At 62.5% G+C, this 43,894-nt stretch carries 41 protein-coding genes (1 of these 41 only partly in view); 29 read left to right on the top strand and 12 right to left on the bottom strand.

Annotation, left to right across the window (positions count from 1 at the left end):
* Positions 1–384: 384 nt before the first annotated feature.
* The 3 genes from BCY88_RS39495 to BCY88_RS39485 all read right to left on the bottom strand — a co-directional run bounded on the left by BCY88_RS39495 (position 385) and on the right by BCY88_RS39485 (position 3,589).
* Positions 385–1,401, bottom strand: coding sequence for an IS110 family RNA-guided transposase (locus BCY88_RS39495; protein WP_120345825.1), 1,017 nt, complete (start codon positions 1,399–1,401; stop codon positions 385–387).
* Positions 1,402–1,715: 314 nt separating this feature from the next.
* Positions 1,716–2,738, bottom strand: a complete 1,023-nt coding sequence (locus tag BCY88_RS39490; protein ID WP_120345826.1) for an IS110 family RNA-guided transposase — start codon at positions 2,736–2,738, stop codon at positions 1,716–1,718.
* 575 nt (positions 2,739–3,313) lie between these two features.
* A complete protein-coding gene (locus BCY88_RS39485; RefSeq protein ID WP_120349476.1) occupies positions 3,314–3,589 on the bottom strand; it encodes a hypothetical protein in 276 nt (91 codons plus the stop codon).
* On the opposite strand from BCY88_RS39485, the gene BCY88_RS39480 reads away from it, so the two are divergent.
* The 11 genes from BCY88_RS39480 to pyrF all read left to right on the top strand — a co-directional run bounded on the left by BCY88_RS39480 (position 3,588) and on the right by pyrF (position 15,279).
* Complete coding sequence (locus BCY88_RS39480) at positions 3,588–4,562, top strand: IclR family transcriptional regulator (RefSeq protein WP_120349475.1); 975 nt, start codon at positions 3,588–3,590, stop codon at positions 4,560–4,562. The genes BCY88_RS39485 and BCY88_RS39480 overlap by 2 nt on opposite strands.
* Positions 4,559–5,623: a 2-dehydro-3-deoxygalactonokinase gene (locus BCY88_RS39475; RefSeq protein WP_120349474.1), complete on the top strand. Its 1,065-nt coding sequence runs from the start codon at positions 4,559–4,561 to the stop codon at positions 5,621–5,623. Before BCY88_RS39480 ends, BCY88_RS39475 begins: the two co-directional genes overlap by 4 nt.
* Positions 5,624–5,659: 36 nt before the next feature.
* Positions 5,660–6,340, top strand: a complete 681-nt coding sequence (locus BCY88_RS39470) for a 2-dehydro-3-deoxy-6-phosphogalactonate aldolase (RefSeq protein ID WP_120349473.1) — start codon at positions 5,660–5,662, stop codon at positions 6,338–6,340.
* Positions 6,337–7,149 (top strand): SDR family oxidoreductase, encoded by an 813-nt coding sequence (locus tag BCY88_RS39465; RefSeq protein WP_120349472.1) that lies wholly within the window; start codon positions 6,337–6,339, stop codon positions 7,147–7,149. Before BCY88_RS39470 ends, BCY88_RS39465 begins: the two co-directional genes overlap by 4 nt.
* Positions 7,150–7,381: 232 nt before the next feature.
* Positions 7,382–8,380, top strand: coding sequence for an arabinose ABC transporter substrate-binding protein (locus tag BCY88_RS39460; RefSeq protein ID WP_120349471.1), 999 nt, complete (start codon positions 7,382–7,384; stop codon positions 8,378–8,380).
* A 283-nt stretch (positions 8,381–8,663) separates the two neighbouring features.
* Positions 8,664–10,199, top strand: a complete 1,536-nt coding sequence (araG, locus tag BCY88_RS39455; RefSeq protein ID WP_120349470.1) for an L-arabinose ABC transporter ATP-binding protein AraG — start codon at positions 8,664–8,666, stop codon at positions 10,197–10,199.
* Positions 10,200–10,253: 54 nt separating this feature from the next.
* Positions 10,254–11,270, top strand: a complete 1,017-nt coding sequence (araH, locus tag BCY88_RS39450; protein WP_120349469.1) for an L-arabinose ABC transporter permease AraH — start codon at positions 10,254–10,256, stop codon at positions 11,268–11,270.
* A gap of 84 nt (positions 11,271–11,354) precedes the next feature.
* On the top strand, positions 11,355–12,155 hold the full coding sequence (locus BCY88_RS39445) for an SDR family NAD(P)-dependent oxidoreductase (protein ID WP_120349468.1): 801 nt from the start codon (positions 11,355–11,357) through the stop codon (positions 12,153–12,155).
* On the top strand, positions 12,152–13,081 hold the full coding sequence (locus BCY88_RS39440; protein WP_120349467.1) for an SMP-30/gluconolactonase/LRE family protein: 930 nt from the start codon (positions 12,152–12,154) through the stop codon (positions 13,079–13,081). Before BCY88_RS39445 ends, BCY88_RS39440 begins: the two co-directional genes overlap by 4 nt.
* Positions 13,082–13,290: 209 nt before the next feature.
* Positions 13,291–14,340: an aldose 1-epimerase gene (locus BCY88_RS39435; protein ID WP_120349466.1), complete on the top strand. Its 1,050-nt coding sequence runs from the start codon at positions 13,291–13,293 to the stop codon at positions 14,338–14,340.
* Positions 14,341–14,463: 123 nt separating this feature from the next.
* A complete protein-coding gene (pyrF, locus tag BCY88_RS39430; RefSeq protein WP_120349465.1) occupies positions 14,464–15,279 on the top strand; it encodes an orotidine-5'-phosphate decarboxylase in 816 nt (271 codons plus the stop codon).
* 30 nt (positions 15,280–15,309) lie between these two features.
* Here pyrF and BCY88_RS39425 read toward each other — a convergent pair whose 3' ends face one another.
* The 4 genes from BCY88_RS39425 to thiL all read right to left on the bottom strand — a co-directional run bounded on the left by BCY88_RS39425 (position 15,310) and on the right by thiL (position 18,029).
* Entirely contained in the window at positions 15,310–15,840 is a 531-nt protein-coding gene (locus BCY88_RS39425; protein WP_120349464.1) for a cupin domain-containing protein, read from the bottom strand.
* A gap of 45 nt (positions 15,841–15,885) precedes the next feature.
* Complete coding sequence (locus tag BCY88_RS39420; RefSeq protein ID WP_028196431.1) at positions 15,886–16,386, bottom strand: CinA family protein; 501 nt, start codon at positions 16,384–16,386, stop codon at positions 15,886–15,888.
* An 82-nt stretch (positions 16,387–16,468) separates the two neighbouring features.
* Positions 16,469–17,041, bottom strand: a complete 573-nt coding sequence (locus BCY88_RS39415; RefSeq protein ID WP_183081556.1) for a phosphatidylglycerophosphatase A family protein — start codon at positions 17,039–17,041, stop codon at positions 16,469–16,471.
* Positions 17,031–18,029 carry a thiamine-phosphate kinase gene (gene thiL / locus BCY88_RS39410; RefSeq protein WP_120349463.1) on the bottom strand — a complete coding sequence of 333 codons (999 nt, stop codon included), beginning with the start codon at positions 18,027–18,029 and terminating at the stop codon, positions 17,031–17,033. The genes BCY88_RS39415 and thiL overlap by 11 nt, the downstream gene beginning before the upstream one ends.
* Before the next feature lie 248 nt (positions 18,030–18,277).
* On the opposite strand from thiL, the gene BCY88_RS39405 reads away from it, so the two are divergent.
* The 3 genes from BCY88_RS39405 to BCY88_RS39395 all read left to right on the top strand — a co-directional run bounded on the left by BCY88_RS39405 (position 18,278) and on the right by BCY88_RS39395 (position 22,027).
* Positions 18,278–20,617 (top strand): NADP-dependent malic enzyme, encoded by a 2,340-nt coding sequence (locus BCY88_RS39405; protein ID WP_120349462.1) that lies wholly within the window; start codon positions 18,278–18,280, stop codon positions 20,615–20,617.
* A gap of 422 nt (positions 20,618–21,039) precedes the next feature.
* Positions 21,040–21,450: a guanyl-specific ribonuclease gene (locus tag BCY88_RS39400; RefSeq protein WP_120349461.1), complete on the top strand. Its 411-nt coding sequence runs from the start codon at positions 21,040–21,042 to the stop codon at positions 21,448–21,450.
* A 16-nt stretch (positions 21,451–21,466) separates the two neighbouring features.
* Complete coding sequence (locus tag BCY88_RS39395) at positions 21,467–22,027, top strand: barstar family protein (protein ID WP_120349495.1); 561 nt, start codon at positions 21,467–21,469, stop codon at positions 22,025–22,027.
* Positions 22,028–22,125: 98 nt separating this feature from the next.
* On the opposite strand, the gene BCY88_RS39390 is transcribed toward BCY88_RS39395, so the two are convergent.
* From BCY88_RS39390 to speE, 3 genes are all read right to left on the bottom strand, one after another.
* The gene (locus tag BCY88_RS39390; RefSeq protein ID WP_120349494.1) at positions 22,126–22,866 is read right to left on the bottom strand and encodes a 16S rRNA (uracil(1498)-N(3))-methyltransferase; all 741 of its coding nucleotides are present in this window, start codon (positions 22,864–22,866) and stop codon (positions 22,126–22,128) included.
* A gap of 19 nt (positions 22,867–22,885) precedes the next feature.
* The gene (locus BCY88_RS39385) at positions 22,886–23,299 is read right to left on the bottom strand and encodes a VOC family protein (RefSeq protein WP_054034519.1); all 414 of its coding nucleotides are present in this window, start codon (positions 23,297–23,299) and stop codon (positions 22,886–22,888) included.
* 113 nt (positions 23,300–23,412) lie between these two features.
* Entirely contained in the window at positions 23,413–24,282 is an 870-nt protein-coding gene (gene speE, locus BCY88_RS39380) for a polyamine aminopropyltransferase (RefSeq protein ID WP_120349460.1), read from the bottom strand.
* A 281-nt stretch (positions 24,283–24,563) separates the two neighbouring features.
* Between speE and tkt the strand changes: the two genes are divergently transcribed.
* A complete protein-coding gene (gene tkt / locus BCY88_RS39375; RefSeq protein WP_120349459.1) occupies positions 24,564–26,585 on the top strand; it encodes a transketolase in 2,022 nt (673 codons plus the stop codon).
* Positions 26,586–26,681: 96 nt separating this feature from the next.
* Positions 26,682–27,692 (top strand): type I glyceraldehyde-3-phosphate dehydrogenase, encoded by a 1,011-nt coding sequence (gene gap, locus BCY88_RS39370; protein WP_074282197.1) that lies wholly within the window; start codon positions 26,682–26,684, stop codon positions 27,690–27,692.
* A 77-nt stretch (positions 27,693–27,769) separates the two neighbouring features.
* On the opposite strand, the gene BCY88_RS39365 is transcribed toward gap, so the two are convergent.
* Positions 27,770–28,462 (bottom strand): FadR/GntR family transcriptional regulator, encoded by a 693-nt coding sequence (locus BCY88_RS39365; RefSeq protein WP_120349458.1) that lies wholly within the window; start codon positions 28,460–28,462, stop codon positions 27,770–27,772.
* Between the two features lie 227 nt (positions 28,463–28,689).
* Between BCY88_RS39365 and BCY88_RS39360 the strand changes: the two genes are divergently transcribed.
* The 3 genes from BCY88_RS39360 to BCY88_RS39350 all read left to right on the top strand — a co-directional run bounded on the left by BCY88_RS39360 (position 28,690) and on the right by BCY88_RS39350 (position 31,681).
* On the top strand, positions 28,690–30,012 hold the full coding sequence (locus BCY88_RS39360; protein ID WP_120349457.1) for a C4-dicarboxylate transporter DctA: 1,323 nt from the start codon (positions 28,690–28,692) through the stop codon (positions 30,010–30,012).
* A gap of 132 nt (positions 30,013–30,144) precedes the next feature.
* On the top strand, positions 30,145–31,155 hold the full coding sequence (gene alc / locus BCY88_RS39355) for an allantoicase (protein ID WP_120349456.1): 1,011 nt from the start codon (positions 30,145–30,147) through the stop codon (positions 31,153–31,155).
* Between the two features lie 13 nt (positions 31,156–31,168).
* Positions 31,169–31,681 (top strand): ureidoglycolate lyase, encoded by a 513-nt coding sequence (locus tag BCY88_RS39350; protein WP_120349455.1) that lies wholly within the window; start codon positions 31,169–31,171, stop codon positions 31,679–31,681.
* Between the two features lie 169 nt (positions 31,682–31,850).
* On the opposite strand, the gene fur is transcribed toward BCY88_RS39350, so the two are convergent.
* A complete protein-coding gene (gene fur, locus BCY88_RS39345) occupies positions 31,851–32,279 on the bottom strand; it encodes a ferric iron uptake transcriptional regulator (protein WP_012434340.1) in 429 nt (142 codons plus the stop codon).
* Positions 32,280–32,437: 158 nt separating this feature from the next.
* Here fur and BCY88_RS39340 point away from each other — a divergent pair, with 158 nt between their 5' ends.
* From BCY88_RS39340 to BCY88_RS39290, 10 genes are all read left to right on the top strand, one after another.
* Positions 32,438–33,283 carry an outer membrane protein assembly factor BamE gene (locus BCY88_RS39340; protein WP_120349454.1) on the top strand — a complete coding sequence of 282 codons (846 nt, stop codon included), beginning with the start codon at positions 32,438–32,440 and terminating at the stop codon, positions 33,281–33,283.
* Between the two features lie 200 nt (positions 33,284–33,483).
* Positions 33,484–34,281 carry a 4-hydroxy-tetrahydrodipicolinate reductase gene (dapB, locus tag BCY88_RS39335; protein WP_120349453.1) on the top strand — a complete coding sequence of 266 codons (798 nt, stop codon included), beginning with the start codon at positions 33,484–33,486 and terminating at the stop codon, positions 34,279–34,281.
* 77 nt (positions 34,282–34,358) lie between these two features.
* The gene (locus BCY88_RS39330; protein WP_120349452.1) at positions 34,359–35,069 is read left to right on the top strand and encodes a MotA/TolQ/ExbB proton channel family protein; all 711 of its coding nucleotides are present in this window, start codon (positions 34,359–34,361) and stop codon (positions 35,067–35,069) included.
* Between the two features lie 31 nt (positions 35,070–35,100).
* Positions 35,101–35,532 carry an ExbD/TolR family protein gene (locus BCY88_RS39325; RefSeq protein WP_120349451.1) on the top strand — a complete coding sequence of 144 codons (432 nt, stop codon included), beginning with the start codon at positions 35,101–35,103 and terminating at the stop codon, positions 35,530–35,532.
* A 284-nt stretch (positions 35,533–35,816) separates the two neighbouring features.
* The gene (gene leuS / locus BCY88_RS39320; protein WP_120349450.1) at positions 35,817–38,408 is read left to right on the top strand and encodes a leucine--tRNA ligase; all 2,592 of its coding nucleotides are present in this window, start codon (positions 35,817–35,819) and stop codon (positions 38,406–38,408) included.
* Between the two features lie 91 nt (positions 38,409–38,499).
* Complete coding sequence (locus BCY88_RS39315; protein ID WP_120349449.1) at positions 38,500–39,051, top strand: LPS-assembly lipoprotein LptE; 552 nt, start codon at positions 38,500–38,502, stop codon at positions 39,049–39,051.
* A 96-nt stretch (positions 39,052–39,147) separates the two neighbouring features.
* Positions 39,148–40,266 (top strand): DNA polymerase III subunit delta, encoded by a 1,119-nt coding sequence (holA, locus tag BCY88_RS39310; protein ID WP_120349448.1) that lies wholly within the window; start codon positions 39,148–39,150, stop codon positions 40,264–40,266.
* Positions 40,267–40,600: 334 nt separating this feature from the next.
* On the top strand, positions 40,601–41,872 hold the full coding sequence (locus BCY88_RS39305; RefSeq protein WP_120349447.1) for a glutamate-5-semialdehyde dehydrogenase: 1,272 nt from the start codon (positions 40,601–40,603) through the stop codon (positions 41,870–41,872).
* Between the two features lie 162 nt (positions 41,873–42,034).
* Entirely contained in the window at positions 42,035–42,451 is a 417-nt protein-coding gene (locus BCY88_RS39295) for a CopD family protein (protein ID WP_120349445.1), read from the top strand.
* A gap of 549 nt (positions 42,452–43,000) precedes the next feature.
* Positions 43,001–43,894, top strand: the 5' end (the start) of a protein-coding gene (locus BCY88_RS39290) for a YadA-like family protein (protein ID WP_120349444.1). Its footprint extends 5,025 nt past the window's final position; the window shows 894 of its 5,919 coding nt (coding positions 1–894); its start codon is at positions 43,001–43,003; the stop codon falls past the right edge of the window.

Below are 43,894 nucleotides of genomic sequence, written 5' to 3'. Positions count from 1 at the left end.
GCAGACCCATCCGCGACGCACGTAGTGCGGAGTGGGAGCGGATGAGCCCTTTTATATGGACGCCTCCCATTTGCCAAGGAATCGTGTGTGTTGGTGGACAGGAAGGCTGCGGTTTTATACATGGCCTCGTCCCGTTTGCCAAATGGTCTGATCTACTGCAGGCAGGTGCTGGATTGCATATATACGTTCGGCCTGTTTGTGGCACACATGTGCCTGGCCCCAATGGATTTCGCCCGGCGACTCCTTCATATATCCTCGGCTTCGTGAGCCCTAAGACCGCGCAGGTTTTGTCGCCGACGGTCCAACCTGTTTGCCATTGAATCAGATCATTTGTGCAATCGATGGAGGGGTAAGGTTATTGCAGCCGTGCTGTCATCGTCCTGATCATACTGGGGGCTCGTATTCACGCCCTCGCGCCAGCAACACCCAGATTGTGCGGGCTATCTTGTTGGCGAGCGCCACAACGGCGACGTTCGTTCCCCGTCTCGCTTGGACCGCGAGTATCCATCGCGAGAGCGCATCGCTTCGTTTCACTGCCTGCTGAACAACTGACCTGGCGCCGTGAACCAGAAGCATTCGCAGGTATCCGTTTCCCCGCTTCGTGATTCCGAACAGACGTTGCTTGCCGCCTGACGAGTGTTGCCGTGGCGTCAGACCGAGCCACGCTGCAAACTGTCGCCCGTTTGCGAACTCAGTCGCGCTGCCTGCCGCGGCGATGACGGCGGTTGCGATCATCGGCCCGACGCCGCGGATCTTCTCAAGCCGCTGGCTGAGTGCGGATGCCTTGTGTGCTTGACGGATGAGGTCGTCGTAGCGCGCGATCTGTGTATCCAGAAGCGTGAGTCGCTCATACATGTCGTGCATCATCGACCGGGTAAGCGCGGTGAGCTCGTTATCTGGATCATCGAGAATTGCCGGCAACTGTTGCCGTACTTTCAGCGGCGTCTGCGCTATCACCACGCCGTATTCAGCCAGCAGGCCTCGTATCTGGTTGATCTGCGCGATACGGTCCCGCATCAGCAGGCTGCGGATGCGATGCATGGACTGAATATCCTGCTGTTCAACGCTATTGATAGCGACATAGCGCATCGTCGGACGTGACGCCGCCTCGGTGATCGCCTCTGCATCGTTGCGATCGTTCTTTTGGGATTTGACGAAGGGTTTGACGAACCGCGGAGCAATGATCTGTACGTGATGTCCCATTGCAGCGAACTTGCGGGCCCAGTAGTGCGCTCCACCGCAAGCCTCCATCACAATGCGGCAGCAAGGTATATCGAGAACTGCTTGTAACAGCCTGGTGCGGCTGACCCGTCGACTCAGCACCGGCCGACCACGCTCGTCAACGCCGTGCAGTTGGAAGATGTTTTTTGCAAGATCGATACTCAGCAACGTGACACTCATGACGGCCTCCGTTCATTTACGGATCACAGTTCCTCAATACTGCCACGCCCTCCGATGGACACCCTTTTATGTGCTCCTCCAGCAGAGGTGGGACGAGGCCATTCCACTATATCCGGCCTTGTTGCAGGATGAACCCGCTGGCCTCGATGGAATCCGCTGGCTCACGCCTCATTTGTCACACGGGCTGTTAGCCCGCAAAGGGCTTCAGGTTTGGTGAGTCCCGGTCTGACCTGTATGCCATCACACTCAATTACCTTGCGCAACCTTTGACGTACTCCTCTTTGCAAAATCGTTCTGTTCAGACTTCGCTGCGTTCACACCGGCCGAACACTGACATGAGCTTTCTCGTACTTCAGGTCATGTGCCAGCAATGCCCAGATCGTTCGCGCCAGCTTGTTAGCCAGTGCGACGGTCACCACGTTGTTCGGGCGGCGCCTGCGCAACTGCTCGATCCATGGCCCCGGCTCTTTGGTGCGCGCAAGCACCGATCGGGCACCGTGTATCAGCAGCGTGCGCAGATACACATCCCCACGTTTGCTGATCCCATGTAACCGGAGCTTGCCACCGGTGCCGCTCTGTCGGGGCACCAACCCCAGCCAGGCCGCAAACTCACGGCCCGAACTGAATGTCTTCGGGTCTCCCATCGTCGCCACCGCGGCGGTCGCCGTCAGCAACCCGACGCCTGGAATCTGCGCGATCTGCATGCAGGCGCGCTCGGCCTTCATCCACTCCGAGAGCCGGCGCTCGATCTGCGCAATCTGCTCATCGAGCACGTTAAGCCGCTGCCACTGTTCACGCAGCGTATCCACCAACATCGCCGGCAAACGCTCGCTCAGGCGCGCCAGCACACCGTCCATCGCCCGGTTCAGTGCGGCGCGGCCCACCGCCATCACTTCACCGTATTCCGTCAGCAGTCCGCGCAGACCGTTGATCTGCATCGTGCGGAACTTGATCAACTGCTCGCGCATCCTGTGCAGGGCCAGCACTGCCTGCTGCGTTTCGGTCTTGACCGCCACCGACCTCACGGCCGGTTGCTGTACCGCAGTCCAGATCGCCCGGGCATCGGCCACGTCGTTCTTGTTGCCGCTCACGAATGCCTTGACCGCCTTGCCGGGCATCAACCTGACCTGATGTCCCATCTCGCCCAGACGACGCGCCCAGTGCTGGGCTCCGCCGCACGCTTCCATGCCGATGAGGCAGGGCGCGCGATTTGCGAAATGCTCCAGAAACGCGGCGCGCCGGATCTGCCGGCTGATGACCTCACCAGTTTCCGGCTCAACCCAATGCACCTGGAAAACCTGCTTTGCAATATCCACACCGACCGGAGTAAAGTTCATTTGGGTTCTCCTTCCTCAAGTGGTTCGTTGTCCAACTTCCACTCTGGCACATCTGATGCCGTCGGTTGCGAGAACCCACCCCACCTTTACCCGCACCCAACGGCCAGTGATCAGCAGCCCTCAGGGGGGAGGCGTCCATTCCATTTGTCACTCGCGCGGAGTGTGCGGGGGCACGGATTCCAGATGCACCACTACCGTGGCTGCGCGGGGGACCCGCTTAAGAATTAGCGGTTTGAGCCGCTTTCTTTTGCCTATCTTTTCTTTGCGGCAGGCAAAGAAAAGTAGGTGCCGCCCCGCACAGGGGCAACACTAATAAACCACTAACAAAGCAAGGAAAGGCCAAAAAGCCAGATCAAGGAAAGGCCAACACCACAAAACCACAAACAATACGGATAGCTAACAATTAGAGAAAAAGCCAAAGAAGCCACAGAAAGAAAAATGCAGAAGCAGTAAGAACAACGAAATACCACCCCCACAAGCACACAGAAAAAAGCGCCACAAAGGCAAAAAACCACCAAACCCCATCGCCGCAGGCAAGCACCCCAACCCAAAGCCCTCGGCAAGCAAAAATCCCATTATATGAATCCAACACTCACATATTGGAGCTTTCTCAAAAACCGCCCTACAATCCAGCCAACACGCACCTTGAGCCAGAAAAAACCGGCCTCAACGAGCGACAGCAAGAAAAAACCGGAGACAAGCCAAACCATGCCAAAGCCCCAAAGGCAGCACCCACACGCCCGCGCCACCGGCAACATGCCCTGCGCCGCGAGCAAAACTGTGTGCAAAGCAGGCCAGCGCTCCGGCCCCGCGCTGTAAGCGCAAAAAACCATCGAAAAGCCAATCGCCATGAACAAAGCGATGCCCACTCACGCCGCGAACGCGTCCGAAGCCGAACTGGCACCGTCAGCCGCTCGCGCGACCAGCGCCGCGCCGCAGCAAGCGCATGCCGCCAAAGCCCCGCGCGTTAGCGCGCAGCCCACCGCGACCGACGAAATCGCGTTGCCGAGCACGCTGCTCGACATCACGCCGCAACAAGCCGGCACGCAAACGCTGTTGCGCGGCCTGGCGATTCTGGAAGCCGCCGCCGCCGGTGTGCGCGACCTGCGCACCTTCGGCGCGGCGCTCGGCACGACGCGCAGTACCACGCACCGGCTGGTGAGCAGCCTCGTGCAGGCGCGCTATCTGCGGCAAGTGCAAGGCGGCTATCTGCTCGGCCCGAAGCTGATCGAACTCGGCACCATCGCGCTCGAACAGATGCCGCTCACCGCAGTCGCACGTCCGCATCTCGAATCGCTCGCTGAACAGACACTCGACACGATCCACCTCGGCGTGCGCGACGGCGACGACGTGCTGTACATCGACAAGATTCCCGGCACCCGCGGCCTGGAAATGCGCTCGCGCGTCGGCCACCGGATGCCGCTGGCGTCGACGGGGATCGGCAAAGCCATGATGCTCGACCTCACGCCGGAAGTCTGGCAATCGCTTTTCGAGGCCTCGCGGCGCGCGCTCGCCGGCGTCAGCTTCAAGCCGGATAACCGTCCCGACGCGCAGACCTTTATGCAGCGCATGACCAACTACGCCGCCGGCGGTTACACGTTCGACCTCGAAGAAAACGAAGCGTCGATCCGTTGCGTAGCAGCACCGGTGCGCGATGCGTCGGGCGCCGTGGTGGCGGCGCTGTCGGTGGCGAGCACGATTCCGTATATGTCGCTCGAACGCATGGATGAGTTGATTCCGGTCGTGCAGCGCGAAGCGCGCGCAATCTCGGAAGAACTCGGCTGGCGTGCCCCGCAACCGGCAACCCGCAGGATCAAACGATGAAGCAAGCGGGTTCTCAAACGCAGGCGGTCATTCCGGCAAGCAACGCCGACGCTGCGGCCACCGACGCCAGACTTCAGCACGCAGCGCTCATCGCGCTCGACTGGGGTACGACGTCGCTGCGCGCGTATCTGTACGACGCGGCCGGCGAGGTGCTGGCGACGCGGGCCTCCACGGCCGGCATCATGAATCTGCCGCACAGCGCCGAACAAGGCGGCTTCGACGCCGCCTTCGACGCCGCATGCGGCGCGTGGCTCAAGCAGGCACCTGGCGTGCCGGTGATCGCGGCGGGCATGGTCGGCAGCGCGCAAGGCTGGGTCGAAGCACCGTATGTCGACGCGCCGGCCAATGCCGATGCGCTGGTGGCCGGCATCGTGCGCGTCAAAGCCGCGGGCGGTGTGACGCTGCACATCGTGCCGGGCGTCCTGCAGCGCGGCGATCTGCCGAATGTGATGCGCGGCGAAGAGACCCAGATTTTCGGGGCACTCGGTCAGGACACGGCCGCCGTGGACAGCAGCAAGCGCGCGCTGATCGGTTTGCCTGGCACCCACGCGAAATGGGTCGTCGTGCAGGCAGGCCGCATCGAACGTTTTCATACCTTCATGACCGGTGAGGTGTTCGCCGCGTTGCGCGAGCACACTATCCTCGGCCGCACGATGGACACGCCGGATCGTCCGGATAACGAAGCATTCCTGCGTGGCGTGAAGATCGCCCGCGACAAAGGTCAGGCGGGTCTGCTGGCTACCGTATTCAGCGCTCGCACGCTTGGGCTCACCGGACAACTTTCGCGCGAGCAGCAGCCGGACTATCTGTCGGGCCTGCTGATCGGGCACGAACTGGCCGGCCTCGAAGCCGTGCTTATGCAGCAGCAAAACTCGCTTGCAGGGCAGCACTTGCGCCTGATCGGCAACGAAGCGCTATGTGAGCGCTATCGCGCAGCCCTTGCGCAATTCGGCTGCACTCACGCGGAGCTGGTGAAACATGCCACCGAGCGCGGCTTGTGGCGCGTCGCCACCCAGGCGGGGCTCGTCAATCCCACGCCTCAAGCGGCGTACGCCGGCTAACCGGTGGCGCCGCCGCTCACGAAACAAGGAACCGACATGCAACCTCACATCAATCTGCCCGCTCCGTACATGCCGCACGCGGGTCTGATCGCGGCGTTCGAGGTCTGTCCGCTGATCGCGATCATGCGTGGCGTGACGCCCGCGGATGCCGCCGAACACGGTCAGGCCCTGTACGAAGCCGGTTTTCGCATCGTCGAAGTGCCGTTGAATTCGCCGCAACCGTTCGACAGCATCGCGGCGATCCGCAAGGCGTTGCCGGCCGATGCGATCGTCGGTGCCGGCACCGTGCTGCATCCGAGTTTCGTCAACGACGTGAAGTCCGCCGGCGGCGAATTGATCGTGATGCCGCATAGCGATCCGGAGGTCGTCGGCGCCGCGAAAGCGCAAGGCATGGCATGTGCGCCGGGCGTGGCGACGCCAAACGAAGCTTTCATCGCGCTGAAGAACGGCGCGGACGTGTTGAAGATGTTCCCCGCAGAACAACTCGGCTGCCAGGTCGTGAAGGCGTGGCGCGCGGTGATCGCGGCGGAGGTGCCGCTGGTGCCGGTTGGTGGGATCACGCCGGACAACATGGGCCCGTTCCTGAGCGTCGGCGCGAATGGCTTTGGCCTCGGCTCGGCGCTGTACAAGCCCGGTCAGAGCGTAGCCGTGACCGCCTCGCACGCGAAGGCGTTCATCAACGGGTTGCGCATTGCCCGGGCAGGCGCGAAGAAATGAAGCGGCTCGCCAACAAAGTCGCGTTGATCACCGGCGCCGGCCGCGGCATCGGTGCCGCGATCGCGCTCGCGTTTGCACGCGAGGGCGCGGCGGTCGTGCTGGCGGAGTTGGACATCGAAATGGCCGAGCGGACAGCGCGCGAAATCCGTGCCGCGATCAGTGCAAGTGACACCGGCGCAGCGAACAGCGCGAACGAAGCAAAAGTGCTCGCAGTGCAGACCGACGTGACGCAATCAGCCTCGGTTCAGCACGCGGCAAGCGAGGCCGAACGCGCGTTCGGCGCGCTCGACGTGCTGGTCAACAACGCCGGCATCAACGTGTTCTGCGATCCGCTGACGATGACCGATGACGACTGGCGCCGCTGCTTCGCGGTCGATCTCGACGGCGTATGGAATGGGTGTCGCGCGGTGTTGCCGGGCATGGTCGAACGTGGCGCGGGCAGCATCGTGAATATCGCGTCGACGCATGCGTTCAAGATCATTCCGGGATGCTTTCCGTACCCGGTCGCGAAGCACGGCGTAATCGGTTTGACGCGCGCGCTCGGCATTGAGTACGCGCCGCGCAATGTAAGAGTCAACGCGATTGCGCCGGGGTACATCGAGACGCAATTGACGCACGACTGGTGGAACGAACAAGCCGATCCGGTCGCCGCCAGACAGGCGACGCTGGATCTGCAGCCGATGAAGCGCATCGGCCGCCCGGAAGAGGTGGCGATGACAGCGGTGTTTCTCGCCTCGGACGAAGCGCCGTTCATCAACGCCACCTGCATCACCGTGGATGGCGGCCGCTCGGTGCTCTATCACGACTGAAACGACTGAACGCAGCGGAACAGTACGCGGCAGTAAGCAGGAAGCGCAGCAGGAAAAGAGGCAGGGGAAAGCAGCAAACCAGCAGCAAACAAAGCAGCAAGAACAGGCAAGAACAGCGAAGAACCAAGCAGCAACGTTTCACCGGACGACGCGCTGGCCGCGTGTGTCACAACCGGTACAAGAAGACGCGGCCGATACCTTCTCGTTATCAATTAGTCAGGAGACACGCATTATGAAACGAAGAATTTTCCTCACGCTGGCAGCAGCGGCGACGGGTGTGCTCTTCAACGCGCCGGTCGCGCAGGCCGCCGATCCGGTCAAGATCGGCTTCCTCGTGAAGCAGCCGGAAGAACCGTGGTTCCAGGACGAATGGAAGTTCGCCGAAATCGCCGCCAAGGAAAAGGGCTTCACGCTGGTGAAGATCGGTGCGCCGTCGGGCGAGAAGGTGATGAGCGCCATCGACAACCTGGCGGCTCAGAAAGCGCAAGGCTTTGTGATCTGCACGCCTGACGTCAAGCTCGGACCGGGCATCGTCGCGAAGGCGAAGGCTGATGGCCTGAAGATGATGACGGTCGACGACCGCCTCGTCGACGGCGCGGGCAAGCCGATCGCAGCGGTGCCGCATATGGGCATCTCAGCGTACAACATCGGCAAGCAGGTGGGCGATGGCCTCGCTGCGGAAATCAAGAAGCGCGGCTGGGACATGAAAGACGTGGGCGCGATCGACGTGACCTACAACCAGTTGCCCACCGCGGTTGACCGCACCACCGGCGCAACCGACGCGCTCGTCGCCGCCGGCTTCCCGAAGGCCAACGTCATTGCCGCGCCGCAAGCGAAGACGGACACGGAAAACGCGTTCAACGCTGCCAACATCGCGCTGACGAAGAACCCGCAGTTCAAGCACTGGGTGGCTTACGCGCTGAACGACGAAGGCGTGCTCGGCGCGGTGCGCGCTGCGGAAGGCCGCGGTTTCAAGGCGGACAACATGATCGGCATCGGCATCGGCGGTTCGGACTCGGCATTGAACGAGTTCAAGAAGCCGTCGCCGACCGGCTTCTACGGCACGGTCATCATCAGCCCGAAGCGTCACGGCGAAGAAACCTCGACGCTGATGTACGACTGGATCACGCAAGGCAAGGAACCGCCGATGCTCACGCTGACGACCGGCATGCTGGCCACGCGTGACAACGTCGCGGATGTGCGTCAGAAGATGGGCCTCGCGGCAAATTAAGCGGCTTGATTCAGCACGCGATGACATGAAGTGAACTGCCGGTGCGTCGTTTCTCCAAGGATTGGGCGCATCGGCAGCCATCACCGACAGTAATAAAAGATGAGTAGTTGAGACAAACCACGCCTGGTGCCCGCGCGGCGCCCAAAGAAGCGTGGTTCACACGAAGCAGCAACTAACTTGCATGGGACCAGAGCAACCGTTAAGGCGCTAACTCTGGTCGACAACTTTGTTTGGGACGGGAGTGAGCCCTGAAGCGCCAACTCCCGTCGACATAGGAGGCGAAGTGTCAGCGACGCTACGTTTTGACAATATCGGCAAAGTCTTTCCAGGCGTGCGCGCGCTCGACGGTGTGTCCTTCGACGTCAACGTCGGCCAGGTGCACGGCCTGATGGGCGAAAACGGCGCAGGGAAGTCGACCCTGCTGAAGATTCTCGGCGGTGAGTATCAGCCCGACTCCGGCCGCGTGATGATCGACGGCAATGAGGTGCGCTTTACGAGCGCAGCGGCGTCGATCGCGTCGGGGATCGCGGTGATTCACCAGGAACTGCAATACGTGCCCGATCTGACGGTCGCGGAAAACCTGCTGCTGGGGCAGCTGCCGAACTCGCTCGGCTGGGTCAACAAGCGCGAAGCCAAGCGCTTCGTGCGCGAACGCCTTGAAGCAATGGGCGTGGCGCTCGATCCGAACGCGAAGCTGAGAAAGCTCTCGATCGCGCAACGGCAAATGGTCGAAATCTGCAAGGCGCTGCTGCGCAACGCGCGGGTGATCGCACTGGATGAACCGACCAGCTCGCTGTCGCATCGCGAGACCGAAGTGCTGTTCAAGCTGGTACGAGATCTGCGCGCCGACAACCGCGCGATGATCTACATCTCGCACCGCATGGACGAGATTTACGAGCTTTGCGACGCCTGCACGATTTTCCGCGACGGCCGCAAGATCGCCTCGCATCCGACGCTTGAAGGCGTGTCGCGCGACACTATCGTGAGCGAAATGGTTGGACGTGAAATCGCCGACATCTATAACTATTCGGCACGTCCGTTAGGCGAGGTGCGCTTCGCGGCGAAAGCGATCGAAGGCCACGCGCTTGCGCAACCGGCCAGCTTCGAAGTGCGGCGCGGCGAGATTGTCGGCTTCTTCGGCCTGGTGGGTGCGGGCCGCAGCGAGTTGATGCATCTGGTGTACGGCGCCGATCACAAGAAGGGCGGCGAAATCGTACTCGACGGCAAGCCGATCAAGGTGCGCAGCGCGGGTGAGGCGATCCAGCACGGCATCGTGCTGTGCCCGGAAGACCGTAAGGAAGAGGGCATCGTCGCGATGGCGACTGTGTCGGAGAACATCAATATCAGTTGCCGCCGTCACTACCTGCGTGCGGGGATCTTCCTCGACCGCAAGAAGGAAGCGGAAACCGCCGACCGTTTTATCAAGCTGCTGAAGATCAAGACGCCGAGCCGCCGGCAGAAGATTCGCTTCCTGTCGGGCGGCAACCAGCAGAAGGCGATTCTGTCGCGCTGGCTGGCCGAGCCCGATCTGAAAGTGGTGATTCTCGACGAACCGACGCGCGGAATTGACGTCGGCGCGAAGCATGAGATCTATAACGTGATTTATCAGCTTGCCGAACGCGGCTGCGCGATCGTGATGATTTCGTCTGAACTACCGGAAGTGCTCGGCGTGTCCGACCGGATCGTCGTGATGCGCCAGGGCCGGATTTCCGGCGAACTGTCGCGCAAGGAAGCAACGGAACAAACGGTATTGGGCCTCGCGTTGCCGCAAAGCTCGACCGCCCTGCCCGGAACCGCAGCCAACGAGCAAGCGGCCTGAACATCATTTGGACGAAAGTCCGGCAACCCGTGGGGAACGGGAGGAGTCTTCAAAATGCAAGCCAGAGAAAACCTCGCGCAACAGGCCGCCAAAGGCGCGGCCGAGGCGCTGATTCCGCAGTCGAACGACAAGGCGAAATGGTGGCAGCAGATCACCGAGTACAGCCTGATCCTGATCTTCGTCGTGATGTTCATCACGATGTCGCTGACGGTCGATCACTTCTTCTCGATCGAGAACATGCTCGGTCTCGCGCTGTCGATCTCGCAGATCGGGATGGTCGCGTGCACGATGATGTTCTGCCTCGCCTCGCGCGATTTCGACTTGTCGGTAGGCTCGACGGTCGCATTCGCGGGGGTGCTGTGCGCGATGGTCCTGAACGCGACCGGTAACACGTTTATCGCGATCATCGCCGCGGTGGCGGCAGGTGCTGTGATCGGTTTCGTCAACGGCGCGGTGATCGCGTATCTGCGCATCAACGCGCTGATCACGACGCTCGCGACGATGGAAATCGTCCGCGGTCTCGGCTTTATCGTCTCGCACGGGCAAGCCGTGGGCGTGTCCTCGGATACCTTCATCGCGCTGGGCGGCCTGAGCTTTTTCGGCGTGTCGCTGCCGATCTGGGTCACGCTGCTGTGCTTCATCGTGTTCGGCGTGATGCTCAATCAGACCGTGTACGGCCGCAATACGCTCGCCATCGGCGGCAACCCGGAAGCCTCGCGTCTGGCCGGTATCAACGTTGAACGCACGCGCGTTTATATCTTCCTGATTCAGGGCGCCGTCACCGCGCTGGCCGGTGTGATTCTGGCTTCGCGGATTACGTCGGGTCAGCCGAATGCGGCGGAAGGTTTCGAGTTGAACGTGATTTCGGCTTGCGTGCTGGGTGGCGTATCGCTGCTCGGCGGCCGCGCGACGATCTCCGGCGTCGTGATCGGCGTGCTGATCATGGGCACGGTCGAGAACGTGATGAACCTGATGAACATCGACGCGTTCTATCAGTACCTCGTGCGCGGCGCGATTCTGCTTGCCGCCGTGCTGCTCGACCAGTTGAAGAACCGCGGCTCGCGCGACTGAGGCGGGGTTCAACCCACACTCAACCCGCACTTAACCCGCACTTAACCCGCGACTCACTTACTTTGTTCTAAAAGGAATCGAACGATGTCGTCTCCGGCCAATGCAAACGACCGCCTCGCGGACAACGCGTTTGCCCGCTATCCGAGTCTCGTCGACCGAACCGTGTTGATTACGGGCGGCGCGACCGGTATCGGCGCATCGTTCGTCGAGCATTTCGCGGCGCAGGGCGCACGCGTCGCGTTTTTCGATATCGATGCGGGCGCGGGTGAAGCGCTCGCCGATGAACTCGGCGATTCGAAACACAAACCGCTGTTTTTGCCGTGCGATCTGACCGACGTCGACGCGCTGCAAAAAGCCATCGCCGACGTGCGCGCCGCACTCGGTCCGATTCAGGTGCTGGTGAACAACGCGGCAAACGACAAACGCCACAGCATCGGCGACGTGACGCGCGAATCTTTCGACGCCGGCATCGCGGTAAATATCCGGCATCAGTTTTTCGCCGCGCAAGCGGTGATGGACGACATGAAAGCCGCCAACAGCGGCTCGATCATCAACCTCGGCTCGATCAGCTGGATGTTGAAGAACGGCGGCTATCCGGTGTACGTCATGTCGAAATCGGCGGTGCAGGGTTTGACGCGCGGCCTCGCGCGCGACCTCGGTCACTTCAACATCCGCGTCAATACGCTGGTGCCGGGCTGGGTGATGACGGAAAAGCAGAAGCGTTTGTGGCTCGATGACGCGGGCCGCCGCTCGATCAAGGAAGGCCAGTGCATCGACGCTGAACTGCAACCTGCCGATCTCGCCCGCATGGCGCTGTTCCTCGCCGCCGACGACAGCAGGATGATCACCGCGCAGGATCTGATCGTCGATGGAGGCTGGGCGTGAATGCCGCTCAGTCAGGGTCTGGCGCGGCGCTGCTGCTCGACACGCAATGCACGCTCGGCGAAGGCGCGACGTGGTGCGCGAAAACAGGCCGCTTTTACTGGACCGATATCGAAGGCGCGCAACTGTGGCGCTATGACCCGAGCGACGGCCAAAGCATGTTCTGGCGCATGCCCGAGCGTCTCGCCACGTTCGCGTTGTGCGCCGACCCGCGCTACCTGCTGCTCGGATTGGCGACGCATCTGGCGTTCTTCGATCTGGCAACCGGTGAGACGCAGCGCATCGTCGACGTCGAACCGGGCCTGAACACGCGCGTGAACGACGGCCGCTGCGACCGTCAGGGCCGTTTCGTATTCGGCACGAAAGACGAAGGCTCGCCGCTGCAGGCAGTCGGCGGGTTTTATCGGTTGAATCATGATCTGTCGCTGGAGCGTTTGCCGCTGCCCGCACCGGCAATCTCGAACAGCATCGCGTTCAGCCCTGACGGCGCGACGATGTACTACTGCGATTCGCCGACCCGTGAAATCCGCGTCTGCGACTATCGCGCGGACGGTAGCATCGGCAACGACCGCGTGTTCACAAAACTGACTGATGCGACTGGCGAGCCCGACGGCTCGACCATCGATCGCGACGGCGGTTTGTGGAACGCGCAATGGGGCGGCGGCCGAGTGGTGCGATATGGTCCCGACGGAGTGGAAACCGGGCGCGTCGATGTGCCCACCGCGCAGCCGAGCTGCGTCGCGCTCGGCGGTTCCCCGAACGGACTTCCTGCCGGGATCGCGCAACTGGACACGCTGTACATCACAAGTGCCCGCATCGGTCTCGACGCGGCCGCGCTCGCGAGCGATCCGCACGCGGGCGGCGTATTTATCGCAACGCCCGGGCGACTGGGTTTGCCGGAACCGCTGTTCCAGGGCTCGCCCGCCTAGCGCGAATTGACGCAGCCCTGGTGTCGAGGCTGCGGCGGACGGGAGTCGAGCCATGATTGAGAAAGTGTGTCAGGAGTCGATGTCGCAAAACCAGTGGCAGCAAATCGGCAGCACGCCGTTCGGACCCAGAGGCGACCGGTTCAAAAAATCGCCCAACAGCACCCGTCAGCAATGACGGCAATGTCCCACGCCTCTCGATGGAGCCAGATATGACTGTTGCGAATCCTGTTTCCGCCTCTTCCCAGAGCCGGCGCGCGCGACTCAACGCGGCGGCCAATCCGGTGCATCCGGGTCCCAGCACGTCGGCGGTGGCGGTTGGTGAGACGAGCGGCGGCGAGCTCGCCTGCATCACGCTTGCCAACGCGCATTTGCGCCTCGACGTCGCGCCGACGCTCGGCGGCGGCGTCACCCGTTTCGATTGGCGCAACGACGGCGCGCTCACGCCGATTTTCCGGCGCTGCCGCCATGTCGCGGCCGATACCCCGCCGAACGAGCTGGCCTGCTATCCGCTGCTGCCCTATTCGAACCGGATCGGCGGCGGTCATTTCAATGTGGCGGGGCGGCGTATCGACGTGCCGCAAAATCGCACCGACGAACCCTTGCCGATTCATGGCGACGGTTGGCTCTCCGCCTGGCAGGTCGCGGAATCGGACCGTGAGAATGTCCGTCTGACGCTCGATCGCCCTGACGGCAAGCCGTACGCATTTCGCGCCACGCAAACCTATTCGCTGGACGGTCCCACGCTCGTCATCACGCTGGAAATCGAGAACGCCGGTCGCGACGCGTTGCCGTTCGGGTTGGGCGTGCATCCGTTTTTCGTCCGCGACGCGGACACTGAACTCTCGGCGGCGGCCGGCGGCCTGTGGCTCTCCGGCGGCGACTGGCTGCCGGTGCGTCACGTGCCGGCGCCGCCCGCGTGGCAATTCGGGGTGGCGTATCCGTTGCCGGAAGCCATCGTCAATCACGCCTTCACGGGTTGGAGCGGGCAGGCGGCGGTGGTGTGGCCGAAGCGGCGTCTGTCGCTGAATATTTCCGCCGACACCGACTACTACGTGCTCTACACGCCTCCGGGCGAAGCGTTCTTCTGCTTCGAGCCGGTCGACCATCCGATCAACGCGATGAATCTGGCGGGCGGCGCGTGCGAAAACGGCATGACGATGCTAAAACGCGGCGAGCGCCTGACGCGCACGTTCCGCTTCAGCGTCGAACGCACGGGTTTGCGCTCGATGCCGGGTGCGCGTGGGTCGCGGCGGCAGTAGCCGGGGAGCGGGGCGCAGCGACACGGCCTTGGCCCAGCCCGGTGTGACGTGTGGCCGCGGCCTGCCGCGCAGGACGGGTAAAATACGCGCCACTTCCGTCATCGGCTCGCCGCGAGAACCACTATGTCCAATTTCATCCAGACACTCAACGACGCCTGGCAGCGCACGAACTCGCTGCTGTGCGTCGGCCTCGATCCTGAGCCCAGCAAATTCCCCGGCGCGCTCGCGGGCCGTCCCGAGGCGATTTTCGACTTCTGCCGCACCATCGTCGATGCAACCGCGCCGTATGCGTCGTCGTTCAAGCCGCAGATCGCGTACTTCGCCGCGCATCGCGCGGAAGACCAGCTCGAGCAGCTGATCGAGCACATTCATGCGAACCACCCGGGCTTGCCGGTGATTCTGGACGCGAAGCGCGGCGATATCGGCAGCACCGCCGAACAGTACGCGCGCGAGGCATTCGAGCGCTATCAGGCGGATGCCGTGACGGTCAATCCGTACATGGGGTTCGACTCGATCGAGCCGTACCTGGAGCACGCGGGCAAGGGCGTGATCGTGTTGTGCCGGACCTCGAATGCGGGCGGTTCGGACCTGCAGTTTCTGGAGACGGGCGGGCGTCCGCTGTATCAGGTCGTCGCGCAGCTGGCGGCGGACAAGTGGAACGCGAGCGGCCAGCTGGGCCTCGTGGTCGGCGCGACTTTTCCGAAAGAGATCGAGGTGGTGCGCGGAATCGTCGGCGATATGCCGCTGCTGATTCCGGGTATCGGCGCGCAAGGCGGCGATGTTCAGGCGACGGTCAACGCCGGCCGCACAGCAAACGGCACGGGCATGCTGATCAACTCGTCGCGGGCGATTATTTACGCCGGCAAGGACGACGATTTCGCCGAAGCCGCAGCGAAAGCCGCGATGGAAACGCGTGACCGGATCAACGCGTTCCGGTGAATCTGTCCGTGAAGCGGTTTTTGCTTCTCCTCAGACAGCCTGAGCGGCTGGCCCCAGCCGCTCGATAAACGCCGCATGCTGCGGATGTTGCGCCTTCAGCGCGTCAACATCCGCCAGCTCGAATTCGCTGAATTCAAACCCCGGCGCAACCGTGCAGCCCACCAGCGCGAACGTCGCCGGGTCCGAGCACTGCGCGGCAAACCACAGACCCGCGGGCACCACCGCCTGAAATACGGCATCCGGATGCGTTAGCGTATTGCCCAGCTTGTGCGTCGTCAGCGAGCCCGCTTCGTCGAGTACGTAGACGTTCAATGGCTCGCCGGCATAAAAATGCCAAACCTCGTCGGACTTGATCCGGTGCCATGCCGAATGCGCGCCGTCACAAAGCAGGTAGTAGATCGCGGTGGACGCCGAGCGCGTTTGCGTTGAACCGTCATCGCGGCGGACAGATTCCGTGGACCGATACGTCTCGCTGAAAAAACCGCCTTCGGGATGCGGTTTCAGATCGAAGCGTCGGATCAACGCCTCTTTGGCTGCAGATGAAACAGGTGTGTCAGGCATCGTAGGCGGCGCCTCGGGTTGTGAACCGGATGTTAACGTTCGCGTTTAATGTTCGCGCTCGTCGAGCAGGGCCAGCACGCCGCGTAGCGCGTGCGCGGCGGCCTGCACGCGGATTTTCTCGCGGTCGCCCTTGAAGACCTTGGTTTCCACCGACGTATGCAGCCGATTGCTCCAGCCGAACGACACCATGCCCACCGGTTTGGTCTCGGTGCCGCCGCCCGGGCCGGCGACGCCGGTAATCGATAGCGACACCTGCGCGCGGCTGTTGCGCAGCGCGCCCTCGGCCATGGCACGCGCCACCTGCTCGCTGACCGCGCCGTGCTTTTCGATCAGCTCGGCCGGTACGCCGATCATTTCGGACTTCGCCTGATTCGAATACGTCACGAAACCGCGCTCGAACCAGCCGCTGCTGCCGGAAATATCGGTGATTGCGGTTGCCACCATGCCGCCCGTGCAGGACTCGGCGGTGACGAGCATCAGGCGCTCGTCACGCAGACGGTTGCTCACGCGAATCGCGAGCTGGTGAACCACGGAATCGGTAGGCATGGCGTCAATCCGGAAAACGAGGAACTGCTGCGAGGGGTGGCCGGCGGGCTGCCGCCGGCCGGCACCGGCCAATCGGCAACGGTTAAACCGACATGCGCCAGAGCGCAATCACGAGCAGCGTGAAAAACGCGGCGACCAGGTCATCGAACATGATGCCAAAGCCACCTTTCAGTCGGCGGTCGAAATAGCCGATGGGCGGCGGTTTCACCATGTCGAAAAAACGGAACACGATGAACGCGACGAACTGCCCGGTCAGCGTGACCGGCGTGACCATCAGCAGCACCAGCCAGAACGCGACGATTTCGTCCCACACGACCGGCGACGGGTCGTCGGTGCCGAGCTTCTTCGCGGTAAAGCCGCAAATCGCAATGCCGCCGAGAAAACCGGCGACGATCAGCACGCCCCACTCGATCACGGTCAGGTAACGGCTCAGGACGGCGAACGATGCCCAGGCGAACAGTGTGCCGACCGTGCCCGGCGCAACCGGCGACAAGCCGCTGCCAAAACCCAGCGACAGAATGTGCAGCGGATGCGACAGCATGAAGCGCGCGGTGGCGCGGCGCGGCTGAGGGCGCGGCGCGCGCGGGCCGGACGCGTTGGGCGGCGGATTGCCGATGACGTTGTCAGCGGGCACCAGCGGGGGATCAGTCTGCATGGAAGTGGTCGAAGCCTTGCAACGTCAGAGTGAGCGGCGCGCCGGCGGCATTGCGCCAGCCGATCGCCGGGCGGTCGGCCGCCGATTGAAGAGCGCTTATTGTACCGATGCGGGTGACCGGTATCGCCACCTCGCGGCCGGCCGATTCGACCGCCGCGCGCGCGGCAGCCGGTGCGGTGAAGCACAGTTCGTAATCGTCGCCGCCGGCCAGCGTGCAACGTTGCTGGATCTCGGGCGGCAGGCGCCGCAGCGCGTCTGAACGCGGCACGGCGTCGACGTCGACGGTGGCGTGCACGTTCGAGCGTTCCAGGATGTGCAGCAGATCGCCGGCCAGCCCGTCCGACAGATCGAGCGCAGCATGCGCGATGCCACGCAATGCAATCCCCAGCGAGATGCGCGGCTCCGGGCGCTCGAGGGCGCGACGAAATGTCGCAGCGTCGCTGGCATCCACGGCCCACTCGCCGCGCTGCACGCCGAGCCCGGCTCGTGCGTCGCCGAGCGTGCCGGAGATCCAGATGTCGTCGCCCGGCTGCGCGGCGTCGCGGCGCAGCGCGGCTTGCGGCGGCACGCTGCCGAACACGGTAATGCACAGATTCAACGGACCGCCGGTCGTGTCGCCGCCGATCAGTTCGCAGCCGTACCGCTCAGCCAGGGTGAAGAGGCCATTGCTAAAGGCGGCGAGCCAGGCTTCGTCGGCCTTCGGCAAGGAAAACGCCAGGGTGAACGCCTGGGGCCTTGCGCCCATTGCGGCGAGATCCGACAGGTTCACCGCGAGCGCCTTGTGGCCAAGGGCCTCGGGATCGACATCGGGAAAGAAGTGACGGCCTTCCACCAGCATGTCCGTCGATATCGCCAGCATCTCGCCCCGGCGCGGCGCCAGCAGGGCGCAGTCGTCGCCGATGCCGAGCGTGCCGTCATCGGCACGGGACGCTGCCGCGGCGGCGCGGCGGGCGAAGAAGCGATCGATCAGCGAAAACTCGGAGAGCATGGCGGCAATGGATGAGCGGGCAACTGCAATGAGGAGCGGCGAACAGAAGCGGTTAACAGGAAACGTCTAACAGCAAACGGCTAACGGTACGCATTGTACGAAGATGCTCGCGGGTAAACACGCCATTCGTACTCAATGCCGTTTCGGCGGGCAATTGGCGGAAAGCGCGCCACGTTTGCCTTTCACTGTGTTTAAGTCGCGGCAGTTGTACCCGTATTGAAGGAATTGAGCCGGCAATTGGGGCTACAATGCCGTCGAACGTCTATTCTAATCCGCACTTCGAAGCCCGCCTCATGACGACTCCCGCCAATAGCAAACTCCGCGAAGCCGCCCTCGATTATCACGAGTTCCCGACCCCCGGGAAGATCGCGATCGCCCCGACCAAGCAGATGATCAACCAGCGCGACCTCGCGCTGGCGTATTCGCCGGGCGTCGCGTTCGCGTGCGAGGAAATCGTCGAGAATCCGCTTAACGCCGCGCGTTTCACCGCGCGCAGCAACCTGGTCGGCGTCGTCACGAACGGCACCGCGGTGCTGGGTCTGGGCAACATCGGGCCGCTCGCCTCCAAGCCGGTCATGGAAGGCAAGGCCGTCCTGTTCAAGAAGTTCGCCGGCATCGACGTGTTCGATATCGAGCTGAACGAGTCCGATCCGCACAAGCTGGTCGAGGTGATCGCCGCGCTGGAGCCGACTTTCGGCGGTATCAATCTCGAAGACATCAAGGCGCCGGACTGCTTTATCGTCGAACGCGAATGCCGCAAGCGCATGAAGATTCCGGTCTTCCACGACGACCAGCACGGCACGGCCATCGTTGTCGCGGCGGCCATCACCAACGGTCTGAAGGTGGTCGGCAAGGACATCAAGCAGGTCAAGCTGGTGTCGTCAGGCGCGGGCGCGGCTGCGCTGGCCTGTCTGGATCTGCTGGTCGACATTGGCCTGCCGCTCGAAAACATCACCGTCACCGACCTGGCCGGCGTGGTCTACAAGGGCCGCGTCGAGTTGATGGACCCGGACAAGGAACGTTTCGCACGCGAAACCGACGCTCGCACGCTCGCTGAAGCGATCGGCGGCGCGGACATTTTCCTCGGCCTCTCGGCTGGCGGCGTGCTGAAACAGGACATGGTCAAGCAGATGGCGGACAAGCCGCTGATCCTCGCGCTGGCCAACCCGACCCCGGAAATCCTGCCGGAACTGGCGCTCGAAGTACGTCCGGACGCCGTGCTCTGCACGGGCCGCACGGACTACCCGAACCAGGTGAACAACGTGCTGGTGTTCCCGTTCCTGTTCCGCGGCGCGCTGGATGCAGGCGCGACGACCGTCACGCGTGAAATGGAAATCGCCGCGGTCAATGCGATCGCCGAACTGGCGCGCCAGGAGCAGAGCGATATCGTCGCGACGGCTTACGGCATTCAGGACCTGTCGTTTGGTCCGGCATACCTGATTCCGAAGCCGTTCGACCCGCGTCTGATCGTCAAGGTCGCGCCGGCGGTGGCCAAGGCCGCGATGGATTCGGGCGTTGCCGAGCGTCCGATCGAGGACATGGAAGCGTACGAACAGCATCTGCAACAGTTCGTGTATCACAGCGGCACCACCATGAAGCCGATTTTCCAGTTGGCGCGCAGCGTCGAGCCGGAGAAGAAGCGCATTGTGTTCGCGGAAGGCGAAGAAGAGCGTGTGCTGCGCGCCATGCAGATCATCGTCGACGAAAAGCTCGCGAAACCGATCCTGATCGGCCGTCCGGCGGTGATCGAGCAGCGCATCGCGCGTTATGGTCTGCGTCTGGTCGCGGGTCAGGACTACATGGTCGTGAACACCGACCACGACGAGCGTTACCGCGATTTCTGGCAGGAATATCACAAGATGATGTCCCGCAAGGGCATCACCGAGCAGATGGCGAAGCTCGAAATGCGCCGCCGCACCACGCTGATCGGCGCGATGATGGTGGAAAAGGGCGAAGCGGACGGCATGATCTGCGGCACGGTGTCCACCACGCACCGTCACCTGCACTTCATCGATCAGGTGATCGGCAAGAAGGAAGGCGCGAAGGTCTACGCGGCAATGAACGCGCTGGTGCTGCCGAACCGCCAGATTTTCCTGGTCGACACGCACGTGAACGTCGATCCGACGCCGGAGCAACTGGCTGAGATCACGATCATGGCGGCCGAGGAAGTGCGCCGCTTCGGTATCGAACCGAAGGTCGCGCTGCTGTCACATTCGAACTTCGGCTCGAGCAATGCGCCGACCGCGCAGAAAATGCGCGACACGCTGGCAATCCTGCGCGAGCGTGCGCCGGAACTGCAAGTGGACGGTGAAATGCATGGCGACCTCGCGCTCGACGCGAATCTGCGCCGCGAAGTCCTGCCCGATTCGACGCTCGAAGGCGACGCGAACCTGCTGGTGCTGCCGAACATCGACGCGGCCAACATCTCGTACAACCTGCTGAAGACGGCCGCGGGCAACAACATCGCGATTGGTCCGATGCTGCTCGGCGCGGCCAAGCCGGTGCACGTGCTGACGGCCTCGGCAACGGTTCGCCGCATTGTCAACATGACCGCGCTGCTGGTGGCGGACGTAATCGCAGCCCGCTGATTCTCGATCCGGGACTGAAGCGTGGCGTCGCCTGACTTTGGGCGTCACGCAAAAAAAAGGCGTGCCCGCAATGGGCACGCCTGCGGGTGAACAGGGGATAGCCACCCTAAAAAAAGGCTGAATGAGCCCATTCAGCCTCTGAGAGACTGCAGCAACTACAAGGCTTTCACTCCAGGGAATGAAACACGCAACGAGCACTGTGCGCGTTTGGATTCACCTTGCATTTACTTGATTGGGCTAATTTTAGCTTTTACAGGGTAAATATTCTGTCAAAAGTCGTCAAAGCCTGTTCCGTGGCTCTTTCCCGCGCATTTGGGTGCTTTTGCCGGTCCGGCGAACGTTGATTCTGTGGGGTTTTAGCGATACCCTTACGACTTTCATGGTCGTAAAACTCGTGATCTAACAGCGGGGAACCTTGATTCATGGCACGCAAGTGGCAGCGCATTAAAGGCGTGCTGATCGGTGCTTTGACGCTCTGCGCTTTATCCGGCTCCGTGCCTGGCGCGTTTGCGCGCGACTACACGGCACCCGCCGATGCACAGGGTCCTGGCACTATCGCGGCGGCGCAGTTGCCACGCGAAGCGGTCAATACATTGAACTTGATTGCCGCGGGCGGGCCTTACCCGTATGAGAAGGACGGCATCGTATTCGGCAATCGCGAACGGTTGCTGCCGCCGCATCGGCGCGGCTATTACCACGAATACACCGTTCCCACGCCTCGCTCGAGAAACCGCGGGGCGCGTCGCATCGTCTGCGGAGGTCCGCTACAGCGGATCGACAACTGTTACTACTCGGACGACCATTACACCAGTTTTAATCGTATTGTTGAATGACATCGGGATGAACGGCATGAGCGACAACGTCTACGCGCACGACTCCGGAGTCGCGACGGATCTTTTCGCGGCCGGCGACGGCAATTTGTTCCAGCGCGTCATGCGGATGCGCGCCGGCGACCAGGGCCGGGATAACCAGAGCGAAGCTGGCACTGTGCTTTCATCGAACGAGGAGCCCATGAGTCTTTTCAAGACCGTACGACCGAACATCGTACAGTCGATCCGCGCGTTTCGCGTGCAGGATCTCGCTGACGAGGCCAATCAACTCGGCCAGCATTTTCTGTACGCTTACTGCGCGAATGCCCAGTCCAAGCAGGAGGTGCTGGAGACCATTGCTACGTCGTTCCTGTTTCCGAAGCATTTCGGCAAGAATTACGACGCGCTCTACGATTGTCTGACCGACCTGGTCCATAAGGCAGGCGCGCAACCCGGGTTCGTGATCGTGCTCGAGCAGTTGCCCGTCGCGCAAAAGTTCGACAAGGAAGGGCGCGAGACGCTACTGGACGTGTTCCGCGAAGCAGCCGAGTTCTGGGCCGAGCGCAAGGTCGCGTTCCGGGTGTTTTATTCGTTTGCTTAAGGCGCGGCTCGCGCGCTGCTTGCGCGGCTGAAAGACAAAGGGAAAGGCCCGCCAAATGGCGGGCCTTTCCCTTTTGCGTTTTGAATCAGAGGGTTGGCTTACCAGCCGCCCCAGCGGGCTGCCAACGCGGAGAGTACCGCGATGCCCGCGGTTTCCGTGCGCAGCACACGCGGACCAAGGCCGACCGCGGTAAATCCGTGATCGGTCGCGGCGGCTTCCTCCGCCGCCGAAAAACCGCCTTCGGGGCCGACCAGCACGGTCACGCGCCCGAGCGGCGGATTGGCGGGCAGCGCGGCAAAGCTGATGCTGGCGCGCGGCGACAGCAGAATGCGCAGTTCGCCTTCTTCAAGTGTGCGAGGGAGCGCGCCGAGCCACGTGGCGATCTCACGCACCGGCATCACTTCCGGCAGGCGATTGCGCCCGCACTGTTCACACGAGGCCCGCACGATACCCTGCCAGTGCACGTGCCGGCGCTGTGCGCGCTCGCCGGCAAGGCGCACGACGCTGCGCGTGGTGGTCAGCGGCACGAAACACGACGCCCCGAGTTCGACCGCCTTCTCGATGAGCCAGTCCATTTTGTCGCCGCCGGCAATGCCCTGCGCGAGCGTGAGGTGATACGGCGCTTCCACTTCGATATTGCGGAATTCGTGAATTCTCACCTTGGCCGAGCGGCGTTCGACTTCGACGAGTTCGGCGCTGTATTCGCCGCCTTCGCCGTTGAAAAGCACGATCGAATCGCCGGGCTGCAAGCGCAGCACGAGGATGTGGCGCGTGACGTCATCGGGCAACTGCATGATGTCGTCGGGCTTGAGAGGCGTACCGACGAAGAAGCGAGGCATCAGAAAAATACTCATTAGTTCAGGAAAGGTGGCGAGCGAGCGCCCAACGGTAGCCGTCCAGATCTTCGACCTGGGCAAACCGGTCGCCCCAGAACTGATCCTGTGGCTCGCTCAGCGATTTTGCGCCGGCGGCCAGCGCCCGCGTGTAAACCGCGTCGACATCGTCGACATAGACATAAAACGATTGCGGCGCAATCGCGCCCGCGCTTTTGGGTGTTTTCGCCGCCGAGCCGAACGCGCCTTCCGGCGCGAACATCACGATCAGCTGGCCTTGATAGGTCATCTCGACATGCATGACGACGCCGTCGTCCTGGACGCTATCGCGTACCTCGAAGCCGAATGCCGCTTCGAAGAACGCGGTCGCGGCACGTGCGTCGCGCACCGTCAGATAGGGGGTCAACCAGGGCACACCGGCTGGGCGGGAGGCGGTCATGGAGTTCTCCAGATCATTGGGGTTGCGGGATGCATGCTGCGGGGCCAGGCGGGCGCTTGCGTATCGGATTACCGACAGCGCGCGCCGACCGAACCGTGCATTTTGCCCACGCGTTAGCTCGATGGCTTTAAGAATTGACTTAGTTTATCGCGCACGGAGCGGGAAGCCGAGAACAGTCCGGCGTTAAAGGCCGGGTCGTAGTGCCTCAGTGAGTCGATCTGGCGTGCGGCGAGACGCTGGGTGAGGGTTTCGGCGGTGAGGGCGGCGGGGTCGAGCGTGTCGCTGGCGGTCGCCATCATCCAGAGCGAGCCGTAGAGCGGAACGAAGGTATGCATCGTGCGCACCATGGCGAATGTGTCGCGCAGATCGCCGAGCAGGCCGGCGACGCGTTCGGCATGGAAGTACGGCGAGCCGAGATGCAGCGAGAGGACGGCGTTCGGGCTCATGACGCGCTTGAGCTGCCTGTAGAAGTCCGGTGTGTACAGGCCTGCGGCGGGCGAGTCCGGCGGCGTCAGATCGAAGACGATCAGATCGAACTGCGCTGTAGCGCCTGCAACATAATGCGCGGCATCGCCGATCACAAGCTCGACGCGCGGGTTGTCGAACGCGCTGCCTTGCACGTCGGCCAGATACTCGCGGGTCAGGCGTACGACTTCGGCATCGAGCTCTGCCACCACGATTCGCTCGATGCCGGGGTGCCTGAGCAATTGCCGTGCGGCGCCGCCGTCGCCACCGCCCAGCACCAGCGCCGCTTTCGGCGCAGGATGCGTCAACGCGGCCGGATGCACCATGCATTCGTGGTAGATGAATTCGTCGCCGGTCGAAGTCATCGGGCGGCCGTCGAGCGTGAACAGCCTGCCGAGCTGCGGCGTGTCCCATACCTCGATGCGCTGGTAGGGCGAATCGACGCGCGCAAGCCGCCGCGCGTTCGGAAATCCGTAGACTGCGTCGGCGGTCGGGTGGAACAGCAGGGGAGCGCTCACGGATAGCGGGCTCCGTTCGGAGCATGGCGGGTTCAGGTTGCCCAATTGTAAAGGGCGGAAGCGCCGCACGGCCCCGCTGGGTGCGCCTCGCCTCACAAGCGGGCGGCTTCCCGAGCGGGGAGGGGGGCAACGTTCTGTTAGAATGTCACGCTTTCAGCCTTGTCCGTTTGCTCTGCCCGTTTCGCGTCTCCTGGCGCCGCACCGTGCGCCGAAGTGGACTGGCATTCGAGCAGCCGGGCCTCAAGCGCGTACCGCTTTCTGACTCTGTCTCCGGACTCGACATGACGACCCCGTCTCCCGCACCCACCTCCCTGATGGCCAACGCGATCCGCGCGTTGTCCATGGACGCTGTTCAAAAAGCGAATTCCGGCCACCCCGGCATGCCGATGGGCATGGCCGAAATCGGTGTGGCTTTGTGGTCGCGCCATCTGCGTCACAACCCGAAGAACCCGCAATGGGCCGATCGCGACCGTTTCGTTCTGTCGAACGGCCACGGCTCGATGCTGCTGTACTCGCTGCTGCACCTCACCGGCTACGACCTGCCGATGGAAGAGCTGAAGAACTTCCGTCAAATGCACTCGAAGACGCCGGGCCACCCGGAATACGGCATCACGCCGGGCGTCGAAACCACCACCGGCCCGCTCGGCCAGGGTCTGGCGAACGCGGTCGGCATGGCGCTCGCCGAATCGCTGCTTGCCACCGAATTCAACAAGTCTGACGCGAAGATCGTCGACCACCACACGTACGTGTTCGTTGGCGACGGCTGCCTGATGGAAGGCATCTCGCACGAAGCCTGCTCGCTCGCGGGCGTGCTGAAGCTGAACAAGCTGATCGCGTTCTACGACGACAACGGCATCTCGATCGACGGCGAAGTGGTGCACTGGTTCCACGACGACACGCCCAAGCGCTTCGAAGCGTACGGCTGGAACGTGATCCCGAACGTGGTCGGCCACGACGTCGACGCTGTGGACGCGGCGATCAAACAAGCCAAGCTGTCGGACAAGCCGACGCTGATCTGCTGCAAGACCGTGATCGGCGAAGGCGCGCCGACCAAGGCCGGCAGCCACGATTCGCATGGCTCGCCGCTCGGCGACAAGGAAATCGCGGCCACCCGCGAAGCGATCGGCTGGAAGTGGGAGCCATTCGTGATTCCGCAAGAAGTCTATGCAGCATGGGACGCAACGGAAGCCGGCGCTCGCAACGAATCCGAGTGGGACAAGGCGTTTGCGGCGTACGCAGCCAAATACCCGCAGGAAGCGGCTGAATTCAAGCGCCGCGACGCGAAGCAATTGCCCGCGGACTGGAAGGAAAAGGCGCAAGCCATCATCGCCGGCGCGAACGAACGCAAGGAAACCGTCGCGACGCGCAAGGCATCGCAACAGGCAATCGAAGGTCTGTCGGCTGTGTTGCCGGAACTGCTCGGCGGCTCCGCCGACCTGACCGGTTCGAACCTGACCAACTGGAAGGCCGCCAAGCCGGTGCGGGTGAACGCTGAAGGCAAGGCAGCCGGCAACTACGTGAACTACGGCGTGCGCGAATTCGGCATGAGCGCGGCGATCAACGGCATCGCGCTGCATGGCGGCTTCAAGGCGTTCGGCGGCACGTTCCTGACGTTCTCGGACTACAGCCGCAACGCGCTGCGCGTCGCCGCGCTGATGAAAGCGCCGTCGATCTTCGTGTTCACGCACGACTCGATCGGTCTCGGCGAAGACGGCCCGACTCACCAGTCGATCGAGCACGTCGCGAGCCTGCGTCTGATTCCGAATCTGCAAGTGTGGCGCCCGGCCGATACGGTCGAAACGGCGGTGGCCTGGACCCACGCGGTCGAGCATCATGGCCCCTCGTGCCTGATCTTCAGCCGCCAGAATCTGCTGTTCTCGGAGCGTACCGATGCGCAGATCGCCAACATCGAGAAGGGCGGTTACGTGCTGCGCGACTGGAACGACGAGATCGTCGCGCGCAAGGTCATCCTGATCGCCACCGGTTCGGAAGTGGAACTGGCGTTGAACGCGGTCGAGCCGCTGGCGCGTGAAGGCATCGCGGCACGCGTCGTGTCGATGCCGTCGACCACCGTGTTCGACAAGCAGGACGCCGAGTACCGCGAACGTGTGCTGCCGCACGGCGTGCGCCGCGTCGCGATCGAAGCGGGCGTCTCGGATTTCTGGCGCAAGTACGTGGGTCTGGAAGGCGGCGTGGTCGGGATTGACACGTTCGGCGAATCGGCCCCGGCTGGCGTGCTGTTCAAGCATTTCGGCTTCACCGTCGAGCACGTCGTAGAGACGGCCAAAGCCGCACTGGGCTGATTCGCATTCGAGGTTGCCGCGCGCTCCCCACGCGCGGCAATCCCGGCAGATCAGACCAACATGGACGATTTTTTTTCAGCCATCAGGAGATAGACCATGACGATTCGCGTCGCAATCAACGGCTACGGCCGGATCGGCCGCAACACGCTGCGCGCCTTCTATGAAAACGGCAAGAAGCACGATATCGAAATCGTCGCCATCAACGATCTTGGCGATGCCAAGACCAACGCTCACCTGACGCAATACGACACGGCACACGGCAAGTTCCCGGGCGAAGTGTCGGTGGACGGCGACTACCTGGTTGTCAATGGCGACAAGATCCGCGTGCTGGCCAACCGCAACCCGGCAGAACTGCCGTGGGGCGAACTGAACGTCGACATCGTGCTGGAATGCACGGGCTTTTTCACGACCAAGGAAAAAGCGAGCGCGCACATCAAGGGCGGCGCAAAGAAGGTCATCATCTCGGCGCCGGGCGGTAAAGACGTCGACGCGACGATCGTCTACGGTGTGAACCACCATGTCCTGAAGGCATCGGACACGGTGATCTCGAACGCATCGTGCACGACCAACTGCCTGGCACCGCTCGTCAAGCCGCTGAACGACAAGATCGGCCTGGTGAACGGTCTGATGACCACGATCCACGCATACACGAACGACCAGGTGCTGACGGACGTGTACCACGAAGACCTGCGCCGCGCGCGCTCGGCCACGCACAGCCAGATCCCGGCCAAGACCGGCGCTGCGTCGGCAGTCGGTCTGGTGATGCCGGAACTGAACGGCAAGCTGGACGGCTATGCAATTCGCGTCCCGACGATCAACGTGTCGATCGTCGACCTGTCGTTCATCGCAGCGCGCGATACGACGGTCGAGGAAGTCAACGCGATCATGAAGGAAGCATCGGAAGGCTCGCTCAAGGGCATCCTCGGCTACAACACGGCGCCGCTGGTTTCGATCGACTTCAACCACAACCCGGCTTCGTCGACGTTCGACTCCACGCTGACCAAGGTGTCGGGCCGTCTGGTGAAGGTGTCGAGCTGGTACGACAACGAGTGGGGCTTCTCGAACCGCATGCTGGACACGGCCGTGGCACTGGCCAACGCGAAGTAAGCTGTTTGCTTTCTATGTCCTGTGGCCCGCGGGCCAGCAGGGCAGAAAGACAAAAGCCGCTCCTCGGAGCGGCTTTTTTACGCCTGCGGCGTCGGGAAATAGACGCCGGCGCGCTGTGCGGCGTTCGAGATATGGGTTTCGATCGCCTTGCCGGCCGCGGCGGAATCGCGCGCCTTGAGCGCGTCGAGAATCGCCCGATGCTCGGTGTAGGTGGAGAGCACCAACTCGCGCCGGTAAAACGGCATCCGCTGGCTTTCCTTCATGATTTCCGCGGCGCTGCCGAGGATCGATTCGATTGCCGCATTGCCGGCAATGCTCACGATGCGCATGTGAAAGCCGTAGTCGAGGCGGGCGGCTTCATCGAGTTCGTCGCAGGCGAGCGCCGTTTGCATGGCCGCGATGTTGTTTTCGAACCAGGCGAGATCGGACTCGCTGACGGCCAGCGCTGCCATGCGCGCAATGAAGCCTTCCAGCGCAAAACGCATCTGGTACGTATCAGGCAGCGAAGACTGTTCCGCGAAACGCCACGACTGGGCGGCCACCGCCTGCGCGCTTTCCACGTAGACGCCCTTGCCGGGGCGGATTGTCAGCAGACCGAGTGCTTCGAGCGTGGAGAGCGCCTCGCGCAGCGACGCGCGGCTGATCGCGAGTTCCTCGGAGAGCTGACGCTGCGCCGGCAGCAAACTGCCCACGGGATAGACGCCCGCTTCGATCCGTTCGCGGATGATCGCGATAGCGGCATCGGTGACGGTATGCGGAACATTTTTCATCGTGGCTCACTTTAAGTGCGCGGTCTGACCAGCATTGTATGCGCGTTCTGAACGCTCGTGCGATGAGTCGTCAAACATGCGCAATCCCGCCCTAAAACGATTAAAAAACAGCGGGTAAACGCTATTTAATGATTTCTTGACGCCAGTATATCGGCTTCCTACTATCTGCCATAACAGTACTGGTCGGACCAGTCTGAACAGATGTGAATCCTAACCAGGAGGAAGCCGTGTTGAAGTTCTTCAATTCACTGTTTGGCCGGGTCGTCATAGCGCTGGTGGCGGGCATCGTGATCGGCGCCGTGTTTCCGCATTTCGCCCAATCGCTGCGCCCGCTCGGCGACGGTTTTCTCAAGCTGATCAAGATGGTGATCGGTCCGATCGTCTTCTGCGTGGTGGTGAGCGGCATGGCGCATGCCGGCGATCTGCGCAAAGTCGGCCGCGTGGGCCTGAAGGCGGTGGTCTATTTCGAGGTCATGACGACGATTGCGCTCGTGATCGGCGCGGTGCTGGCTTACGCAACGCGGCCTGGCGTCGGTATGAATATCAACCTGCACTCGCTCGATCCCGCATCGCTCGCGACCTACACCGAGAACGCGAAGAGCCTCAAGGACACGGCCGGCTTTCTTCTGAAGATCATCCCCGACACGGCGATCAACGCATTCGCGACCGGCGACATCCTGCAAATCCTCGTGTTTTCGGTGCTGTTCGGTTCGGCGTTGTCGCTGCTCGGCAATAAGGCGCAACGCGTGAGCAGCCTGATCGACGAGCTTTCGCAGGTGTTCTTCCGCGTGATGGGTTTCATCATCAAGCTCGCGCCGCTCGGCGTGCTTGGTGCGATCGCGTTCACGACGGGCACCTACGGCGTCGAATCGCTCAAGCAACTCGGCATGCTCGTGGTGGTGTTCTACGCTAGCTGTATCGTGTTCGTGGTGGTCGTGCTGGGCGTGGTGATGCGCCTCGCCGGCTTCAGCATCTTCAAGCTGATCCGCTATCTGCGCGAAGAGCTCTCGATCGTGCTCGGCACCGCTTCTTCGGACGCCGTGCTGCCGCAGATCATGCGCAAGCTCGAATGGATGGGCGTTAAGGATTCGACCGTCGGGCTGGTCATTCCTACCGGCTACTCCTTCAATCTCGACGGCTTCTCCATCTATTTGACACTTGCGGTGATTTTCATCGCACAAGCGACCAATACGCCGCTGTCCGTGCATGATCTGATCGTGGTGGTGCTGGTGTCGCTGGTGACGTCGAAGGGCGCGCACGGCATTCCCGGCTCGGCCATCGTGATTCTGGCCGCGACGCTGTCCGCGATTCCGGCGATTCCCGTGCTCGGTCTCGTGTTGATTCTGCCGGTCGACTGGTTCGTCGGCATTGCCCGCGCGCTGACTAACCTGATCGGCAACTGCGTGGCAACCGTGGTGGTGGCCGTGTGGGAAAACGATATCGACCGGGCGCGCGCTCATCGCGTGCTCAACCGTGACGAAGCGCTGCGCTACGTGCCCGCCGGCGAAGGTGCCGAGACCACCTCCGGTGAACATGTGCCGGCCGTTTGACAAGGTTCGGCCGCGTCGCACCGCGGCCAGATTCACCGCTATTCAACAGCGCGCCAACGCAGCGCGCGTTCTGCTCCGGCGGATGGTCTGACTCCGCCGGCTCCTCTCACTTTTCGTCGCCTGACTGAGACTATGGCTAATCCGATCCTCGACCCCAACGCCCCCGCTTTCACCCGTCGCTACATGAACCTCGCCGACCCGCGTCTGGGCGCGAAGGCGCTCTATGCGAGCGACGAATTCTTCGCGCCGAAAGAGCGCATGCTCGAGCCGCAGCCGGCGGTGTTCATCCCCGGCAAATACGACGATCACGGCAAATGGATGGACGGCTGGGAAACCCGCCGCAAGCGCACCACCGGCCACGACTATTGCGTGATCCGGCTCGCGCGGCCGGGCGTCGTATACGGCGTCGATCTGGACACGAGTCACTTCACCGGCAATTTCCCGCCAGCCGCATCGATCGACGCGTGCTACGTGGACGGCGAACTGCCGCCCGACAATGCCGACTGGCAGACGCTCGTGCCGGCCACCACGCTGCAGGGCAACCAGCACCATTACGTCGAAGTGACCGACGCCCGCGCCTTCACGCATCTGCGCGTGAATCTGTATCCGGACGGCGGTCTCGCGCGTCTGCGGGTGTATGGCCAGCCGAAGCGCGACTGGGATCGCGTCGAGCGCGGCACGCTGCTGGATCTCGCCGCGATCGAAAACGGCGCGTACCTCGTCGCCGCGAACAATCAGCATTTCGGGCCGGCTTCGCAGATGCTGATGCCGGGCCGTGGCGTCAATATGGGCGATGGCTGGGAAACCCGGCGCCGTCGCGAGCCGGGCAATGACTGGGCGATCGTCGCGCTGGCGCGGCCGGGCGTGATTCGCAAGATCGAAGTGGATACGGCGCATTTCAAGGGCAATTACCCGGATCGCTGCTCGCTGCAGGCGGCCTCGGTGACGGGCGGCACCGACGATTCGCTCATCACGCAGGCGATGTTCTGGCCGGTGCTGATCGGCGAGCAGAAATTGCAGATGGATCACGTGCACACGTTCACGGACGGTATCGCGTCCCTTGGGCCGGTGACGCACGTGCGCTTCAACGTCTTCCCGGACGGAGGCGTATCGCGCCTGCGCTTGTGGGGCGAGATCGCGTAACGGAGTCGCGTCGATGAAGACCTTGCATGTGGAACGCCTGACGCGGACGGCTTTTGCGCCGTTCGGCGACGTCATCGAACTGGACGGTGCGCGCCATTTTCCGATCAACGGCGGCACGACCGAGCGCTATCACGACCTCGCGAACGTCGACGTCACGGAGAACGGCGGCCGGCCGCTGATCAATCTGTTTCGGGCGCAGCCGCGCGCGCTGCCGGTCGAAATCGCCATGATGGAACGGCATCCGCTGGGCAGTCAGGCTTTCATTCCCTTAACGGCGCACCGCTATCTGGTGGTCGTCGCGCCGGCCGGCGAATTGAATCCGGCGCGGATGCGGGCGTTCTGGAGCGAGGGCTGGCAAGGTGTGAACTATGCCAAAGGCGTTTGGCATCATCCGCTCCTCGCACTCGACCAGGTGAGCGATTTTGTGGTCGTGGATCGTGGCGGCGAGCAGCCCAACTGCGATGAGATGCCTTTAGCTGAGCCGTGGCGGTTGCTGTTTGAAGCGAGCGCCGAATTGGTGGACTGAGCTGGCGGACCCGGCTGGCGTCACCGCCCGGCGGCCATGCCGGATAGGCCAGACGGCACGGCCGTCGCGCCGCACACGCAAAAAACCCGGCTGATTTTCATCGGCCGGGTTTTTTCGTTACCTGCCGTACCGCGCACCCCGACGCGGCCGACATTGCACCAATCCCGCTTCAGTGCTTGCGATGCGGGCAATTTTCCTTGGTGCACGCGCCGTACAGCGCCAGCGCATGCTCCTGCAGCTTGAAGCCGCGTTCCTTTGCGATGGACTGCTGGCGGCTCTCGATCTCGGAGTCGAAAAACTCTTCGACGAGCCCGCAATCGAGGCAAACGAGGTGGTCGTGGTGTGACCCTTCGTTCAATTCGAACACGGCCTTGCCCGACTCGAAATTGCTGCGCGAGAGCAGGCCGGCCTGCTCGAACTGCGTCAGCACGCGATACACGGTTGCGAGACCGATATCGAGTTCTTCGTGCAGAAGGTTACGGTAGACGTCTTCTGCGGTCAGGTGGCGCACCGGGCTATGCTGGAAAATCTCAAGGATTTTGAGGCGCGGAAGGGTCGCCTTGAGCCCGATATTCTTGAGATCGGTTGGATTGGTCATGACAAGGGATCCCTAGAGTACAATGCTGGGCTCTCATAGTAATGTGTTTTTGCCGTTCTGGTCATCTTCGATGGAATGAAACTCGCGCGGCTCGTCAGCGGGCCCGCACGGTGAGTGAAATGATTTCAAAATCTCAATTGATCTACCGGGGGAGCCGCATGCGGGGTACCTTGATCGCTGTTGCGACTGTCGCGGTTCTTGCCGGATGTTCCACCTACGACAGTTTGACGCAGCGCGTTGCCCAGAGCATCACGCCGTATCGTATTACGGTGGTGCAAGGCAATTTCGTCTCGAAGGAAGCGGCTGCGCAGATGCAGGTCGGCATGTCGCGCGCGCAGGTCAAGCAGTTGCTTGGCACGCCGCTCCTGACCGACATGTTCCACGCAGACCGCTGGGACTACGTGTTCTATTTCAAACGCGGCTCGACGAACGTCGTGCAGCAGCGCGATTTCGTGATCCTGTTCGCGGGTGACCGCGTCGCCAGCTGGTCGGGTGGCGAAGATCTGCCTTCCAACCTCGAGTTGCTGGCTGAAATCGACGGCGACAAGCTCGGCAAGAAGAAGGCGCCGGTGCCGAACGTGGCTAGCGCAGCAACTGGCGCCAGCGCGCCGGTGGCTGCGGCGCCGGCTACGGTGGACACCACGCGTTCGCCATCCGCCGACGCAGCCGCCGCAGCAGCGGCCCTGCCGTCAACGGACGCCAACGCGGAAGCCGCGCAGGCCGCCAACCGGTTGACCAATGCGGTGCAGACGCCGTCGAATGCGCAATCTTCCGCGCGCGCGGCCGTGCCGACCGCCAACGGTGGCGGTATCCCGTCGCAAGGCCCAACGGCCGCCGGGCAGCCGCAGTTCCAGTTCCACCGTCCGCCGCCGCCGCAAGTTTCCGGCTCACAGGAAAACCCGGTGGGACCGACGGGCTCGCAAAGCGGCAGTGGCGGCCCGACGTTGAACGCACCGCTGACTGCTTCGCCTGCTTCTCCCGCATCTTCGGGAACAGGCAACTAATCAGGCTGTCCGTGTCTTGATAAGGCACGGCGAAAACGGCGTTCAGGCGCCACGTGCGGGCAACAACATGCCGTGCGTGGCGGCCGTCAGGTATTCTGCTGGTTCAGTCAGTGCGGCGCCGAGGCGTGCTGCCCGCCGCCGTTTTTGCCCGCATTTGACGGGTTTTTTCCGCGTTTTACCCCTTTCGAACCCTCGTAGCCATGAAAATTGCCATTGCTGGCGCATCGGGCCGTATGGGCCGGATGCTCATCGAAACCGTCCTCAACGATTCCGGCGCCACGCTGTCCGGCGCACTCGATCGTGCAGGCTCCCCGCAACTCGGTCAGGACGCCGGCGCGTTTCTCGGCAAACAGACCGGCGTGCTGCTGACGGACGATATCGAGCGCGTGTTCGCCGAGTCGGACTACCTGATCGACTTCACGCGTCCCGAAGGCACGTTGGTGCATCTGGAAGCCGCGCAGCGTCACAACGTCAAAATGGTGATCGGCACGACCGGTTTCGACAACGAGCAGAAAGCACAACTGCGCGCTGCGGCGGACAAGATCGCCATCATGTTTTCCTCGAACATGAGCGTGGGCGTCAACGTTACGCTCAAGCTGCTCGAGTACGCCGCGAAGCATTTCGCGACCGGCTACGACATCGAAATCATCGAGGCGCATCACCGTCATAAGGTCGATGCGCCGTCCGGCACCGCGCTGACCATGGGTGAAGTGATTGCCAATGCGCTCGGCCGCAATCTCGACGATTGCGCGGTGTACAGCCGCGAAGGCGTGACCGGCGAACGCGATCCGTCCACGATCGGTTTTTCGGCGATTCGCGGCGGCGACATCGTGGGCGACCATACGGTGCTGTTTGCCGGCATCGGCGAACGTATCGAGATTACGCACAAGTCGGCGAGCCGCCTGTCGTATGCGCAAGGCGCGCTTCGTGCTGTCCGTTTCCTCGAAGGCCACAAGAACGGTTTCTTCGACATGCAGGACGTGCTCGGCCTGCGTTGAGCGTGTCACGGGGGCGGTTGCGGCCCCGTTTTGCTCTTGTGTAGCGCCCTGTAATCACTTTCCAATGGCGAGGTCAGATGGCAGGCAGCAGCGGCATCATCCACTACCTGGAAACCGGTGACGCGATCACGCATGGCGTCGCGTATGTGCTGCTGGCTATGTCGATTGCAAGCTGGTGCTTTCTGATCGTCAAAAGCTGGGTTCTCTCGCGTGCCAGGCGCCAGGCCACGCCGGCGATTGCGCAGTTCTGGCAGGCGTCGACGTTGTCGGACGGCGTCGCGGCAATGAAGCGGGTGGACCGCGAGCGCGTGTTTACGCCGCTCGCTGAAGCTGCCCTGCACGCGGCTGAAGTCGATATTCCCGGTGCGCTGCTTGCTCGTGTCGAGCGCAGCGAGCGCGTGTTGCGCGCGCTGCGTCAGGCGCTCAATGCGTCGCAACGGCGGCTCGAGTTCGGCCAGGTGCTGCTGGCCTCAGTGGGCAGCACGGCGCCGTTCGTCGGCTTGCTCGGCACGGTTTGGGGCATCTATCACGCGCTCGGCAGCATTGCGGCGAGCGGTCAGGCGCAGATCGAAAACGTGGCGGGCCCGGTCGGCGAGGCGCTGATCATGACGGCCTTCGGCCTCGTGGTCGCGATTCCGGCGGTGCTCGCCTATAACGTCTTCGGGCGCCTCGTGCGCCAGTTGACCGAAGACCTCGACGGCTTCGCGCACGATCTGCACGCCTATGTGTGCGCGCCGACGGATCAGCCAAAGCCTCAGCCCCAGCCAGCACAGGCACGGATCTACTAAGCGCGGCGCCGCGGCGAGAGAAGGAGGCGACATGGCATTCGGCGGACTCGAGAAAAAGCAGACGGCCGCGCCGATGGCCGAGATCAACATGACGCCGTTGATCGACGTGATGCTCGTGCTGCTGGTGATTTTTATCATTACCGCGCCTTTATTCACGCACGCGATCCGGCTCGACTTACCCAAAGTCGCGGCAGCGCCCGCGCGGCAAACACCGCAAACCGTTTCGCTTTCAATCGATGCCGCCGGCAAGCTGTACTGGAACGGCACCGTCATCACGTTGCAGCAGATGCGCGCGCGCTTCGTGGAGGCGGGCAAACAGACTGATCAGCCTGAGATTCAATTGCGCGCCGAGCGCTCCACGCGTTATGAGGTGATCGCGCAGGTCATGGGCGCGGCGCAGCAGGCCGGACTCGAGCGGATCGGCTTCGTAACCGATCCGCCGCCGCCGGGCGCGAACCAGTAGCATCATTGCCGTTGCTGCCGGGTGTGAGCCAGCGGGCTCGTTAGTCGGGTCGTTAGTCACGCCCTCGCCGGGAATGAGCGCCAGGGTAGCCAGCCGCGTAAGGCCGCATCGGCCACAATCCGGCCGAGCCCCGTCGCGCCCGCGCACCACGCCACGCGGCGCACCCGTCCGCGGACGGTATAATCAGCCCTTTCCCCCGCAGAAGGGGAAACGACGCCATTTCATCCAGCAGAGCACCAGGACGGCCGGTGCGAAAGCACCGAACCCAGCGATTCCATCACACCATGCACGAAAAATACGTTCCCTCCGACGTCGAAGCCGCCGCGCAAGGGCAATGGCGCGCCATCGACGCGTACAAGACGTCGGAAACCACCGACAAGCCCAAGTTCTATTGCGTCTCGATGCTGCCGTACCCGTCGGGCAAGCTGCACATGGGGCACGTTCGGAACTACACGATCAACGACGTGATGTACCGCTATCTGCGGATGAACGGCTACAACGTGCTGATGCCGATGGGCTGGGACGCGTTCGGCATGCCTGCGGAAAACGCCGCGATGGCCAACAACGTGCCGCCCGCGCAGTGGACCTACGACAACATCGCTTACATGAAGAAGCAGATGCAGTCGATGGGTCTCGCGATCGACTGGTCGCGCGAAGTCGCAACCTGCAGCCCCGATTACTACAAGTGGAACCAGTGGCTGTTCCTGAAGATGCTCGAAAAGGGCATCGCGTACAAGAAAACCGGCACCGTCAATTGGGACCCGGTCGATCAGACTGTGCTCGCCAACGAGCAGGTGATCGACGGCCGCGGCTGGCGCTCGGGCGCGCTGATCGAAAAGCGCGAAATCCCGATGTACTACATGCGTATCACGCAATACGCGGATGAACTGCTGAACGACCTCGAAGGCCTCGGCTGGCCCGAGCGCGTCAAGATCATGCAGCAGAACTGGATCGGCAAGAGCTTCGGCGTGAACTTCGGTTTCCCGTACGAGATCGACGGTGAACAGAAGCTGCTGCGTGTGTTCACCACGCGCGCCGACACGATCATGGGCGTGACCTTCTGCGCGGTCGCCGCCGAGCATCCGCTCGCCACGCGCCTCGCCAAAGACAAGCCGGAATTGCAAGCCTTCATCGAAGAATGCAAGCGCGGCGGTGTGGCTGAAGCCGACGTCGCGACGATGGAAAAGAAGGGCATGGCCACCGGCTTCTACGTCACGCATCCGCTGACGCAGGAACAGGTCGAAGTGTGGATCGGCAACTACGTGCTGATGAGCTACGGCGAAGGCGCGGTGATGGGCGTGCCGGCGCACGACGAGCGCGACTTCGCGTTCGTGAAGAAATACAACCTGCCGATCAAACAGGTGGTGGCGGTTGAAGGCAAGGAATACTCAACCGATGCCTGGCAAGAATGGTACGGCGACAAGACCGGCACGCTGATCAACAGCGGCAAGTACGACGGTCTCACCTACGAGCAGGCAGTCGACCAGATCGCCGCCGATCTGAAAGAACTCGGCCTCGGCGATAAACAGATCACGTGGCGTCTGCGTGATTGGGGCGTGTCGCGCCAGCGTTATTGGGGCACGCCGATTCCGATCATCCACTGCCCGACCTGCGGCGACGTGCCGGTGCCGGAAAAGGATCTGCCGGTTGTGCTGCCGGAAGACCTCGTGCCGGACGGCACGGGCAATCCGCTCGCGAAATCCGAAGCGTTTGTGAACTGCACGTGCCCAACCTGCGGCGGTGCGGCCAAACGCGAAACCGACACGATGGACACCTTCGTCGATTCGTCCTGGTACTTCTATCGCTATGCGGCGCCGGACGCGAAGACCATGGTCGACGAGCGCACCGACTACTGGGCGCCGATGGATCAGTATATCGGCGGCATCGAGCACGCGATCCTGCACCTCTTGTATTCGCGCTTCTGGGCGAAGGTGATGCGCGACATGGGCCTGATCAACTTCGGCGAGCCGGCCAGGAATCTGCTCACGCAGGGCATGGTGCTCAACGAAACCTACTACCGCGAAAGCGAAGCGGGTAAGAAGACTTGGTACAACCCGGCCGACGTCACTGTCTCGTTCGACGACAAGGGCCGCCCGGTCGGCGCCGTGTTGAACGCGGACGGCCAGCCGGTGGTGCTCGGCGGCGTCGAGAAGATGTCGAAGTCGAAGAACAACGGCGTCGATCCGCAATTGCTGATCGATCAGCACGGCGCGGACACCGCGCGTCTGTTCGTGATGTTCGCCGCACCGCCCGAGCAGCAGCTCGAATGGTCCGGTTCGGGCGTGGAAGGCGCGAGCCGCTTCCTGCGCCGCGTGTGGAGCTTCGGTCATGCGAATGAAGCTGCGCTGCGCGCCGGCGGCAAATTCGACGCCGCGCAACTCGGCGAAGTCGACAAGGTGCTGCGCCGCGAAATCTACAGCGTGCTGAAGCAGGCCGATTTCGACTACCAGCGCTTGCAATACAACACGGTCGTGTCGGCGGCGATGAAGATGCTCAACGCGCTCGACAGCGCGAAGGGCGCACAACCGGCGGTGCTGCGCGAGACGTACAGCGTGATGCTGCGCGTGCTGTACCCGGTGGTGCCGCATCAAACGTTCCAGTTGTGGCAGGAACTCGGTTACGCCGACGAATTCGGCTCGCTGCTCGACGCCGCTTGGCCGAAGGTCGATGAACAGGCGCTGGAACAGGCCGAAATCGAACTCGTGCTGCAAGTGAATGGCAAGGTGCGTGGCGCGCTCACGGTGGCGAAAGATGCGACACGTGAAGCGATCGAAAAGCTCGCCGCCGCTCATGAGGCGGTCGAGAAGTTCAGCGAAGGCAAGGCGCCGAAGAAGATCGTCGTGGTGCCGGGCCGTCTCGTGAACGTGGTCGTTTGACAGCCCACCGGAACATGACAGCAGGCAGGACGTCGCCGTACGAGGCGGCGCTTGCTTGCGTCGCGGAATCTACTGCGAACCAGGAGCCAATGTGACTCGCAGATCGTTATTGACGCTGGCGTGCAGCGTGCTGATGTTGTCCGCCTGCGGCTTCCAGCTGCGCGGCCAGCAGGACTACGCATTCAAACGACTCTATATCTCCGGCGGTTCGGCAGCGGCCGGCGCGCGGCTGACCCGCCTTGTGCAAGGTGGCAGCGACACGGTGGTGGTCACGTCCGTCGCGAATGCCGACGCAACCTTGCAGATTACCGAAGGCCGCGGCGTCAATACGCTCACGCTGAACTCGCTGGGTGTCGTCGAAGAATATGCAATGAATCTCTCGATGACCTACACGCTGGTCGGCAAGGACGGCACGGTGCTGATCCCGCCGAGCGTGATTGCGCTGAACCGCGCGATGACCTATAGCGACCAGTACTCACAGGCCAAGGCAGCTGAAGCCGACATTCTCTTCGCAGATATGGAAAGCGACGCGATCGACCAGTTGACGCGCCGTCTGTCGCTGGTGCGCTCGCTGCATCCGGCGCCGGGTCAGCAAGTGCCGTCGGTTGCGCCGCGCGCACCGTTGCCGCCGCCGCCGCTGTGAGCAGCGCGCTGTGTCTTCGTTCAGCTTGCTGCACGTGTTTGGGCACGCGCGCATGTGTTCGCGCATGTACTCGCTTAACCTCGCCGATCGGTAGCCATGCAACTGCGACTTGACGCGCTCGAAGCGCATCTCGCCAAGGGACTCGCCGGACTGTACGTCGTGTACGGCGACGAGCATCTGCTTGCGCAGGAAGCGTGCGACCGGATTCGTGGCGCGGCGCGCGCGGCTGGTTTCACCGATCGCTCGGTGTTCACCGTCGAGCGTGGTTTCGACTGGAGTTCGCTGCTGGGCGCGAGTCAATCGATGTCGCTGTTCGGCGATCGTCAACTGGTCGAATTGCGCATTCCATCGGGCAAGCCCGGCAAGGAAGGCGCGGATGCGTTAAAAGCGCTCGCCGCTGCCGTGAATGACGACGTGCTGACGATGATCACCCTGCCGCGGCTCGATGCCGCCACGCAAAAGTCGGCGTGGTTCACCGCGCTGTCCGATGCCGGCGTGGCGCTGAAAATCGATCCGGTGGAGCGCGCGCAGTTGCCGAATTGGGTCGGGCAACGGCTCGCGGCTCAGGGCCAGCGGGTGGCCGCAGGCGAGGAAGGGCGGCGCGCGCTGGCGTTCATCGCCGAGCGTGTCGAAGGCAACCTGCTCGCGGCGCATCAGGAAATTCAGAAGCTCGGGCTGCTGTATCCGGCCGGCTCGTTGAGCTTCGAACAGATTCAGGACGCTGTGCTGAACGTCGCCCGTTATGACGTTTTCAAGCTGAACGAGGCGATGTTGGCGGGCGATGTCGGCCGTTTATCACGCATGCTCGACGGCCTGCGCGGAGAAGGCGAGGCCGCGGTGCTGGTGCTGTGGGCGGTTGTCGAAGAAGTGCGGACGCTGTTGCGGATCAAGCGCGGCGTTGCGGCCGGCAAACCCCTCGCGATGCTGGTGCGCGAGAACCGTGTGTGGGGGCCGCGTGAGCGGCTGATCGGACCGGCGCTGTCGCGTGTCACCGAAGGCACGCTTGAGAAGGCGCTCGCCTTGGCGGCGCGCCTGGATCGGCAGGTGAAGGGGTTGTCGGGCGGCACGCCGGGCAATCATCGCAACGACCCGCCGCCCAATCCGTGGGATGGTCTGTTCGAACTGGCGATGACGGTGGCTTCGCCGAAAGCAGCGCCCGTGCCGCCGCCACGACCTCGGGTAGGGTCCGGCGCGCCGATTCGAAGGCCGGGCTGAGGAGCATAGCTTGCGGTGGCGGCTTCGCGCGGCGGAATAGATGGGGACGCCGGGATGTAAGTCTCTCCGCGAGTATCGCCAGCAGGTTTCGCGTTCGCGACGGTCACTTTGCGCATCAACGCGTACCGTGTGGATCCTGCGTCCAGTGCCGATCCGATAGACCGGCCCACGGCCGCATTTTCGAGCGACGTCACTGGGCGGAGCCAGAAAACCCTGGACTTGCCGAGGGCGCCGGGCCAAGCAAAGCGCCGTCACCCGACTTACAATCGTTTCATCTTTCGCTAATTCTGCCTGTCCGCAACACCTCGATGTGCGCGGCACCACGAGAATCACTATGGATATCGACCAGTACATGACCGACCTCGGCCGCCGCGCCCGTCACGCTTCGCGTGCGATGGCGCGGGCGTCGACGGCGGCGAAGAACGCCGCGCTTGTCGCAGTCGCTCACGCGATCGAACGCGACGCTGCGTTGCTGAAGGAAGCCAATGCGCGTGACGTCGCCCGTGCGCGTGAGAAAGGCCTCGACGCCGCTTTCATCGACCGCTTGACGCTGTCCGACAAGGCGCTGAAGACGATGGTCGAAGGCTTGCGCCAGGTCGCCGCGCTGGCGGATCCGATTGGCGAGATCAGCAATCTCAAGTACCGGCCTAGCGGCATTCAGGTCGGCCAGATGCGCGTGCCGCTCGGCGTGATCGGCATCATCTACGAATCGCGTCCGAATGTAACGATCGACGCCGCCGCGCTGTGCCTCAAATCCGGCAACGCGACGATTCTGCGGGGCGGCTCGGAAGCGCTCGAATGCAATACGGCTTTGGCAAAGCTGATCGGCGAGGGTCTGGAAACCGCCGGCTTGCCGCAGGACGCGGTGCAGGTGGTCGGTACCGCCGACCGAGCGGCCGTGGGTGTGCTGATCACCATGACGGAATACGTCGACGTGATTGTGCCGCGCGGCGGCAAGAGCCTGATCGCGCGTCTGATGGAAGAAGCGCGCGTGCCGATGATCAAGCACCTCGACGGCATCTGCCACGTATATGTCGACGACCGTGCGGACCTGAGCAAGGCGCTGACTGTTTGCGACAACGCGAAGACGCACCGCTACGGCACCTGCAACACGATGGAAACATTGCTGGTGGCACGCGGCATTGCCAACGAAGTGCTGCCGCCTTTGGGCAAGCTGTATCGCGACAAGCAAGTCGAATTGCGCGTGGATGCAGATGCGCGCGCCGTGTTGGCTGACGCCGGCGTCGCCCCGCTCGTCGATGCCACCGAAGAAGACTGGCGCACCGAGTATCTCGCGCCGGTGCTGGCGATCAAGGTGGTCGACGATCTCGACGCCGCGATCGACCACATCAACACATATAGCTCGAAGCACACCGACGCGATCGTCACCGAAGACCATGACCGGGCGATGCGCTTCCTGCGCGAAGTGGATTCTGCGAGCGTGATGGTCAACGCATCGACGCGTTTCGCAGATGGCTTCGAATTCGGCCTGGGCGCGGAGATCGGCATCTCCAACGACAAGTTGCATGCGCGAGGACCGGTTGGGCTGGAAGGATTGACGTCGCTGAAGTACGTCGTGCTCGGACATGGTGAAGGCCGGCAATAAAGCGCAGTTGGCCGCGTGCGTGGTCGCGGTTGCTGGAATAAGCGCCGTGGTCTGCGCGTTTAATCGCGAACACCGCTGGGAAATGTGGCCGGCTACGTCTTTTCATTACGAATGCGCCGCCACGGGCGCTGATTTCCACGATACAAGTCGCAAGGACCATTGATGCTTTGGGTAAAGACGTTTCACATCGTTCTGGTTGCTTCCTGGTTTGCCGGTTTGTTCTATCTGCCGCGCATCTTCGTCAATCTGGCAATGGAGACGGAACCCGCGGCCACCGCGCGATTGTTGACGATGGCGCGCAAGCTGTTCCGCTTCATGACGTTTATCGCGGTGCCGGCGCTGGCGTGTGGACTGTGGTTGTGGCTCGCGGTGGGCATCGGACGCGGACAGGGCTGGATTCACGCGAAGGTGGGCGTGGTAGTGCTGCTGATCATCTATCACGCGTATTGCGGTGTATTGCTGCGGACTTTCGAGCGCGGCGAGAACCGTCGCACGGACAAGTGGTACCGCATGTTCAATGAATTGCCGGTGCTGGGGATGCTGGCCGCAGTGGCATTGGTGGTGATCAAGCCGTTTTAATGAATAGGAATTTTCCTATTTACTGTTTTATTTTGATAATAATTATTCGCGCGCCATTGGGTTTGGTGCGCGATATTCATTTATATAAGCGAATTTTTTTAAGTTTTGGCTGTTAAATAGCCGTTTGTCTCATTTCGATCTCTTCGGGTCGCTTTCTTGCCGATCCGACTTTCACCAGCACCGAACGGTGTCTTGGTAGTCTTCCCAATCTGAACATCGATTCAGCAGCTTCGCCCGACATCCATTGTACGGGCAATGTCATCCATTGCGCTCGCCTGTATGTGTTTTGTCGTAGTTGATGTCGTATTAAATCTCGCCTCGCGTGAGAAAACTCATGATGGATGATTTCATTTAAGAATCGTCCTATTAAGTATAAAAATTCGTAAATTTATAGTGACTTCATCCCAGAAGGATTAATGGGATGGTCCGAAAATATCGAATTGGCCGGCCCTGATTTCCATCCTTCTGCTACCGACTGACGCGCGCAAGTCTCTTGAAACACCTCGCGCCGCACAGAACCAGCTACCCGATATCCAGAAGGATGAAATCATGAACAAGTCATACAAGAGCGTATGGAACGAAACCACCGGGACCTACGTGGCCGCGTCTGAAACGGCCAGGAGCCGCGGTAAGTCGAGCCGCAACCAGAAGGTTCTGGTCGCTGCGCTTCTGGCGGCTGGGGTGGGATTCGGCACAGCGGTGAAGTCTGAGGCGGCTGCGACGCCCAACTCTTTTGCTGCGGGCGTTTTGGGCACCGACTCGAGCAACTCGGCGTGCATTTCCTCTGCGGACGGCGCGCAGGTCAGCACGGGTGTGGATTGCGCCTCCAGCAGCGACGCGCAGCAGGCAGGGGTTGTTTCCTACGACGCGAATGGCAACGCGGGTGCGTATTTCACGGTGACCGATTCCAACACTGCTCACGTGGGAGCGGGCGGCGCCGACCAGTTGCTGATTACGAACAATGGGTTGTTCGTGTTAAACGCTCTCGACATGGGCAGCAATAAAATCAGCAACCTGGCAGCGGGTACGGCGGCGACTGATGCGGCCAATTTTGGTCAGTTGACGGCTACGGCGCAAAGCATTGCGGCTGCGTTAGGCGGCGGTGCAAGCGTGGATGCGAGCGGTCGTGTGACCACGCCGACTTACACCATTAGTGGGATGTCCTATCACGACGTCGGCAGTGCGCTGGGAGGTCTGCAAGACTCCATCAACGGTATTGCTGGAACCAGCAAATTCGTCGCTACCCTGTATGGTTCGGGCAGTGCCGCATCCGTGTGGTCGGGGAGCAATGCGCTTGCCGTGGGTCCGAGCGCTGTTGCGGGCGGCAACTACGCCAACGCCTTCGGCGCCAGTGCGACAGCGAGCGCGGGTTCTGCGACAGCCGTAGGTGCGAATGCGTTGGCTTCGGGGGGTAACTCTACCTCGATCGGTTATATGTCAACA

This window comes from Paraburkholderia fungorum (genome assembly GCF_003610895.1).
Taxonomy (GTDB): Bacteria; Pseudomonadota; Gammaproteobacteria; order Burkholderiales; family Burkholderiaceae; genus Paraburkholderia; species Paraburkholderia fungorum_B.
The sequence above is the reverse complement of the archived record's forward strand: the minus strand, read 5'-3'. Positions and strand labels throughout refer to the sequence as shown.

Excerpts from the sequence above, each read along its gene's own strand:
- araH (WP_120349469.1), top strand. The coding sequence starts at position 10,254 with ATGCAAGCCAGAGAAAACCTCGCGCAACAGGCCGCCAAAGGCGCGGCC.
- BCY88_RS39395 (WP_120349495.1), top strand. The coding sequence starts at position 21,467 with ATGAGCGACAACGTCTACGCGCACGACTCCGGAGTCGCGACGGATCTT.
- BCY88_RS39330 (WP_120349452.1), top strand. The coding sequence starts at position 34,359 with ATGGCAGGCAGCAGCGGCATCATCCACTACCTGGAAACCGGTGACGCG.
- BCY88_RS39415 (WP_183081556.1), bottom strand. The coding sequence starts at position 17,041 with ATGCAGACTGATCCCCCGCTGGTGCCCGCTGACAACGTCATCGGCAAT.
- pyrF (WP_120349465.1), top strand. The coding sequence starts at position 14,464 with ATGTCCAATTTCATCCAGACACTCAACGACGCCTGGCAGCGCACGAAC.
- BCY88_RS39420 (WP_028196431.1), bottom strand. The coding sequence starts at position 16,386 with ATGCCTACCGATTCCGTGGTTCACCAGCTCGCGATTCGCGTGAGCAAC.
- BCY88_RS39350 (WP_120349455.1), top strand. The coding sequence starts at position 31,169 with ATGAAGACCTTGCATGTGGAACGCCTGACGCGGACGGCTTTTGCGCCG.
- BCY88_RS39485 (WP_120349476.1), bottom strand. The coding sequence starts at position 3,589 with ATGGCGATTGGCTTTTCGATGGTTTTTTGCGCTTACAGCGCGGGGCCG.
- BCY88_RS39405 (WP_120349462.1), top strand. The coding sequence starts at position 18,278 with ATGCCGTCGAACGTCTATTCTAATCCGCACTTCGAAGCCCGCCTCATG.
- dapB (WP_120349453.1), top strand. The coding sequence starts at position 33,484 with ATGAAAATTGCCATTGCTGGCGCATCGGGCCGTATGGGCCGGATGCTC.
- BCY88_RS39400 (WP_120349461.1), top strand. The coding sequence starts at position 21,040 with ATGGCACGCAAGTGGCAGCGCATTAAAGGCGTGCTGATCGGTGCTTTG.
- thiL (WP_120349463.1), bottom strand. The coding sequence starts at position 18,029 with ATGCTCTCCGAGTTTTCGCTGATCGATCGCTTCTTCGCCCGCCGCGCC.
- gap (WP_074282197.1), top strand. The coding sequence starts at position 26,682 with ATGACGATTCGCGTCGCAATCAACGGCTACGGCCGGATCGGCCGCAAC.
- leuS (WP_120349450.1), top strand. The coding sequence starts at position 35,817 with ATGCACGAAAAATACGTTCCCTCCGACGTCGAAGCCGCCGCGCAAGGG.
- BCY88_RS39480 (WP_120349475.1), top strand. The coding sequence starts at position 3,588 with ATGAACAAAGCGATGCCCACTCACGCCGCGAACGCGTCCGAAGCCGAA.
- tkt (WP_120349459.1), top strand. The coding sequence starts at position 24,564 with ATGACGACCCCGTCTCCCGCACCCACCTCCCTGATGGCCAACGCGATC.
- BCY88_RS39305 (WP_120349447.1), top strand. The coding sequence starts at position 40,601 with ATGGATATCGACCAGTACATGACCGACCTCGGCCGCCGCGCCCGTCAC.
- BCY88_RS39465 (WP_120349472.1), top strand. The coding sequence starts at position 6,337 with ATGAAGCGGCTCGCCAACAAAGTCGCGTTGATCACCGGCGCCGGCCGC.
- BCY88_RS39470 (WP_120349473.1), top strand. The coding sequence starts at position 5,660 with ATGCAACCTCACATCAATCTGCCCGCTCCGTACATGCCGCACGCGGGT.
- BCY88_RS39490 (WP_120345826.1), bottom strand. The coding sequence starts at position 2,738 with ATGAACTTTACTCCGGTCGGTGTGGATATTGCAAAGCAGGTTTTCCAG.
- BCY88_RS39425 (WP_120349464.1), bottom strand. The coding sequence starts at position 15,840 with ATGCCTGACACACCTGTTTCATCTGCAGCCAAAGAGGCGTTGATCCGA.
- BCY88_RS39295 (WP_120349445.1), top strand. The coding sequence starts at position 42,035 with ATGCTTTGGGTAAAGACGTTTCACATCGTTCTGGTTGCTTCCTGGTTT.
- fur (WP_012434340.1), bottom strand. The coding sequence starts at position 32,279 with ATGACCAATCCAACCGATCTCAAGAATATCGGGCTCAAGGCGACCCTT.
- holA (WP_120349448.1), top strand. The coding sequence starts at position 39,148 with ATGCAACTGCGACTTGACGCGCTCGAAGCGCATCTCGCCAAGGGACTC.
- BCY88_RS39390 (WP_120349494.1), bottom strand. The coding sequence starts at position 22,866 with ATGCCTCGCTTCTTCGTCGGTACGCCTCTCAAGCCCGACGACATCATG.
- BCY88_RS39435 (WP_120349466.1), top strand. The coding sequence starts at position 13,291 with ATGACTGTTGCGAATCCTGTTTCCGCCTCTTCCCAGAGCCGGCGCGCG.
- BCY88_RS39365 (WP_120349458.1), bottom strand. The coding sequence starts at position 28,462 with ATGAAAAATGTTCCGCATACCGTCACCGATGCCGCTATCGCGATCATC.
- BCY88_RS39325 (WP_120349451.1), top strand. The coding sequence starts at position 35,101 with ATGGCATTCGGCGGACTCGAGAAAAAGCAGACGGCCGCGCCGATGGCC.
- BCY88_RS39475 (WP_120349474.1), top strand. The coding sequence starts at position 4,559 with ATGAAGCAAGCGGGTTCTCAAACGCAGGCGGTCATTCCGGCAAGCAAC.
- BCY88_RS39460 (WP_120349471.1), top strand. The coding sequence starts at position 7,382 with ATGAAACGAAGAATTTTCCTCACGCTGGCAGCAGCGGCGACGGGTGTG.
- BCY88_RS39495 (WP_120345825.1), bottom strand. The coding sequence starts at position 1,401 with ATGAGTGTCACGTTGCTGAGTATCGATCTTGCAAAAAACATCTTCCAA.
- BCY88_RS39385 (WP_054034519.1), bottom strand. The coding sequence starts at position 23,299 with ATGACCGCCTCCCGCCCAGCCGGTGTGCCCTGGTTGACCCCCTATCTG.
- BCY88_RS39340 (WP_120349454.1), top strand. The coding sequence starts at position 32,438 with ATGCGGGGTACCTTGATCGCTGTTGCGACTGTCGCGGTTCTTGCCGGA.
- BCY88_RS39445 (WP_120349468.1), top strand. The coding sequence starts at position 11,355 with ATGTCGTCTCCGGCCAATGCAAACGACCGCCTCGCGGACAACGCGTTT.
- alc (WP_120349456.1), top strand. The coding sequence starts at position 30,145 with ATGGCTAATCCGATCCTCGACCCCAACGCCCCCGCTTTCACCCGTCGC.